The organism is Pedobacter sp. SG908 (assembly GCF_011759615.1).
GTDB lineage: Bacteria > Bacteroidota > Bacteroidia > Sphingobacteriales > Sphingobacteriaceae > Pedobacter > Pedobacter riviphilus.
This window is the reverse complement of record NZ_JAAOYY010000002.1, coordinates 634354-692024: the sequence shown is the minus strand read 5'-3', so window position 1 is coordinate 692024 and position 57671 is coordinate 634354. Positions and strand designations below refer to the sequence as shown.

Genomic DNA, 57671 nt, shown 5'->3' with positions numbered 1-57671 from the left:
GGAGGGGTAACCAATAGTTCCGACTACCCGCGCTGGGCTAAAGTAGCTGCACTAACTTATACCATGATTTATGAACAGCCTGTGGTATATGAATTTCAGAATTTAAAGGTCCCTACTGTTTTGTTTATTGGTAAGGAAGACAAAACCATTGTCGGCAAAGGCCTGCTTACGCCAGATCAACAGGCTTTACATGGGCAATATAAACTTTTAGGAAAGCAAACCGCAGCCAAAATTATTGGTGCTAAAATTATTGAGTTTGATGCTTGTGGCCACATTCCGCATATCGAAATTCCGACTGAATTTTTAGTGGCATTAACAGGTAGTTTGTAATGTAAATACTTTGAATGACGACAACACTAAATCTAATTAACCTCTTTCCCTACAATTTTATTAATGCCTTGCATTTCGAAATCTATGTCCTGCCCCATCGATTTCATTTTGCCGTAAAGTTCAACGCGCAAGTGGCTGTTCAATACTATGCCCGTTTTTAAATCGACAGCTGTTTCTCCGGAGTTTGTACCTTTTAAATCGGTTTCCATGTGATTGCCCATCACTTCAAAATTTCCTTTCGAAATTAAGCTTCCCTTTACACTCAAAATGGCAACACCATCCTTTACCTCTTTTAACGTGTATTGCGTAATCGTTTCAATGGGCATGCTCATTTGCATTTTGGTATCAACGGTCCAGCTATCGCCTATTTTAATCAATTTTTCGGGATAAATTTTAAAAGACGATTCCATGGTTTGTTTAACCATATCGGCACTAAATTGCTTTCCTAATGCACTTTTTATGGCCTTCAGCTTAACCGTATCGGTAGTCATTTTTGCCGCTACGCGATCTAGCATCATGTCAATGCCAGCTACGGTTTTAATTCCGCCGTTTGAAGCTACTGTCATATAAAAAGATGCGCCTTTAAAACCTGCAAACGGACCTTTTTTGGTACTGTCTGCCTCATCCGAATCCAGGTTCATGGTATTCCCCATTGCAGTCGATTTCATAAACAACCTGTTGTAGGTTACCTTTATATCTTTATCGCCATTGTGCCCTTCTGTGATATCAAAAGTATAATCGGTACCGATGGCTTGCGTTGAATTAATGCTCCTGCTACCAATTTTCTGCTTAATAAGCTGATCTGAAATAAACGAGAAGTTATACTTATTCCCTGTCGGGTAATTTTGCCTTAGCACATAGGTTTTCTGCGCAAAGGCGCTGATGGCGATCAAACTACAGATAACTGTTGCAAATATTTTCATTTGTTAATTTATCATTTTTAACCTGCAGGCTGTTGCGCAAAAATACGGCTTAACTGAAAGTACAATTCAGGGTGCTTATCTTTAAGCTGTTCAGGCTTTTCGAAAAAGTATTCTGAAACTACGGCAAAAAATTCGGCCTCATTCGTGATGGCATAAGGATTAATATCCGATTTATTTTCTTCAATCTTTTCAATTTCCTCACGCATCATTTTAATCCAGGGCAAAGTATATTCATGGGCCATTAAATTTTCGGGTACTCCATCTGTAGCACCGTCTGATTTATCTAAAAGGTGCACAAACTCGTGGATTGCGGTATTCTCTTTCCCTGCACTTTTAGAAAAACCATGGCGCAACGCCGATCGAGATAAAATCATTTGCCCGTTCATATAACCTGTACCCACCATACCCATAATGTTTCTTTCACCACCTTCAAACTGAAAATCCTTGTTAAAGGCATCGGGATATAACAAAACGCTGGTTAAGTTTTTGTATTGCCAATCGTCGAAACCAAAAATCGGGATCACAGCACTAGAGGCAATCAGCAGTTCATCCAGTGTGGTCATTTCTAGACCTACCGGCTCAATTTTAACCGTACTGAAAAATGCAGCTACTTTCTCTTCAAACCTCAGTTTATCTGTCGAATCCAGATTATGGTAATAGCCTACATAGTCGTCGAGTATTTTTTTATCAACATCGGTTAAAGGTTCTATCGCAACTTTCTTTTTCTTCAGGATTAAATAAAGGGCAATCAAAAAAATTGGAATCAGGTATACAAATGGGAGAGAATTCATGATCAGGCTTATGCGGTTATGGGGCTTTCTATAATTTCCATTTGTGTTAAAACATCTTCGCGGGTTACCGGATAAGGCCTATTGTTAACAATGCCTTGATAAACAGCTTCGAAAAGTGGCAGATAGCTACCTACTTCGGAAGGAATAATTTCCTCCGTTTTATTGCCATCTGCATCAATAGTAGTTAACACACCATCTTTGCTTTCAGATTCGATGCCATAAGCCGGATCGCTTAATTTCATACCCGCCAAAAGTTGCTCTTCCTGAATATCGGTTCTCTGTTTAATAAAACTTCCGTTCATGCCATGTAAAACAAATCCTGCCTGCGGGCTTACCACCAACATACTCGAAGTAACAAAAACATTCAAACTATCTGGATAACTTAGCTGGATCGAAAAGTAATCATCAACCAAAGTACCTACCCTATTTTTACCTAAAATTTTGTGGTAACTTAAAGGTTTGCCAAATAAACAGATCACCTGATCTAACAGATGTGGGCCTAAATCGTATAAAAGTCCACTAGCCTCTACCGGATTCTCTTTAAATACCTTTGGCCCGATTACATTGCGGTAACGATCGTAACGTAAATGAACCTCAATCAGCTTCCCCAGCTTACCACTTTCAATTACCTTTTTCACAGAGGTAAAGTCGCTGTCCCAACGGCGGTTCTGATAGAAAAAGATTTGCTTTCCTACACTATCGGCAAGTTCAAAAAGTTCTTTTGCTTGTGCAACCGTTGCCGTAAATGGTTTTTCAACCAGAATATGTTTATGTGCATTTAATGCAGCTTTCGAATGTTCATAATGCAGGTTATTTGGAGTATTAATTACCACTAACGCTATTTCCTCATCATTCAAGAGTTCATCAACACTATTATAACTTGTAATATTTGGATAATCATTCACTGCGTTTTTATGGCTGCGTTCTACTATTGCCTTTAAATTAAATCCGCTGTGCGCCTGTAAAAAAGGAGCATGAAAAACTTTCCCTGACATGCCATAAGCTAATAAACCCGCATTAATTGTTTTATTGATATTCGTATCCATAGGTTATAAATGTAGTTAAAAATACAATTACCAATCAAGCTTTAATGTTAAAACCGCAAAGCTTTTACTTAGGCCTTACACCTTTTTACCTTATCTTTGTCAGATATGAAGCCGTCGGAGATTAATGCCAAGTGGAAAGTTTTACAGGAAAGAATTTCAAAGGAATTTGAATCTGATTTTCCTGATTTAAAAGTAATGCTTTTTTTAATCGGTGTTCAGGAGCTGGGCAAAGGGCCAAAGAAATACAGCAAACGCCAAAAAGAAGAGTTGATGCATATTGCTACCTGTCGTTTATTGAGCGAAATGGGATTCTATGAGTTAGAGGGCCTAGATCAGGACGGCTGGCCGCATTGGAAATTAATCAAAGCCATTCCACCTTATACCATGCTTGAGCAGGAAATGCTGATGAAATCGCTTGTGGTAAGTTATTTCGAAGATATTTATTCTTAGAAAGCAGTTTTTAGCCGCTTTGCCTAAAGTGATCGTCATGCTGAACTCGTTTCAGCATCTTTCATGCTAGATAGACCCTGAAATAAATTCAGGGTGACGAACAGGGAAAGATATAAGATTCTTTCTTTTTGGAAAGCAAGGTATATCTCCGATTCCGATGAAAAACCGGAACGGAGGATGCCGCTTCAATCACGTTTAAATTCGGGGGTTGGTGCAACTATTTAGGGTTGCAGGTGTGCTAGAAAAACTTACAAAGTCGGCCCCACGGCTTGCGCGGTAATCCAACCCTCCCCAAGCGCCACCGCCTTAAGTTAACTAAGCCCGACAGCAGCGGGCACCGAACGCAGAGAGGTAAAGCGAATGGCGGGACTATCGGAACCGATACACACAGTAACCTGCTTTTCAAAACCAATAGGAGTATACAACCTTGTGTTAGATAATAGGGCGCGCGCAACCGTTTATGCCATTTGTCGCACAGCAGCAACATCACAAAACACAAAAAAACCCTGGTGAATGTTACACCAGGGCTGCATTTATAATGACCTCATAGGTAGAGGGAAATTGCGGTATTATCCTTGTTTTTGTGCAGTTGCTTTTAATGCATCGTTGGCAACTATTACAATCTCTACGCGACGGTTAGCTGCACGGCCAGCATCAGTTTCGTTATCAGCAATTGGTTCAGAAAAACCTTTACCAATTGTAACTAAACGGTTTGAAGGAACACCTTGCGAAACAGCGTAAGCTTTTACTGCTGCTGCCCTTCTTTCAGATAGGCCCATGTTATATTGTTCGGTACCGCGGCTATCGGTATGGCCAATAATTTTAATATCAGTATCAGGATATTGATTTAACGAAGAAGCTAAACTCTGGATGTTTGTTTTAGCTGCATCTTTCAAAGCGGTTTTATCAAAATCGAATAAAATACCACTATCAAATTTCACAATAATTCCTTCACCTTCACGAATAACTTCTGCGTTAGGAATAGCTTTCTGGATTTCAGCTGCCTGTCTGTCCATTCTACGGCCGATAAAAGCTCCCGCTGTACCGCCAATAGCACCACCAATTAGGGCTCCTACTGCTGTATTACCGGCTTTTTTACCGATCAATGCACCAATAACACCACCAGCTGCAGCACCAATACCAGCTCCTTTTTGTGTTTTAGTTAAACTATCACAACTTTGGAATGCCATCGATCCTACTGCTAACCCTATACTTAATGTTGCTATTCTTACTTTTGAAATACTCATAATAATCTAGATTTATAATTTCTACCCGTTATATTCAAACACAATGCCAAAAAGTAACCAAACTGTATTTTCTGTCTATTTTGACCAAAATTCACTAAAAACACAAACAATACACATATAAAAAAAGAGTCCCGATAAATGGAGACTCTTCTATAATGTATCATTCTTAGTACAAAAACTAGGCAGAGAAATAATTCTCTAATTCCTTTAATGTATTTTCGTCTGTTTTAAAATCTTTAATTACCTGCCCTTTTTCAACCAAAATGATCCGGTTACAAACATCGGTAACGTGATTTAAATCGTGACTAGAAATAAAGGTAGTCATGTTGCCTGTTTGCTCTTTCAGTAGTTTCTTTAAACGTATCTGTGTAGTTGGATCGAGGTTAGCAAAAGGTTCATCTAAAATTAAAATTTCTGGCTTTTGCATCAGTGCAGCTGCAATGCCAACTTTATTTTGATTTCCTTTACTAAAATCGCGGATGTATTTTCCACTGTTTAATATTTCTCCATTAAAGAACTCGCCATATTGGCTCAGGTAAGCCGAAACATCAGCTACACTTAAGTTATTTAAACTTCCAATAAAAATAAAATATTCTTCAGGGGTTAAATAATCGATCAGAAAACCTTCATCCAAAAATGATGCAGTATAATTCTTCCAGTTATCGTTGTGCATTACATTTTCGCCTTTTGATAAAACCTCGCCATTAGTTGGGCGGATTAAATCTAAAAGCATTCGGAAGAAAGTGGTTTTACCAGCGCCGTTATTTCCAACTAAGCCAACGGTTTCGCCAGCAGCAATCTGCAAATCTTCGATGTTTACAACGGTTTTATCGCCATAAACTTTTTGTAAATTCTTAACTTCTAAAATCATAATTATTCTCTAAAGCCTTCGGCTATTTTATAACGTTGTAACTCTAATCTTTTTGCAATATAATTCACCCAAAAGCCGCGTAATAATAACATCGCAAGGCCAAAAACAGAAACGGCAACCAATCCCCAATAAGGCTTGTTGAGTATACCAAATGGCACATAAATTAATATTGGGGTAAGTGCATAAGGAAACATTAACAGCCATTGCGTAGCGCCTGTGCCCTGATAATTAAAACTTGCCGCCTTGGTAATATCTAATCTTTTATAATTTAGGGTAGCAAGATAAAGCACCACTACCGTTCCAAAACCGATGTTATATAAATAAGCAGCCAGGTGTAAGAGTAATAGCTTCGGACTTAAAAATCCGTAAAAACTCGCTAATAAGGTAATAATGGTACAGCCAATGGTAAATAGTAAAAACTTAGCCTTGATGTAATCTTTAAAATTGATTTTATTGGCTAATATCCCATCGAAATGGGCACTTTGCCATGCAAACATAAACTGGCCATAAATAATGATAGAAACACCTGTCATGAAAATAGCACCAAACATCATTTGCCCGAAAGCATTGTGATTTATTGCTTTTTCCTTATAAAAAATAAACCCGTAAAATAGAAAAAAGAACCCCATAATAACCGCGGAGCGGGGGCGTTTGTGACGGAGAATTAATTTTAACTCTAAAGCAGCCAGTTCGCCAACCTTGCCAAAACGGTTCAGGAAAGCATAATCGGTACTGCCTTTCTTCTCCTGTTTGCTGCTTAATTCTTCTACATATAGGTTTTTACGCAAGAAACTGGAGTTGAAATAAAATATACCTATAGCAGCCAAAGTAAATGCAAAAGCATAATAAGGATGAGCTGTAATGGCCCTGAACACAAAATCGGAACCGGCCATGATTGAAATAATCTTATAATATTCTAAAGCAGCAAAGGTAGCAATAACAACCAAGCCCAAGAAGGTATAAAGTGTATTGGTGATCGATTTCCGCTTGATATACAACACCATATAATTGTTAAAGATCATAATCGAAAATATCGAAACGATATACATGATGGTGGTAACTGCACCAAGGCTCGGTGCAATTTTGATGAAACAGAATGGAAGAAAGATAAAAAATGGCCAAAGGTTAAATGCCGAGAACAGTGCCTTAACATTTAAAAACTTAATAATCTTACTCTTTTGTATTTTGAGGTGCAGGTACGGAATGATACTCAACGTTGGCAACTCCTGAAACTGCATGCGCATGATAAAATCGAATGCAAAATAATAGAGGATGATGCCATTGAAGCTTTTAATTACATCTTGATTTGGGAAAAAGTAGGCCAATAAATGAGACATGCCAAAACCGGCACCAAGTGCCAATATGAAAAAATATAGCATAAAAAAACCCAAAACAATTTGGCCAGCAATACTACTGCCCCTGTTTCGCGAACGCCAGAAAGATTTTCTTTGATGGCTTAAAAAAGTACTCAGCATATTTAGTTTAGGTGTTTGATTTTAGTCAATATATCTATTAGTATGTATTTGAGAGAAAATGTTACACTAATATTTGTATTTGTCTTTCCAATTTTGCCTTAGCTTTTCGCGCAGTTTCTCTTCTGCAGCGTTTTTCCCCGGATCGTAAAGTTTGGTGCCGCTTAATTCTTCTGGAAAATATTCTTGTGGCGAAAAATTACCTTCATATCCGTGCGAGTATTGGTAATCTTTCCCATAGCCGATATTTTTCATCAGTTTGGTTGGTGCATTGCGGATATGCAGCGGTACGGGTAGGTTTCCTGTTTGTTTAACCAAAGCCTGCGCTTTGTTAATGGCTTCATAAGATGCATTACTTTTAGGCGAACTGGCCAGATAGGTTACACACTGCGATAAGATGATTCGCGCCTCTGGATAACCGATTACATTTACTGCGGTAAAACAGTTGTTGGCTAAAAGCAGGGCATTAGGGTTGGCATTGCCAATATCTTCTGAAGACAGGATCAGTAACCTACGGGCAATAAAAAGTGGATCTTCGCCTCCTTCTATCATCCGGGCCAACCAATAAACGGCTGCATTCGGGTCGCTGCCACGGATAGATTTAATAAAGGCCGAAATGATATCGTAATGCTGCTCTCCCGCTTTATCATACAGGGCAAGATTTTGCTGGGCATGCGCCAGTACGTTCTCATTAGTAAGTACGATTTTATCCCCACCAATGCCATTAATGGCGATTTCGAGCACGTTTAACAATTTCCTTGCATCGCCACCCGATAAACGGATTAAGGCCTCATGTTCTTTTATGGAAATATTCTTCTCTGAGAGAATGGTATCTTTTTTAATGGCTGTTTCCAATAAGCCCGTTAGCTCCATTTCGGTTAAGGATTTCAAAATATAAACCTGGCAACGGGAAAGTAAAGCGGAGATCACCTCGAAAGATGGATTTTCGGTTGTTGCGCCAATTAAAGTAACCAGACCCCTCTCTACCGCACCCAACAAACTGTCTTGTTGCGATTTGCTAAAACGGTGAATCTCATCGATAAACAAAATGGGTAGGCCTAAAAAACTATCCTTTAGCTGTGCGGCCCGATCGATTACGTCCCGAATATCTTTCACACCACTGTTAATAGCACTTAAATTAAAAAACGGACGATCTAATGCCTGCGAAATGATATAGGCCAAAGTTGTTTTACCTACGCCCGGAGGTCCCCAAAAAATCATGGAAGGAAGCTGACTGCTCTCTATCGCCTTGCGTAAAACCGCACCCTCTCCAACCAGATGTTGTTGACCAACATATTCATCGAGATTTTGAGGGCGCATACGTTCGGCTAAAGGAGGCAGGTTTTGCATAATGGTAAATATATAAAAATTGAGTATTTTGTTTGTCGATAATTTACTAACCAAATATTGAAAGCATGACTCTTTTAAAACAAAAGGACGAATGCTTTAGTTCTAATTTAATTATTATGGACATTAAAAACTTAGATCATCTTGTATTAACGGTTGCCAATTTAGAAAGCACCTGTAAGTTTTACAGCCTTGCCTTAGGGATGGAAATTGTTGAATTTGGCGAAAACAGAAAGGCTTTGAAATTTGGGAATCAGAAAATTAACCTGCACCAATATGGAAGTGAGTTTGAACCAAAAGCTTTCAAACCCATGCCCGGCACAGCCGATCTATGTTTCATTACCGATTTTCCACTACGTGAAGTGATGCAGGAACTTAAAGAAAAATGCATCGAAATTGAGGAAGGGCCTGTAGAACGCACCGGCGCCAATGGGAAAATCATCTCTATTTACCTCCGTGACCCGGATATGAATTTAATTGAAGTGAGTAATTATTTGTAGGCTCTTAGAAAGTGCTTCGGTTCCGCCAACCCCGCCATTCGCTACAATCTTTTTGTGCCTGTCTTCCTGAGTTTATCGAAGGACCAACAAAAAGGATTTTTCGCTACTGTTTATTTCTTTTATAGCAGCAGCATTTGGCCACCTAAACCCGATCAAAGCGAGATGCCGATATTTCATCGGCAGAAGCGGGAGCGGGACTGCTCTTGCCCAAAAGCTACCGCAACTGCTTTCCAAAAAATAACGGTTTAAAAAAATGCTTAACTATTCGAGAAATCTGCAATTACATTTAACAATAGGTATTTCTCCATTCTGTTGCACTCCGCTCGAAATGACGACAGATGGTACAAAAAGTCTAATCCTCAATCTTCGAATGGTGTTTCGTATCTTTCATCGTAGTATATAAAATCAGCGAGATTAAAATACACCCGGTTACATACCAGTAGAAATAACTTTCGTGACCGATATTTTTAAACCACAGCGCAAAATATTCTGCAGTTCCGCCAAAAATGGCAACAGTTAAGGCATAAGGTAAGCCTACGCCCAAAGCCCTGATTTCGGCAGGAAACAGCTCTGCCTTAACTACTGCGTTGATGCTCGTATACCCGCTCACAATGATCAAAGCACCGATCATCATCAAGAATATTATAGTGGTATTGGTTTCTCCTGCCAAGCCTGTTAAAATTGGATAGGTACATAGACTGCCCAAAACGCCAAAACCGATTAATAAAGGTTTACGCCCGATTTTATCAGATAACAGTCCAAACAGCGGCTGCATAATGGCAAAAACCAATAACGAAATAAACGACAAAGTTGTGGAGGTTTCTTTGCTGAGGTGGACCGTATTGACTAGAAATTTCTGCATGTAAGTACTAAATGTATAAAAGGCAATCGTTCCGCCCAAAGTTAAGCCTACTACAGTAAAAACTTCCTTTGGATATTTCATCAGTACCGCAATGCCCCCTTTTTTGTCTGCCGAGTTTTTGCTTTTAAACGCCGAGGTCTCGTCGATATGTCTGCGTAGATACAGCGCGATGAAAGAAAGTATGGCACCAATAAAAAATGGAATCCTCCAGCCCCATTCATGTAGTTCAGCAGGTGTAAGCAACCAGTTCTGTAAGATTAACTGAATGCCCAAAGCCAACAGCTGTCCACCGATCAAGGTTACATACTGAAAGCTTGAATAAAATCCGCGGTGTTTTTTGGTGGCCATTTCGCTGAGGTAAGTGGCAGAAGTTCCATATTCGCCACCAGTACTCAAACCCTGAATTAATCTGGCAAAAACGAGCAATAATGGAGCTGCAATTCCAATCTGTTTGTAACCTGGGGTTAAACCGATAATTAATGATCCTATCGCCATAATCAGTACAGAAAGTGTCATCGAACGTTTTCGGCCTAGTTTATCGGCAATACTGCCAAACAACCAGCCACCAATAGGCCGCATTAAAAAACCTACCGCAAAGATACCTGCAGTATCTAATAATTGGGCCGTAGGATTACTGTTCGGAAAAAAGACAGGAGAAAAATAAAGCGCAAAAGCAGAATAGGTATACCAGTCGTACCACTCCACAAGATTACCAACCGAACCGCCAAATATAGATTTCAGCCTATATTCTACATCCTTAATTCCGTCCTGTTGTAATGCTTTTTCCATATTAGAGAATAATTGTGTTGAATATTGAATGAATGAAACTTAAATCAACAGTAGTTGTTAATCAAAAATATAATAATTTTATAAAGAAAGAACGGGATTATTTCTCAACTTGATGCCATTCTCTCCATCCAACATTCAGAATTTCATCATTACAACAATGAAAGATAACTTTTCTACCCAATCTGCCGATTACGCCATTTACAGACCAACTTATCCACAGGAAATGTACGATTATCTGCTTAGCATGGTAAAAAACAAAGAAACAGCTTGGGATTGTGCTACAGGAAACGGCCAGGTTGCGCGGGTATTGGCCCAACATTTCGATGCCGTTTATGCAACGGATATTAGCGAAAATCAACTAAAAAATGCTTTGCAATTGCCAAATATTACCTACAAAGTTGAACCTGCCGAACAAACCTCGGTTGGTAATGACAGTTTCGATTTAATTACCGTAGCACAGGCCATCCATTGGTTTAATTTTGAGGCATTTTACGCCGAAGTAAAAAGAACACTAAAACCAGATGGCCTTTTTGCAGTGATTGGTTATGGACTAATGTTTATCGATAAAAAAGTGGATAAGGCTGTACATAAACTTTACGAAGATATTTTGGGTAAATATTGGGATAGCGAACGCCGTTATATTGAAGAAGGTTATAAAACCATCCCATTTCCCTTTGAAGAGATCATTGCTCCTCATTTTCAGATTAAAACCACCTGGAATTTTAACCAGTTAATTGGCTATTTAAATACCTGGTCTTCTTTGCAGCATTATAAAAAGGCGAATGAACGCAACCCATTAGAGTATATGTTTACAGAACTAAAAGAAGCCTGGGGCGATGATGCGGAGAAAGATGTTCGTTTCCCGGTTTTATTGCGGATTGGGAGACTCGCTTAACCGCAAAGAAAAAGAAGGCAAGCGCAAAGTGCACAAAGCGGGTACATAACCGGATCCTCTGCGCTTCTTTGCGAAAACCTTTGTATACTTTGCGGTGAAAACCGACGTTATTTCAACAACTCCAGAATACCTAAAACAGTCAGCTTTTTCTGCTCACCGCTTTGCATATCCTTTAACGTAAGTTCGCCACTGGCAATCTCATCACCACCAATTAAAATTACATAAGGGATGTTCTTCGCATCTGCATAAGCCATTTGTTTTTTCAGTTTTGCTGAACTTGGGTACAACTCTGCTGAAATTCCTGCATTTCTAAATTGCTGAACAATCGGCAAAGCATATTTTTCAGCTTCTGCATCGAAATTGCTGATCAATACTTTTGTTCCAACTTCTGCTGAGGCAGGGAAAAGGTTAAGTTCTTCCAATACATCATAAATGCGGTCGGCACCGAAAGAAATACCAACTCCCGTTAAATCTTTTAAACCGAACATACCGGTTAAATCATCGTAACGACCGCCACCACCAATGCTGCCCATAGCCACTTCGTTGGTTTTAACTTCGAAAATACAGCCGGTATAGTAATTTAAGCCGCGTGCTAAAGTGATATCGAGTTCCAATTTAGCCGTTAAAGGCAAACCATAAGCAATCAGGCTATCTACATATTCAAAAACCTGCTCTATTTCGGCAATACCTTTTAAACCGGTTTCTGATTGAGCCAAAACTTCTTTCAAGCTGGCCAGTTTTTCTTCATTAGAATCTTCTAACAAAATTACCGGGCGAAGTTTTTCTAAATCCTGTTCGGTAAAACCGCGCTCTAAAAGTTCTTTACTTACCCCGTCTAAACCGATTTTATCCAGTTTATCGATGGCTACCGTCATATCGATAATTAAATCTGGTTTACCAATAATCTCGGCAATACCTGATAAAATTTTTCTGTTGTTGATTTTTACGCTGAAATCTTTCAAGCCCAGTTTGCTTAAAGCTTCATTGTAGATTAAAATAAATTCAGCTTCGTTTAATAAACTTTCAGACCCCACCACATCCACATCACACTGATAAAACTCACGGTATCTGCCTTTTTGCGGACGGTCTGCACGCCAAACCGGCTGAACCTGAAAACGTTTGAAAGGTAAGGCGATCTCGTGCTGATGCATGACTACATAACGCGCAAATGGCACGGTTAAATCGTAACGCAAGGCTTTTTCAGAAATTAGCGGAATCAGTTTGTTGCTATTATCTTCATCTGCAAAATCGAAAGATTTCTTTTTCGGGTCTTTAAGAAACTCGCCACTATTTAAAATTTTAAAAATTAGTTTATCACCTTCATCGCCATACTTTCCGGTTAAAGTAGAAAGGTTTTCGAAACTTGGAGTCTGGATTTCGGCATAACCGTATTTCCTGAAAACCGTTTTAATGGTATCGTAAATAAAGTTGCGTTTTACCATTTCAACCGGAGTAAAATCGCGGGTACCTTTTGCTAATGAGGGTTTAATAACTGACATAGCCGCAAAAGTACAAAAATGTAATGTTTAAAAATAAAGTTTCGTCATTGCGAAGAGGAGCGACGAGGCAATCTTAAGCACGAATCAGTTGTTGTAAGATTGCTTCGTCGGCTGAAAAAGCCTTCTTGCAATGACGATCAAAGAAAAAACTACTTTCCCAAAATTTCTTTCACCAATTCCCGGTTTGGTTTACTCACCGGAATTTTATCGCCACTATCCATTAAAAGCGTTCCGCCATCTTCTTTTAGCCAGCTTTTCACAAATTTCGGGTTAACCAGGTGGCTTTGATGTGTCCGCACAAAACCTTGTGGTTTAAGCAGATCTGAATATTCTTTTAATGATTTTGAAATCAGCAGCTGACCGCCGTCGCTAAAAAAGAAGTTGGTATAATTGTTATCTGCTTCACACCTCATAATTTCATCCGTATTAACGTACCTGATTTCGTTTTGTTGAGGCAAAGCAATTCTGGCATTTACTTTTATGGTTTCTTTTTTACCGCTTTTTTCCTCAACTGTAGGGTTTTGATAAGCAAGTGGAGGTGCAAAGTTTATGGCTACTGTATTCGGAGTAGTGTTTAACGGGGTATTCCGATTTTTTTTAATCAAAAAGTAGATCAGCATAAAAATGCCACCAAAAAATCCAAAAAAGACAAGACCAGCAACCAACAGCATGATGATTTCGGGTGCTCCTAAAGTAGCTCCATAGGCAGTATGAATGCCGTAAGCGAGTATGAAAATCAGCCCAAAAATTATTTTATTTTTCATTCTGAGTAGCTTTGGTCTTTTTAATTAAATGTAAGCATAATAAAACAAAGCCAACTGTTACAGCGATTGCTCCAAATCCAGTGATTAGAAGGAGTATGATTTCTGATATTCCGATGGTTGCTGCATGCGCAACCTGTAAGCCAAAAGAAATAACAAAAAAGAATAAAAATAATAACTGTTTCATATTGATCGATTTAAATGTTTAGCGAAAGTAGTTTCTCGGTATACATTTAAAAACCAATATTGAGTATTGGGTAGGTTTTGATGAGGATTAAGAGGGAGTTTTTTAGTATCTTAAGAGGACGTCAATTTCGAGGGGGAACAACGAAGCAATCTTTCATACTCGCGATGAATGCTAAAAAAGATTCTTCGACTACGCTCAGGATGACACCACTTTTAATTATAATTTAACCATATTATACTAGCCCCCGGCTTTCTTCACTTTATACCCATCTTTCTGCAGGATGCCCATTACTTTATCGCGTACATCGCCCTGGATCATGATTTCGCCATCTTTAACAGAGCCACCTACACCACATTTGGTTTTAAGCATTTTGCCTAATACCTCTAAATCTTCAGTACGGCCTTTAAAACCTGTAATTAAGGTTACCGCTTTACCACCTCGGTTCTTTTTATCGAGCATTACCCTTAAATCCTGCTGGTTGTTCGGCGAGGTAACAGTATTATCAACTTCTTCTTCGTATTCAAACTCCGGATTGGTAGAATACATAATTCCGCCAAGATCGCTTAAACTGTTTTTCTTTGGTTTCATGTTTTATAAAAAGTTCATTGGCTCACTGGCCATTGGTTCATCAGTTTGGGGTGCATAGTCTAAGAATTTGTAGTAAGGCTAGATTTGAGCGCACGAGGCAATATACTCCGCCAACCACTAAACGCCACATGCTAAGGCACAATCACTTTGAGCGAGAGTGGCTTTATCTTCGCTTCTATCGCTGTTCCCATCTGCAAAGGTTCGCCATCAACGTGCACTGCACCCGCCACTTCCCTTGTAATTTTAATATTTTTTCCTTTAATAATCTCAATCATATCAGAGCTTTCTGCCTTGCCCCTCAACATTACATAACCCAATATTGGTAATTTTATTATCGGGAAAGGCTTAATAATGCATACATCAAGTAAGCCATCCTTTACCGAGGCATTTGGCGAGATATAAACATCGTTTCCATACTGAGACGAATTGGCAATGCTAATAGCAAAAGCTTTTTTGGTGTATTCAGTCCCGTCGATATTAAGCTGATAGGTTTGAGGCTTGTAATTAAAAACCTCCTTGAAACCCAATTTTACATAGCCCGAAAGCCCTCGTTTTTTATCTTTTGAAAAAACAGCGCTTAAATGGGCATCAAATCCCATACCGGCCAGATTAAAAAAACACTTGTTATTAAACTCTGCAGTATCAATCTCATCAACCTTAAAATTATTGATCAATGAAAGTGCATATCTTAAATTTTTCGATATCCTTAAAAACCTGGCGAGGCCATTTCCCGATCCAAGCGGTAAAATCCCTAAAATTTTATGGTGTTTTAACACTTTACTGGCTACCTCGTTAATGGTACCATCGCCACCTGCAGCTACGATTACATCAAAATTTTTAGTCGCCGCTTCATCTGCCAGTTCGCCGGCATGACCAACATATTCGCTAAAAACAAAGTTTGGGCTAAATTTTTCCTTATCGAGATATTGATCAATAAAATCGGGGATGCGCAACTTCCCTCTCCCACCAGAGATAGGGTTTATAATAAAGAGGATATTAATCTTTGTGTGCAAAGTGTAAGAATGAATGCACAAAATAATCTATAATTTTTGAAATAAAGAAAATATGCTAATTTTGCACCAGTAAAAAAGTGGATTGATTTGCTATCCCGACACCTCGGGACCGGATTGCAACCACTTAAAAAAATTGCTAATGCCTCCTTTCAATCATTTAAACACCTGTTTCCAAGGGGTTTGGCAAGTATTAATTTGTTTATTTACCATTAATTTATTTAATAAATGTCATATTTATTTACATCAGAATCTGTTTCTGAAGGCCACCCGGATAAAATCGCCGATCAAATTTCGGATGCATTAATTGATAACTTTTTAGCTTTCGATCCAGAATCAAAGGTTGCTTGCGAAACTTTGGTAACTACTGGTCAGGTTATTTTGGCTGGTGAGGTAAAATCTAAAACATATTTAGATGTACAACAAATTGCCCGCGATGTAATTAAGAAAATTGGTTACACCAAAAGCGAGTATATGTTTGAGGCCAACTCTTGCGGAATTTTATCGGCAATACACGAGCAATCTCAAGATATTAACCAAGGTGTAGACAGAAGCAACAAAGAAGAACAAGGTGCTGGCGATCAGGGTATGATGTTTGGTTATGCTACGAACGAAACCGAAGACTACATGCCTTTGGCATTAAATCTTTCTCATAAGTTATTACAGGAATTAGCTGTTTTACGCCGCGAAAATAACGAAATTACTTATTTACGCCCTGATGCAAAAAGCCAGGTTACTTTAGAGTACGACGATAACAACAAACCAGTGCGTATCGATGCGATTGTAATTTCTACACAGCACGATGATTTTGATGAAGAGGCCGCAATGTTGGCTAAAATCAAAACTGACTTAGTGAATATTCTGATTCCAAGAATTATAAAAGCCAACCCTGCTTACGCACATTTATTTAATGATAAAATTGAATACCACATTAACCCAACCGGTAAATTTGTAATCGGCGGTCCGCATGGCGATACTGGTTTAACGGGAAGAAAAATTATTGTTGATACTTACGGCGGTAAAGGTGCACATGGCGGTGGTGCTTTCTCTGGTAAAGATCCAAGTAAGGTAGATAGAAGTGCAGCTTATGCTACACGCCATATTGCTAAAAACTTAGTGGCAGCTGGTGTAGCCGACGAAATTTTAGTTCAGGTATCATACGCTATCGGTGTTGCTAAACCAATGGGTATTTATATCAATACTTATGGCACTGGTAAAGTAGGAAAAACGGATGGCGAGATTGCTAAAATTGTAGAATCGATTTTCGATATGCGCCCTTATTTTATTGAGCAACGTTTAAAATTAAGAAACCCAATTTACAGCGAAACGGCTGCTTATGGGCACATGGGCCGCACACCAGAAACAGTTACCAAAACTTTCAGAACACCAAACGGTGAAGAAAAAACAGTTACTGTTGATTTGTTTACCTGGGAAAAATTAGATTATGTAGATCAGGTTAAAGCTGCTTTCGGCATTTAATTCTTCAAATAATTTTATAGAAAAAGGCGTTTTGCAAATATGCAGAACGCCTTTTCTTGTTTTAGACTTACGAAGTCGACAAGGGCTAACGGCAATAGCAGAATTCATAAGTATCCAAGCGTTTTTTTTGAAAAGCAGGGTTCTGCGCACATCGGTTCCGAAAGCCCCGCCATCCGCTTTACCTCACGGCGTTCGGTGTTCGCTCCTGTCGGGTTTAGTTAACTTGGGCTGGTGGTTCTTGGGAAAGAAATCTTACTAAGAAATAAATACTCTCGAACTGTGCAGACCTCCGTTAATAGTAGCAAAAGCCTAACCTACCCAAACCTGATTGACGCGGTAGCTCCCGATTTTTTTCTAATCGGGACTACAAGCAAAAAGCAGGACGAACATTAAAAAGACTTACTGCAATTGCTTTCCAAAAAAAACAATATAAATATCTAGGCTTTCTCCCTCCGCTAAACTAACGAAGTTTCCCAACACTCGTACCCTCCTAAACTTCGTTAGTTAGGCCAAATGGTATTTCAGTTCCTGGTGGCTGCCCTGCTCTACCACTACACCTTTATCCAATACAATAATTTTATCGGCATTATTCAGTGTACTCGATCGGTGGGTTATTACAATTACCGTTTTATGCTCTTCTTTTAAAAGTTCGATCATCCGTTGTACATGCTGCTCAGAAACCGAATCTAGCGATGAGGTAGCCTCATCTAAAATCAGAATTTCAGGATCGCGATATAAAGCCCTTGCAATGGCAATACGCTGCCTTTGCCCGCCCGATAGTGATGTACCATTTTCACCCAAATAAGTTTGAAATCCTTTAGGTAAAGCCTCAATAAAACCAATTAAACCCAATTTAGTGGCAATATCAATAATCCTTTGCATATCGGGTTCTTCTTCGCCAATAGCAATATTATCGATTACATTACCTGCAAATAAATCAATCTGCTGGGGCACTACCGATACCATCCTACGAAGCGACGAATTGGTAATGTATTTGAGATCGTATTTACCGATGCGCACATTGCCCGCCTGTATCGGATAAATATTCTGTAGGATAGACATTAAAGTCGATTTCCCTGATCCGCTCTCGCCCACAATGGCTGTAAATTTACCCTGTGGAATGGTTAAATTTAGGTTCTCGAAAACGGGCAACCTCGCCCCATAGCGGAAAGAAACGTTTTCGAAGTGTATATCGCCAACTTTATCAGTACTTAATTCAATCTGGTTCTCATCGCTTTCACGTTCCAGGTCCATAATTTCGAATAGCCTATCGGCCGCAATAACAGCATCTTGTACGGTTTTATTCATTCCGATTAAAGAGGAAACTGGTCCCGTAAAATAACCGATCAAAGTATAAAACGACAGTAATTCTCCTGGTGTAATCGAATTGCTTAATACGTAACCTGCACCTACCCAAAGCAATACAATTGTAATCATGCGTGAGATAAACTCGGTAGAAGTACCCGATACAACAGCATTAATATTCGATTTAAAGCCTGCCTGGAGCAATTTAATGAAACGGGTTTCGGTTTTGTCGTTGGCATGATCTTCTAAGCCGAAACGTTTAATAGTACCTACCGCGTTTAAACTTTCTACCAATTGAGATTCGAGCTCGGCAGCATCTTCCATCAACCTCCGTTGCGTACGTTTGTTAAATTTATCGGTAATTGCATAAATAATTAGATACAATGGGATAACGGTAAGCGTAATGAGTGCCAATTTCCAGTAGTACGTAAACATCATGATGAACGAGAAGAAAACAATAAAAATGTTGACTACAAAATTTACGCATACATCATTTAAAAACGTTCTGATTTTTACAGCATCATTAATCCTCGAAATAATTTCGCCCACCCGCATGGTATCAAAAAACTGCTGTGGCAAACGGAGCAGGTGTTTGTAGTAGCCTAAAATAAGCTGCGAATCGATTAGCTGACCAGTTTTTAAGGTAAAAATTGTTTTTGCTGAGCCAATAAACAACTGTACCATCAGAATAACCATCATGGCTATACTCATGAGGTTTAGCAGATTATGGTTACCATCTACCAGCACAAAATCGACTAGCTTCTGAACAAAAATAGAGGTTGACAAACCCAGTACAGTATAAACAATAGCACCAAATAAAACTTGCGTCAGAATGCCTTTGTGCGGTTTAATCAAACTCCAAAATCTACCCTGGATTGATTTTTTTTCATTGCCGATCTGAAAATCTTCTGATGGCAACAATAAGACTAAAGCACCAGTCCACTCCTTTTTGAATTCATCATGTGTTTTACGGTGCACTTTCCCATCTATAGGGTCCATCACCTCTATAAACTTGCCATTTACTTTATAAATCACTACATAATGCTGAAGGATATCATTCACAATGATATGTGCTATAGCAGGCGTAGGTATTTTAAACAAACTATCGAAAGGTGCTTTTACCCCTTTCGCTTCAAATCCTAATTTCTGAGCCGCTTCTACAAGTCCTAAAACGGTCGTACCTTTTTTATCGGTTCCGGCCAGCTGCCTGATGCGGGCAACGGCCAAATCCAGCTTATAATGAGCAGCAATTGAAGCCAGACAAGCCGCACCACAATCTGTTATATCTCGTTGCTTAACCTTTGTACTCATTGCCTTTATGTTTTTTGGATTAAGTTTGGATTAACCCAATCATCTACCTTATCGTAAAGTAATTGGTATAAACTACGGTCTGTTACTTTAAAGCGGGCCGTAAAATTCATTCCTTTTTTGAGGTATCCTTTATAACCATTCTTTAACATCAGAAAATTTTTATCCATTAAACACTTTACTTTAAAAGCAGGCTGGTTACCATTTAAAATAACAATATCATCTGAAATATCAATCACTTTCCCTATTGCCAAACCCCACTGATTATAATTATAAGCATTAATCTGGAAGTGCACTTCCTGTCCTTTTCTAATGAGGCCGATATCTGAAGGGTTGATGTAACAATAAGCGGCCAAGCCGGCATCTGGTGAAACCTCTCCTATTTTTTGGTTCGCAAATACATACGCACCATTTTGCAAGCCGATTAAACTCTGCACAGAACCATCAATCGGCGCACGTAGTACATATTGTTTTTTCTGCTCGTTAAGCTCTGCCTGCTGCCCAGAAAGCTGGCGCAGTTCGTTGCGGTAACCATTGGCTTCCGTTTGCCATTGCGTTTTATATTTAGTACGTACCATTAAGTAAACCGATTCGGCCTGCTCGAGTTCGTATTTGTATTTTTCATATTCTGATTGCGTTAGCACTTTGTTCTGATAAAGTTTATTGTAACGCGCAAAGGTGCTGGCGGCCTGTCTTTTCGCAATACCTGCGTTTTTTAATTCTTGCACATATTGTTGCCAGGATGCCACATATTGCCCCGTTTGTAAGCTCGATGAGCCGCCATTAAACGAGAGTAACGTACGGATATCCTGTAAAAATTGGGCGATCTGATTTTTGCGCGTTTCAACCAAAGCATCCTGCTGCTTGGGTAAACCGGCATCAATAGCTAAAAGCGTATCACCTTGTTTAAGCCTTTTATTATCCGAGAGGCGATATTGTATCAACCGGCCATTAACCGGGACAATAAGTTCTGTTTTTTCGATGGTTGATTGTAAAATACCTGTACCATTTATACTAATGGGTATTTTAATAAAGGGAAGGGCAATCAAAACAATTAAAATGGCTGCCACCGCAACGATATAAATTAACTGGCTTGATTTACTAATTTGAGAACGGTAAACGAGAGCGGTATTTGAAATTCTTTCTGTAGAGTAGCTGGTTAGCGCCATAATATTGAAATCGTAAAGCATCCGCTATTCTGAAAACCAGAACAGCGGACGCAATAAATTGCTTATAGACTCCAAACAAGTTTCAAAACATTGGTTACTGTTTTGCTTAAAAATGCTGAAGTGTCTGCACCAACTGCATTTAAAGTTCCTGCAAGAGAAGTTAAAAGTTCGTTTAATGTATTATTAATAATACCACCACCTTCAACTTGAGACATTTCAGTTGTGTTCATTTCTTTAACACCAAGATTTTTTAATTCTAAACTTTTCATACTAGATTTTTTTTGAGTTTTAAGATCCTACTCTTTTAAAGGCTTTTCGGGATGCGCCTGATGCTTGGCCAAACACTTCGACGAATGTAATAATATTAGCTATACAGATGTAGTATTAAACATCTAACACAAACCTAACATTTCTATAATACTGTTAAAAAACACCCTTAAAGTGGTCAAAAACCAAGTGTTTAGTAAAAGCATAGTGTACAATTTACCCTATTCAATTTATTCATTAACCTTAAAACGCTTTATATTCTTTTTATTCGCTCTATTTTAAGTATAGTTACAGTAAGAACCGACCATTTAAAGACCATTTATTTTCATAAATGCGATCTCTTTTTCTACAATATGATCGTCGTCAATGGCGTATGATTTAATATTGGCAATCTTCATTTCGTCAATTACATCTACAAAATTCTGGAACTTGGCGGTTTTGCCAGGTTTGATAATCACGATCATATACTTTGATGGATTATTGTGATGTGTTTTAGCCACAAGTTTCTCATTTGCCAAGATTTCTTTCTGAATGTTAGCTACCGAGGCAACTTTCATATTTGCCTTTTCTATTGTGCCCATGTAGCAAACAGCCTTATTGTTTTTACCAAGCAGAATGGTCATGGTACGTGACTCGGGATAATTTTCTACGATATTGATATCCGTTTTATCGGGCTTCGCAATATCTGCCGCATTTAAAGATCCTAATAAAGTGGTGAGCATAAAAAATGTAGTCAATAAAAACATCAGGTCTACCATTGCAGTAAGATCTACCCTTGGTATTGTCTTGTTGGTTCTTCCTTTTGCAGCCTTGCCACTTTGAGATTCGTTTAGTGTTGCCATAATAATTTAGGTTTTTTTAATGATGATGACAAGCGGAATCAAATTGCATAAAAAAGCGGTTAAAAATTTAACCGCTTAAAGACTCCAACAGAAAATCGCCATCTCGACTGAAACGTAGTGAAATAGAGAGATCTTTAATAGATTCCCCAACTACATTGCACTCCGCTCGAAATGGCGATCAAACTAAATTAAAACTTTACTTCAATGCTTCAATTACACCACAGCCCACCCGCGGACCTGAGTTACCGGTTGGTTGTGTAGTATAATCATCAGTACCACCATGTACAATTATTCCGCGACCGATAATATTTTTAACATCTCCATCTTTAATGCTCCATCTATCGGTAGTAACCGAAAGGGTTGCATGGCCTTTATGATCTAACATAATGTTGCCAATATCTCCGCTGTGGTAAGCGGCAGATCCCCATTTGCCATGAGCTTCTTTTGTTGGGTTCCAGTGGCCATGTGTATTTTCGCCCATATTCCCGCAATCGCCATGTTCGTGAAAGTGGACAGCAACATTACTATCTGCACGTGCTGCAAAATTCATCTCGATATCCATCTTAATTTTTCCATCACTCAGTTCGTAAAACTTTGCTGTTCCAATGGTTTTAGTATTATCTGCTGTTTCGGTCAATGTAGCCTGAGCAACTTCTTTGTCGGTTTTAGCGCAAGCACTTATAAGTGTTACGCCTGCTATAGCTAAGCTAAAAAGATATTTTTTCATTTTACAAAAATTAGTTCACATAAGAAACAGATTGACAATCATTTAGTTTGCTTTAAAAAGAAGGATAGCAAAACCATTTCGAATGCCACTTGTTTAACCAGTATAAAATCTTATAACTATGGAACAGCCAATTGCAATGAACACTTTAAGTCAAATTTTGGAGAAATTGAGGCTGAAAGGAAAAGATAACGAATTAAAAATGTCTGATCATGGTAAGATGCAAAGTAAATCGCTCGGAAAAATTTATAAACCCGAAGATTTAACCATTGTTAAAACCTATCGGTTTGAAGGAGATTCAGACCCGGCGGATAACTCTGTGCTTTACCTACTGGAAGATCAGGATAAAAATATTGGATATATATTAGACGCTTATGGCATTTATTCAGACAATGAAGGACCATCGTTTGATGATTTCCTAAAAAAGATTCCTACCGAAAATAGAGACGAACAGGAACTGTTTTCTTAATAACCAAAAAATTGGTGAAGGGGAGAATTAGCGTAATCTGATTCTCCCTTTTTTTATTTTAAAATATTAGCAGGTTATAATTCCTTAATTTTGCGCCTCATTTACGAGCCCAAGATGAAAAGCAAAATCAATATCCCGCCCATACCTGCCGTTTTATTATCAATTATCAGTGTACAATGTGGTGCGGCAATTGCAAAAGGGCTTTTTCCACAAATTGGCGCTGCTGCAACAGCATCTTTACGCATAGGCTTATCTGCAGTAATCTTACTAATCGCCTTTAGACCAAACCTATTTAAACTAAATGCCAAACAGTGGAAATACGTTATCCTATATGGTGTTTGTTTAGGGGTAATGAATATGATTTTTTATATGGCTATAGCCCGCATCCCGATTGGCTTAGGGGTAACTTTAGAATTCGTTGGCCCCCTAGGGCTTGCCATTTTCGGATCGAAGAAACCTGTTGATTTTCTTTGGGTGGTACTTGCTGCTACCGGTATTGTATTAATTACACCGTGGACGGGTACAGGGCTAAATTTAGCGGGCGTACTCCTGGCACTTTTGGCTGGTGTATTCTGGGCGGGTTATATTATTTTAGGAGGTAGAATTTCAAAAATAATGAAAGGTGGCGATGCCGTTGCCATAGGGATGTTATTTGCTACAATAGTAATTATACCCTTTGGTATTTATAGCGGTGGTTTAAACACGTTGAATCCTAAATTAATAGGGTTAGGAGCAGCACTTGCTCTACTATCAAGCGCTATTCCCTTTACCCTAGAAATGAGGGCCCTTAAGCAGCTCCCTGCCCGTACTTTCAGTATTTTAATGAGCCTCGAACCTGCTATGGCCTCATTAGCCGCGCTCGTTTTTCTACAAGAATACCTCACTTTAAAAGAGTGCTTTGCTGTAGCTTTTGTTGTAATTGCTTCTGCAGGTTCTTCGTTAACAGCTAGGCGTGCAAAATTGTAATCAGGCCAGTTTTTCTGTTTTATAGATGATAATATTGTCTGTCAACTTATCAGCTTGCGCTACAAAATCTAAAATATATGGCTGCTTATTGTGCAGATCTAAACCTGCCTGATCTTTCCATTCCTCCTGAAAAACAAAAGTATTATCAACTGCAGATTCATGCAGATCGTATTGGATACAGGCTTCTTCCTTACGCGAATTTGCAACCATATCTAGCAGCATGGTTCTTAATGCTGCTGTGGTTTCTTTTTTACTTTTAACAATTGCTGTTAGATAAATGCTCATATACTGCTGTATTTAAAAAATTTTGGGTTAAGTGTTCTTGATGCAATTTAAGTGCACTCCTAATATCTGCATTCTTTTCTACATCATGAAAATGGATGCCATCTATCCGTTCCATTCCGGTAAATGCATTCATTCTGTGGAAACCGAACAATACACCATCATCCACGCTGGTTTCCATAAAAAATTCTTCTGGTAAGGTAAAAGCCTCTTTCGGTGCATTCCATGATGATGTTACCATATATTTCCGTCCGTGTAACATACCACCTGTACCATAATTTCGGGTTGGATTATCAGCCTTACGGCCGTCGCTAATATAAATTCCTTTTTTATGGCCTTCGGTAAATACCACATCGATGTATTTTTTAAACCCATGTGGCAACTGAAACCACCAGATTGGGGTATGATAAATTACAACGTCCGCCCATACATATTTCTCCACTTCTTCCTTAGGGTCGTAATCGTGGTTAATATTGGTTGTTTTTACTTCAAATTCTTCCAGTGAAGAAAAGAAATCGGCAGTAGCATTAGCTATTGTCTCGTTAAACCTGCCACCGGAATGACCAAATTTTTGCCCTCCGTTAATAATAAATATTTTTGTCATTTCGTTTTTCTATTTTGATAACACAAAATTACAGCGCCAATACCTATTATTAAAACAAGTTAATTCATAGCTTTGTATCAGAATTATAATACTAAGATTATGGTTAATTTAGAATGGTACAGAAGTTTTAAAGCAATCTATAAAACTGGAACCTTAACTGGTGCTGCAGAAAATCTGTTTATTTCGCAGCCTGGGGTAAGTTTGCATTTAAGTTCTTTAGAAAGTTATGTTGGTTACAAGTTGTTCGAGCGTACAGGCAGGAAGATGATCCCTACCGAAAAAGGAAAAGTATTGTACAATTTTATTGTGGAGCCGCTAACCAAACTCGAGGATGCAGAAAAACACTTTCAAAAAAGTACGGAGAAACATACGCCAACCATTAGCGTAGGCATGTGTTTCGAGACTTTTCAGATTACACTCGAACAATATATTTCAACCTTACCTTTTAATGTAATTATCCGTTTTGGAGAGTACCCTGAAATGCTCGATCAACTAGATAAAGGCATTTTAGATCTGATTATTACCCCGCAAAAAGGTAATTCTCCCAATGTAGAACATGAGGCTTTTTCTTCCGAAACCATCGTTTTAGTAGGTGGAATAGAAACTGATGGGAAAACTTTTGATTCGTTGGTTAAAAAGAACGATTTAGCCGGGATGGAAACATGGTTAAAACAGCAGAAATGGTACGGAACCGCTGGCGATATGGAACACCTTTTACGTTTCTGGCAACTTAACTTTGGCAAACACGCAGATTTCCGTCCAAACTATATTGTACCTAACCTTAACTCGATTGTCCGCTGCTTATCTGGTGGAAAAGGCTTGGCTATTATACCCGATTTTCTTTGCAAAAAAGAAGTTGAAGAAGAAAAAGTAAAGGTAATTTGGGAAGGTACTTCAAAACTGACCAATACCTTATACTTTGGTTGTAGAAAAAATACGCAGTATGCATCAGAAATTCACATCATTAAAAACCTTTTTAAAGAGGTTATGGTTAGTATATAGTTTATATTGAAGAATGACAAAAAAGGCATTTTTCTTTTGTAAAACCTTAATTTATCTCCAATCCATCCAACAAATCATCATCAACCAGATTGGGTAACGTAATCTTCAAGGTATCCGTACGTGCCATTTCGCGTTCGATAGCAAAGCGGGCTTCTTTATTACGTGCCCAGCTTCTTCTGGCAATTCCATTGTTTACATCGTAAAAAAGCATATTTTGCAGTTTTTCGGCTGCCTGTTCGCTTCCATCCAACACCATTCCGAAGCCGCCGTTTATTACTTCTCCCCAACCAACTCCACCGCCGTTATGGATCGAAACCCATGTTGCTCCTCTAAAACTATCGCCAATTACATTGTGGATAGCCATATCTGCAGTAAATCTACTTCCATCATAAATATTGCTGGTTTCCCTAAAAGGAGAATCCGTTCCGCTTACATCGTGGTGATCTCTCCCTAGGATAACTGGGGCTGATAATTGGCCGGCATTAATCGCTTCGTTAAACCTCATCGCAATTTTCGCCCTACCTTCAGCATCTGCATATAAAATCCGGGCTTTTGAGCCTACCACAAGTTTATTTTCTTTTGCTGCACTGATCCAATTGATATTATCCTGCAATTGTTGCTGTATTTCTTCTGGAGCACTAAGCTTAATCTCCTCCATTACCTCTTTTGCCATTTGATCGGTTAAATCGAGATCCTTTTCGTTCCCTGAGGCACAAACCCACCTAAACGGACCAAAACCATAATCGAAACACAATGGCCCTAAAATATCCTCTACATAGGATGGGTATTTAAAATCCACCCCATTTGATGCCATTACATCAGCGCCTGCCCTACTGCACTCTAATAAAAAAGCATTTCCATAATCGAAAAAATAAGTCCCCTTGGCGGTATGTTTGTTAATACTTGTCGCTTGCCTTTTTAATGAATTCTGAACGTATACTTTAAACTGGCCAGGCACATTGGCCATCATTTCATTTGCCTCAACAAAACTTAAACCAACAGGATAATAACCGCCAGCATATGGATTATGCAGTGAAGTTTGATCAGAACCAATGGCAACTTCGATATCTTCCTGATCAAATCGCTCCCAAACATCAACAACATTACCAATGTAAGCCAAGGATACCGTTTCCCTTCCTTTTTGGGCAAGTATCACACGGTTAACCAGTTCATCTAAGTTATCGATCGGCTCATCTACCCAACCTTGTTGATGCCTTTTGGTTGCGGCCTGGGGATTTACCTCTGCGCACACGGTAATACAGCCTACAATATTACCTGCCTTGGTTTGTGCACCGCTCATGCCACCTAAACCCGCAGTAAGGAATATTTTCCCTGCCGTATCTTGCCCATAAAAACCTTTTTTACGGAAAGCATTCATTAAGGTAATGGCTGTGCCATGAACAATGCCCTGAGGCCCTATGTACATGTACGAACCTGCCGTCATCTGTCCGTATTGGGTTACACCTAAAGCGTTAAACTTTTCAAGATCTTCGGGTGAAGAATAATTCGGCACCATCATTCCATTGGATACCACTACCCGAGGTGCAGCAATACTTGATGGAAATAATCCCTGTGGATGCCCACTATAAATATTCAGCGTTTGCTGATCCGTCATCGTGGCGAGGTATTGCATGGTTAAAAGATACTGCGCCCAATTTTGGAATACGCTTCCGTTTCCACCGTAAGTAATAAGCTCTTCGGGATGTTGTGCAATTGCCGGATCTAGATTATTCTGAATCATGAGCATAATTGCCGCTGCATGGATAGTACGGCATGGATATGCAACTATATCTCTCGCATAAATGTCATAATCGGGCATAAAACGGTACATATAAATGTGTCCGTAGTTTTCCAATTCGGCTAAAAATTCTTGTGCAAGCTCTTGGTGCCATGTTTTTGGGAAATAACGCAAAGCATTTTTAATGCTCAGTTTTTTTTCCGCTACTGTTAAAACATCCTTCCTTACTGGTGCGTGGCTTAATGCGGTATTCCTGTTTTTTTTTGCCGGTAATGTTGAAGGAATACCCGCCAATATCTGTGCTTTAAAATCCATATTTTGTAATTTTAAACGCTTAATTTAATGTTTGATTCGGCCTTGCTAGCAACGGCAACAATTTTACCTTGTTGTACCATTTGAATGGCATTTTCCATCTTATCGTACATAATCTGATCTTCCTCGAAATGATCAATTTCAGTACGCACAAAATCATGTACCGCAGTCAGTATTTTGCCTGGTTTTAATGGATGATGATAATCAATAGCCTGTGCAGCACAGAACAGTTCAATCCCCAGGATTTTCTCCACATTTTCGATTACCTGTAGGGCTTTACGTCCACTGATCGAACCCATACTCACATGATCTTCCTGGCCTAAAGAAGTGGGAATACTATCGGCACTGGCCGGGAAACAAAGCCCTTTATTTTCGCTGGCCAAGGCCGCCGAGGTATATTGAACGATCATAAAACCAGAATTTAATCCGGTTTCCTGCATAAGGAGTTTAGGCACGCCTGGCGTATTTCCTTCTAAGGAAAGATAAATCCGGCGGTCGCTGATGTTTCCGATTTCTGAGGCCGCCAAACAGGCATAATCGAGTGGTAGTGCCAATGGCTGACCATGAAAATTACCACCACTGATCGTTAAATCGTCATTAAAAATAACAGGGTTATCGGTTACCGAATTTAGTTCGATTTCTAAAGTTTCTTTTAAATGCATCCACGCTGTTCTGGAGGCGCCATGCACCTGTGGAATACATCTTAACGAATATGGATCCTGTACTTTGGCACAATCGGCATGCGATTTCATAATTTCAGAACCTTGCAACAGTTTACGCACTTGTTCGGCCACCGCTATATTTGCCGGATAAGGCCTAAGCTGGTGAAGCTGCGCATGAAAAGGCTTTTCAGAACCTTGAAGTCCTTCAATCATCATAGCCGAAATAATATCTGCTGAAGCCAGCACGTTTTCTAATCGCTGTACCACTTTAACGGCATGTGCTGCAATAAACTGCGTGCCATTAATTAGCGCCAAGCCTTCTTTTGGACCCAATTGCAGTGGACTCACCTGATATTCTTGTAAGAGCTGTGCTGTGGCAATAATTTTACCTTTGTGGTGAACCTTTCCTAAGCCAATTAAAGGCAAAAAAAGATGAGATAAAGGGGCAAGATCGCCAGAAGCGCCAACAGAACCTTGTTTAGGCACTACTGGTGTAGCACCGATCTCTAAAAACCAGATCATTCGATCGAGTGTTTCTATTTTAATGCCTGAGTATCCCTGAGCTAAAGCCTGTAGTTTTAATACCAACATTAGTTTTGATATTTCACTATCTATAGGCTCACCTACACCAACTGCATGGCTTCTCAGAATATTTTCTTGTAATTTACGGGTATCAACCGCCGAAATCATGGAGGTACACAGTGGTCCGAAGCCCGTATTGATGCCGTAAACGGCTTTACCCGAAATCGCTATCCGCTCAACTACCTTACTACTTTCCAACACTTTATTGCGGGTGCGCTGACTCAATACTCCCTTTATTTGGCCATTGCTAATGGCTAGCGCTAATTTAGCGGTTAAATGATCTGTTCCGTAATTAAAAATCTGTTGCTCACTCATGTCAAAAAGGTTTTAAACAAAAATAAGCCCTATATTTGATACCTATAAATACCAATTACATCATCATGTAATAACCATGAGTTATCAGATAGAGCTTAGGCACTTAAAATATTTTCAGGTTTTGGCCGAGGAACTGAAGTTTAGAAAGGCTGCCGACCGCCTGTTTATTTCGCAACCGGGACTAAGTCGGCAGATTAAACAGATGGAGGAAATTTTTAATGCTCCATTGTTCGACCGTAATAAGAAAAAGGTAACACTTACCGAAGCAGGCGTTTACCTGAAAGAAGAGGTTGATTTTTTGTTCGGACATATTGAAAACATTAAAAAACAGATCAGCAATATTAATGAGGGCAAACAAGGCGAGCTCCGCATTGGTTTTTTAGGTTCGGCGGCACAAAAAATTGTACCTGAAGTTATATTTAAGCTGAACAAAGATTTTCCTGAAATCAGAACCAATCTGGATGAAATGCCTAATAAATTACAAATTGAGTTATTAGAAAAAGATATGCTCGATGTAGGCTTTGTGCGGATTCAGCAGTTTAAACCTGGCATTTCTAAACATATGATGCATCAGGATACCTTTTCGTTGGTATTGCCTAAAAGTCACCCTATGAAAAAGGCAAGTTTTGAAGCAGTAAAAAAGCTCGGTGATGAACCTTTCATTTTTTTCTCGAGCGATGACAGCCCTTTCTATTACGACCTGATGATGAGTATCTGTGAAGATCATGGTTTTAAACCCAAAACCTACCACAAATCAGTTAATGCATTAACCATTTACAAACTGGTAGAAGAAGGTTTGGGCATTGCAATTGTGCCCACCGCCCTGCAATATGGCTATCAGGAAAATGTGAAGTTTGTAGAGCTTACCCATATTCCGCAAAGAACGGAGCTATATATGATCTGGAAAGAATCTAACCGTAACCCCGCATTAAAGAACGTAATTAAATTATTGCTAAAGGATAAGGTTTAGCTTACACTCTTTAGCAATTTTTAACATCATTTCTATTCCTCCAAAATCCGTTTTTCCAGTTTTTGGGTGGTTTCATCCAATGGAACGGGCAGCTTTTGTGCTATAAAAGGCAGAAAATCTTTTAATAGTGGGTGGGTAATAAAATCAATCGGCAGACCCCGTTGTGAACGTAATTGTAGGAGTGCTATAATTTCTATTGGAAAATATTGCCATCTTTCGCGATTGAAAGGCATTGTTAAATCATCCTTACTGTTCTTAATATGAAAATCAGCTAATTCATTAACCCATCTATTAATCGCTTCATTGTCTGTAGAATAAAGGTTTTTATAAGCAAATTCATAAGATTTTTCGGGTGTTTTTAAAAAATGAGTAATCTTTTCAAAATAATCCAAATAACCCGCATCCTTTAGCAATACAGATACTAAATATAATGTGCTTTTAAAACCAAAATCTAAATTTTGAGGATAAATCTCCAATTTTGCTTTATTGGATTCAAGAAAATTCAATAAATGCTTAGCTAAAACTTCGGTTTTATTAGGAAAATAGCCCAATGATAGAAGTGTACTCAATGCCAAATCGGTATGTAAAACACTGTTAACGAATTGATTGTTTTTGTAAGCACAAGTCTGAAGTAATAGATCAGTAAAATACGATTTTAATAATACGACAAAGGCGTCTTCATTATTTTTCTCAATAAAATTTAATATTCCTTCCGGAATTTTAAATCGATATGAATAAGAAGAGAGTACATACAATAAATCATAATCCACTACCTCTTCTTCGTCCCACACAACCATTTTCTTTTGAAAAGTTCTGGCATTTTTATGAAGAAAATCTTCAACAAACTCTTTAATGAATGGTTCTTCATCCTGTGATGACTTGAGTACTTTCTGAAAAAAATTTTTGAATTCTTTTGTGCTATACATAAACTTCTTTTTTTATTAATGGCATGTGCCTTTAGCTTTTTGAGTGCGAGAAACTTCATCCCAGTCTGATACCAACGCGCTTTTTACTTTGAATCTACCTTTCGCTCCCCGGCCAACAAATACATCCACAACTCTTTTATCTCCGATATTATTCAATATACTGTTAGCTTGCTGCCGAGATAATCCAAAATCAGTAATATTATCTTTCTCCAATATGTTTTTGATAAAGAAGTCAGAATTTAATTGCCTGTCAGATAAATTACCTACGTTTCCTGAGATATTGGTTTTTACTTCAAAAATATCAAATTTTCCATCATGGCGCATCCCCACTACATCAATACCATGGCCAGAGGCGTTTTGAACTTGAAATACACGTGAATACTTGTTCGAATTTTGTAATGCCTCTTTCACCCATTTTTCGCCGTAATCACCTAATGCCTGCTGAAAGGTTTTTAAGCCAAATACATCTAATTCATAATTACTATCAAATACATAGCCATAAATGGTAGGATTACCACCCGACAAACCAATTGGATCCTGAGAGATATAATTGCCTTGCTCCGGATCATAATACCGAAACCTATTATAATACAACCCCGTTTCTACATCCTCATACTGCCCTTGATACCTAAATGGCACAAATTCCCTACTGCCGCTAAGTTTACGTATTTTTCCATAAATATCAAGTTCGCAATCCCACACTTTTTTACCTGCATCGTCATAAGCTTGTACAGGTGTTCCCAAATAATCGCTAATAATAGAATAATATTGGTCATTAACGATTTTGGCGCTTGGGGTAAATTTATTCTGATCGTATACCCAGGTAATTAAATCACCTCCAAGCGGTTCTGTTTTATCGTAGCTAAGCAGGCCATCCTCATTAACTACTAAGTTTGGCCGTTCTTTTAAAGGATAATGCCATTCGTGGAGCAGTAAATTGCCATCCCACACATATCGGTAGACCGTATTTTTAACAATTTTGGCTTTCCTTCTGCCTAAGGCATCGTATTCGAAACTGGTGATCTCACCATGTGGATTTTTAACTGCCTTCATCATGCCGTTAGCCATCCAGGCATAAGCCCAGTCGCCTTCTTTCCATTCTGGCAAATCGGGTTCAGAATCTGCTAAGATATCCAATGCGTCAGCTTCGGGAAGATCGGGGTTGGCCATTCCCCAGTTTAATTTTTTACCAAATAAGCCATTATCTTCTGCTTTAGCAGCTTCTTGCTTTTTCAGGCCGATAATATTACGCTTGCTTTTTTGCACGAGGTTGCCTTTTGCATCGTAACGGTAATACCATTGATCATCTTTAAGCAACTTGCCACCTTTATCGTATCGCCTGTCGATCCGGTCGGTGGTTTTATATAAATTTCCTACTTCATCAGGATTTTTATAGATCACCTTACCATCATCGGTATAACTTGCTGATGACAGGCTGCCAAAAGTATCGTACCTGTAATTAATGCTTCCACCAGTAATGCTGTTTAAACAACTGTTGAGTTTATCGTTTGGACCCCAGCCATACTGTTTAAAAGCAGTGATGGAATGACTGGCTTCAACCTTTTGACTAACTGGATGACCTTCGTGATCATAATCGAATGTAGCCCTAATCCCTCCGCTTAAACTACGACTGATTTCCTGTCCGTTTTTATTGCGACCAATATTTACCGTCCATTCGGCTGATCCGCCACTTTGAGCTACAATACCATTCAGATAACCAATGTCGTCATAATCATATTTAATATCGGCTCCTAATGAGCTTTTTAAACTAGTTAGATTGCCAAAAGCATCATATTGATAATTGATCTGGTAACCATCCTGTATTTCCTGGGTAATCATGCCCAGTGGGTTCCGTATAAAATTAACAGAAGAAAGTTCGTTCTCGGCGGCAATAAGCAAACCTAGCTTATTGTATTGAAAGGCCTCGTAAGTACCATCTTCATAGCTGCTATATACCAATCGGCCACTTAGGTCATAATTGTGGTAAATGGCCTTGCCATCGGCCTGTATGGTTTTAATAACCTGTCCATCGTGGTTACGAATATATTGTTGCTCTTGCCCATCAAAGCCGATTTCTGTCACCACATTATCATTCGCATCTCTTAAAAAGATATATTCTTCGCCTTTTTCGTTGGTAATGGCTTTTAAGTTTTCCCAATTGTCATAAGTAAAATGAAGTGTCTGAATACTTTGATGGGATAAATGGCTACTTCTTTTTTGTGTTTTTAGGCTGCCCATTGGGGTATAGGTCATGTGCCATTCATCTCGGCCATCAGTAGCGTAAACCGGAAGATCGTAGGCGTCATATTCGAAACGTAAGGCCTCTTCTCCAAAATCTTTCACTGAGATTACACGCCCCATTTCATCACGTTCCCAAATGGTGGTTTGATCGCCATCTGGACTAAAACGGATCAATCGCCCATAATCATCATAAGTCCAGCGACGGCTATTACCTTCGCCCGAAACTGATTCGATCAGTTGATTTAAACTGTTATAGGTCCAATGAACTTCGTAGCCATCATTATCGCGACAAAACATGGGTAATTTCTGTCCTTCGGTATAATAAAAATCGATTATACGATCGTCTTTTTGAACATGTTTAAGCAATTGGTTCTGCTCGTTGTACAGCCATGTTTCGTTCGATCCAGCAGGATCGCTACGCAGAATCAGGTTATTGTTTTCATCGTATGCGTATTGGTACCGCTCGCCATCTGTGGTATGGTATGTAACAATGTTTCCACGATCGTCGTATTCATAGCCGATAACCTTACCCTCAGGACTGGAAACCATTTTTTCTTCGTTGTAACGATTATGCTCAAACCAGGTTTCGCCGCCCATGCCGTCAACCTTTTTGTAAACCAGATCATTTTCATCATAGTAATAACGTTCTACTTTACCATCGCGATAGTACACCTCGTTATACCCTTCTTCCGGAAAATAACGTAACGATCCACTCATAACGCCATCTCTACCTTCAGTATGGATTACCCGGCCTTCTTCATCATAACGCCAGAAATAAACCATTCCGTTCCGGTTGGTTCTTTTAACCACACGGTTAAACTCATCGTATTCAAAGCTAATGGCTTTACCAGCCTGATCATACACTTTGATCATGTTGCCACGATCGTCGTAATCATAGCTCACCAACAGGTCGCTGGTATTTTTATATTGATAGTAAACCGCTTTAATCGCCGTACCAGCCTCGTTATGCTGCATTTCGAGTACACGGCCTGAGTTTTCTACAATCCGTATTAAAAGCTGTTTTTGATAATAAAATCTGAGGCTGGTACCGTTTGTATACCCGATCTGGTTTATACGATAGATATCTCCATCTGGTCCACCGCTAAAAAGTGTATAAGTATAAATATCCTGACCGATGGTGAGTATCCAGGTATTTTCATCAGGTCTTTCCATCCAAAGTTTCTGGGCACGGTCGTACTGTTTACCTGAATATACCTCAATATAAGGCAGAGGCATCACCATATTTTCGGTTGGGTGGCTAAAACCTACAATTCCAGCTTCAGGATCAGGATAAATATAAAGATCGTAATTATTGTATACCTGATTGCCCAACATGCCCGCATATGACTTATCACTACGCCATACATTATTCCAAGCCAGTGTTTGGCCCCCAGGAAGCTCGAAATCGGTCCATTCGAAAAACATAGCCCCAGTAACAAAATTAACTGGCTCTAAACCCCAATGGCAAAGTTTTTTTGATAATGGGTTTGTTTTACCCAACATCCGCTGGAGAAGTTTATTTACACCCTTTAAGGCCCCTTTTGCTAAAGCTCCTCCTAATTTGGCAAGCCCTCTCATAATACCAATGGCTGCAAAACGCATTAAATATTCTTTCAGCGTATAATTATGTGGTGCAAATGTACCGCCAACCAACACAGGTTTCCCAGTATTAATCTGTACGTACATACTTAATAAATCGCTGTAAAAAGCGAAATAAGCCAATGGGTTTTTCTTCAGTTTTCCTGGTACAGTTGGCAAGGGTTTTAAACCCATTGGTGGACACCAGCAAGTAAGTACCTGCCCCGGATTAGAACCACTCATTTCGGATCCCTGCCCTTTCACTGTTGTAGAGCCCCAATACACTTCTCCTTCATGTGGTGAGCCAGGTATATTTACAATAAAATATACTGGAATAGAACTGATATGTCTAAATGGCAACAAAACACCCATTACGGTAGTGGTAGTGGTAGCTTTATGCCTGCCATGAACATAAATGGAGCCCCCCATGGGGATACTGGCCGCACCAATTAAACCTTGCGCAAATTTTGGAATGGGAATGTTAAAATGCAGGTAATCCATCGGATCGAACACCATACCAATAAAAGGATGGGGTAAGGGCAAGGGAATAAAGCCGAAAGATGGCGGGATGGGAATGGTTGTCCAGTGAAAATCGATTGCCAATACCACATCAAAATGTTTGCTTACATGCTGTACTGCTGTATTGGCCATTGTAGGCTTTTTGGCCTTTACAAGCTTCAAACTACTTTTTGCTGCAGGAGGGTTACTCCCTGTGGCAACACCACCTCCACCACCAACAGCTTTTGGTTCGGCTTTAGTTAAGCTTGCAGACAGGCTGATCGACCTATCGGTAGACATATTCGGTTTACTCGCTTTTACTTTTTTCATCCGTATATTTTTTACGATAAAGGATTAGCGTGATTTTTTGGCACTTCTGCCATCGACTTCCAGTCTTCTCCATAATCCTGCTGCATATCCCTATCTAGTTTTTTACCTTCTGGACTTTCTTCTCCATATTTTTTTAACACGATCGATGCGGTATAAGCCATCGAACTTTGTCGCCGTTTTTCAATCGGCATTTTCCGGGCAATTTCTAAACACCTCAAATAATAACCCATTGCTTTTGCAGAGCCTGTTATTTTACTATCAGAAAGCTGCCCGAGCAATCGGGTACATTCCATTGCTATAAAATCGTTCTCTATAATTTCTGCTATTTTAATTGCCTTTTCAAAATACTTTTTAGCCTCATCTTTACCCGAATGTGCCAGTAAGAAACTACCATAGCTCATGTGGATATGTGCACTCAACAGCGTATTTGCTCCTGCACGGGCCAATGCCATTTCGTATTGTTGACGTGCTTCGTTTTTTTTGTTTTTTACAGCTAAACTCTGTGCGAGCATAATCCTTGCGGCCACTACTGCTTCATGCAGTCCTTGTTTTTGAGCGATAACAATTGCCCGTTCCAGAATTGCATTGGCCTGCTCATGTTTGCCTTTACTTAAATAATTACTGGCAATCAGTATCTGCTGCTGGTAATCGGCTTCAGGATCATTCTTCTCTCGGTTGGTGTGCGCCGCGGCATTCTGCATCAACTGGCTAACGTCAATATTGATCCTGAATTCGGTTCCCTGTTTTAATTTTTTTAAAGTACGATGTATATGGTGCTCGGTATAAACCAGTTTAATATCATGATTATCAAATGCTTTAACACAGCTGCACCACTCGTTAATCCATTCAGATAACCCAGCTACATCATGGATGGAAGTTGGTGCCAGTTGAACATATATCTTCTTTAATTTTAAATCGGGGTAGAGATTGCACAACCGTACTAAAGCCCTAACAGGGAAATAAGCATCGGTTTTATAATTTTTATCTCCTTCACCTGTTTCAACATCCCAAACAACACCAGCCTTTGTATCCTTCTGCCATAAGTCAAAAATCTCTTTCCATTCTTTAACCAAACTTCTACCGTAATCATTTTTGTTCTGGAACTCCTGATAATGGAGCAGAAACATATCATTGGTTCTGCTTTCTTCTGTTAATTGGTATTTAAAATATGATTCGAATAGGTTTACCTCATGCCGCTCTCCAAGGCATAAAAACAGGGTTTCTGATGGATGTTGCCTTACTACTTGTTGCCATTGTTTATCTATTTTAAACAGTTCCAGTTGTATCGGATTCATTGAGCTTTAGGGTCGAAATTAGTTTAGATTAATCTTTCCACTGCTGATATTTGTCTCACTTTCGCCTCCCACATTAATCTTTTTCGAAGCCAGATTGGCCTCCGTTTCGCCACTCATCGAAAGCGTTTTAGTACCAATATCCAAGGTTTGTGATTCTATCCCAATACCAGAAGTTGGTGTTCCATCTTCTGGCCCCACACCTATGCCAATACTGGTTGTAGCAGAATTTCCGATGTTTTCTCCAAGTGTTAAAATATCCTTCCCTTTAATGATGATCTTTCCTGTTTTATCCATAAAAATGCTACTCTCCCCACATGTAATCAGGATCGATTCTTTGGTTTCGAAAACTGCTTTACCAGCCCCATCAAGCTCGATAAAATTGCTGTCCTTATCTTTCATTACCATACCTGCACCGTCGTCCATGGTTAGGGTATGTCCGCTTTTAGAAGTTAAACTTTTGCTATTATTGCTGGCACTGCCACCGCTTCCACTTTTGCCATGAAATACCGAGCCCAATACAATTGGCCTGGCAATATTGCCTTCTTCGAAAGTTAAAGCTACCTGATCGCCGATTTCAGGGATAAACACAAAACCCCTGTTTTTGCTTACTTTATCGCTGCTTCCGGCATCTGGCGTAATTACCCGCAGCCACTCCGTTACATCATTGGTTTTACATTCCCATTTAAATTTCACTTTGATACGCCCCTGCCCCTGCGGATCTGCATTGTCTATTACATCTGCCAGCTGCATATCTGGGCTTGGCTTACTGTAGTTTTTTACCAAAATACGCTCTGTTGTCGCTACCACACCTTCGAAAGTGTTGTAATATTTATCTGTGCCATCAATATCATGATTGATACTGGTAATCAGAAACTTGCCCATACTTTCTGTAGAGAAGGAGAGTTCTTTTCTTACACTCATCGTAATTTCGGCGATACTGCCAATGCTCAAAGCAGCATTGTCTCCGCTTGCATTTACCTTCAATAAATTGCTGATGTGTGCCTTTTCTTCGTTTTGAACATGGTTTTTAATATCATTGCTATTGTCTACCCGGATAAGAGATGGTTGATTGAAGGTTTTGCTATACATCGCGTTAGAAACTTGTATGGCGTGCATCAGATCAGGCGATCCATTGCCCTGCCCACTACTTTCGCTCTGTAGCATCTCATCCTGTTTTGGGTTATAGGCAAAACGTTTATTCTTGATCGGTGCAATTTCCATTGCATATTGTAGATTCTGTACATCGCGACCGTAAATCAGGGCAACTTCTTTCTGGTCATCTGGTTTACCAAAATTAAGTTGTTTACCATCATAGTAAAACCACTCATGGTATTCGCCTGAAAGCCTGTTCAGAAAATCAAAATCACTTTCCCTATATTGGATCAAATAATCAATAGGCTCTTTTCTGGCTGCGTTGGCCACAATTTTAATATCGTTTGAAGGTACATCTGAGGTAGCAAGATTTACAATAGTATTCAAATCCTTATCGAGATAAGAACCTAAATCTGGTCCCCGATCGATCAGAATGGTTGGGCTGTAACCACTCACAATCAACACGCCATGATACCCATGGCTTTGCGCGAGCTCTACTTTGGTTACCAGACCAGCAAAGCCTTGCAAACTACCAGCATCATATCCAAATGATGCGGTTAAGGTTTTACCTACAAAATCGCGACTGTCATTCAGACTGATCATGCCAGGAGCGCCCATCTGATCGTGGTTAAACCGCAGCTCGAAATAATGATGAGCATTAAAAGCCTGTTTTAAACTAAATGAGGCAAAATGGGTAATTGCCTTATTTTCTATGTTAATTTCAGTGATTAATTTCTTTTCCATATCAACTAAATAATAGTTTGTGCCTACTTGAACATTCCATCACGAAAGATTAAAACGTTTCTTTTTCCAGTAAGAACCGAACCGTTTTTTGTTTCATTTACCTCGGGATAACTAATGGTCTTATCTTTGGAATTATAGGTTATGGCCAACTCGGCCAATAGCTTTTCTTTATCCTGATCTTCCTTAAGTTCTGCAGATGCGAATAATTGTGTTTTAACCACTTTGCCTATTTTGAATAATGCTTTATTGATACTAAATTTCGCATGGTCAATCACCAGCGTATGGCTAGCTGTATATGGTTCGGTGCCACTCATTTGTCCGTACCCGATAAAGAGATAGGTTTTTTGGGGAGATGTATTCAACGTGTAAATGTGATCAAAAAAAGGAGTAGGACTGCCGTCGTCATCTTTATCCTCATAAAGATTGTTAAATGAAAGGGCTGTTAATGCATTATTTTCATCCTTATATTGAATAATATTTTGTACATGCCACATAGAGCCTGAATAGGGAGAAAGCCAATAAAATATCCTAAGTCTGCCATCATCTGCAGTGAGCACTTGAATATCGTGTTTTTTTAAGCTGGCGAAGTTGGTTTCAAATGCCCCTGGCTTTTTTAAGGCTTCAATAAATGCTTTTATAAATACCTGCTCAGCCTCTGTACTACCATCATTCCTATAACTTTCTCCTGAATCCATCATATGGGTTGCCAGATTTTCGAGCGTATGTATTTCGGCAGGAACTGAGTCTAATTTTGGATTTGTAACAATAGCCGTGTCTTGGGCGCCTACAAGTTGCTGCTTATCGTGCTTCGCCCCGCAAGAAAACAGCAGAAAAGCCAGAGAAAAAAATAAGATGCCTGATACTTTCATATTACTGCCTCGGTATATTGATTATTCCCCTATTTTCCATTGCCTTTAAAATAACAGCTGTTCCAATCTGTTTATTTACATAATCAAAGCTAAAAACATGATCCCTTGGAAAACCTCCTTTAGTATAGAGGTTAGAGCCACCCCACAGATATGGCGAGTTGATGTTATTACTTTGATAAGCTTTCGCTATACCGTTATATTGCTCTAAACGCAGTAAAACTTTAGGTAATGACCAAACGGTTTCTTTATCCAAACCACGTAACTTCAGGGCATCAACAGCACTTTCCTCAAAAGTAAATGGTGGACCGTGATTAATTTTAGGCCGGTTTGCAGGGTGCTGCCTGGTAAAACCGCTTAATGGGTCGCCATTGTGCAGGTGCTTGGTAAAATTGGAATTGCTTTCCCTATAATGGACACATGCAATAAAATACCATGGTATGCCAGTAGTTTCAGAATAAAGGCCTGCATCTGAAAATAACCTGCTGAAAAAACCATTTTCAATTTTCGGATTCTTTTTGAGAAAACTGTCTTCCGGTTTAGTTAAAAAGCAGGTACTGCGATAAGTATATTCGGTCAAATTAAGTAGTTTATTTCTTACCGCCTGATATCTTGACTTATTGTTTAATATTTTATTGTCAATAATACGGTTGATCTCTGCAGATTTTAACGGAGAAATTATACAATGATTAAACAGGTTAATGTATTCTAAATCGGTAGCCATAGGTAGCTCTTTTAATCACGCCCCAAAACAAAAAATCGTTATTAGCACCAGCCTTGCCGGAAACCAATAACGATTTAGATCGAATTAGGCCTTAGGCCAATCGTTTTCGTGTTCTGCGTTGCCCAGCTTTAGCTTACGGGCCGATACCACGAAACTTAATGTCATAGGTGTATTATCGTTTACAGCAATACCCTCGTTGTATTGAATAATGTAGCCATCTTCGAAAGAAAGCTCTTTCATTTTTGCATCTTCTTCGCCTTTTTTGAAAACGATGTTACCTGAAAGCGGTTTATACTGGTTGTTAACCATCGATTCGATTACAGAAGTATCTTCGGTCGATTCGATTTCGATGTGGATGGTGCCACCATAAACACCTGACGATGGACGGCCTTTTGCGTCAACATCTCTATTTAATGAAAAGCTGCACTGTAGTACATCAAATTCTTTTGATCCTAAGTTTAAACGGGTTTTGAATGCCATTGTAGTAAAGTTTTAATGTTTTTGAAAATGAAATGAGTTTAGAGCAGAGCGCATGGCGTCAGGCGTTTAAATACCTTAAACCCCTAACCTTACGCCTTATACCCAACTAGGCTTTAGGCCAGTCGTTAAGGTGCTCGGCATTGCCTAATTTAAGCTTTCTCGCTGAAATCTGGAACTTAAGCGTCATCGGATGATCGCCTACAATGTTGATCCCTTCGGAATACTTAACAATGTAGCCATCCTCGAAGTTAACTTCTTTCATTTTGGCATCTTCCTCTGTTTTTTTGATCAGAAGGGTTCCTGTAATAGGTTTGTACTGGTTGTTTACCATCGCCTCGATAATTGAGGTGTCTTCGGTTGATTCGATCTCAATGTCGATGGTACCGCCGTAAACTCCGGAAGAAGGTCTTCCTTTAGCATCTACATCACGGTTTAACGCATAGGCACAATGAAGCACATCGTACTCCTTGCCTGAAAAGTTTAATCTAGCTTTGAAAGCCATAGTTTTAAAATTTTAAGGTTAAAAAATTGATTTATGTAGCCTCCGCTACATTGTATATAAACCAATAATTAAGCCAATTATTGTGTATGTAGCTCATTTTAAAAGAATAACAGCCAAGCCATTTCCAAAAAACACGGTCAAAAGTGATGTAAATGCAGATTTCTACAAAAGAAAAAAATGTATTTTTTTTAAAAAAACTGAAGTCTGATTTTTACTACAAACAATAACCTAAAATATTGTAGTATTTCCGGACAAGATGTTACATTTTGCGACAATAGTATTATTGGTAATGCACTAAACTTTTGGATTGATTATTTACCAGCTTGCTATGAAATTTTAACTAACTATTTATTTAAAGTTACCAACCTGATTATCTCAGCTTGCGACATCCGCAAGGATTTTAGTTTTCCTATAATTTTCCTGCTGATGGTTGTAGTTATTATTACCGCTGTATCTTTACCCGTTATTTCAACATGATCTGTTAATTTGAGCAAGTTAAGTTTTAAAGGATTGTAGGTTGCTTTACGGGATATAATCTGCCGGTCTTCGGTATTTCGATAAATGCTCATTTCAATCAAGCGTGGATTAAGGTAACTCATTTTTTTACTAAAATGTATTTCATCTGCCGATGTTCCCTTAACTAATTCCAATTTACCTGAACGGTTGTACTGATACTTATAACTCCAGATATCCTTAAGATCAGATTGGCTTCGCTTTGTAATAATTTTAGATTCCAAAATGCTTTTCCCCCATTGTTCGTTATTATTGGATAATAAAGGCATATAAATATCCCTGATGGAATAATCTTCTAAGTAGTCTTCCAAAAGATTGAAAAGGCTAAGGATGGAATGTTTCACACCTACCTGCTGTTTAACCTTGGCATAAAACTCAGGAAATAATCTATACTCATCTTGATTAACAAATAAGGTATGTTTTGAATCGGAAAAGGTAATCTTTAAAGGCTCAATACTTCTTTCGCCATTTAATATGGATTTAGCATGCAGGTAAAGACCCTTACTATCGCCAGATAAGCCATAGGCGGTCGCTTCAGAGAGTATGCCATCTGCTATTTTATATACGAACAGGCTATCTTTTAAACTATTTTGTACATATAGGATTTTACTCGTATCCTTTTCTTCCTCTCCCTCAGATTTGACCTCTGTCAATCGAGTTAGTAAAATTCCATTACAAATCGCTGCCGGTTTTTGCGGCTGTTGAGCCATTACACTACATACAAGCAAAAAATGGAGAATAATGGAAGATATCAGTTTGTTCATATTTATTTTGTTGTTGCAGCTGTTAAACGGGTTGGCGTTATTTTCCAAAAAATACTTTTTCCAGCAGTAATGGTTGCAGAAATACCATTCGTGGTTTTCACATTGGTATCGTAATAAAAGTTTCCGCTGCCCCAATATTGCTGATCTTCAAAATCGGCTGATGGAATGTCATATTTAATTCTATCAGGCACTTCAACTTCCTTAAACTGTGGTTTACCATCAGCACCTTTTAACTGTTTGCCATCTGGTCCCAGCACTGGCTTTTTAACTTTCTTTTTAAGGTGCTCGTGCGTGCCCTGATCTGCATTTTCATCATGATTACCTTTGTCTTTGTACCTTGCTGATGTTCCGTTAGCAGCTACAAAATCGTCGTAAATTGCCTTCGGAATTTCCACAAATTTATATTCATCGAATTTATTCTGTCCCAGTTTATTGTAGGGATTTGTTTCCGAATTGCCCCACGCTAGAAAATCAGTTCCATCCCAAAATTCGGCTCCATCTGTAATATCTTTTACGCCGAAACAAACATCTAGTACAGCATATCTAGCCAGTTTTGATTTTTCATCATTTTTATCCGGTAGTTCTTTCTTATTTGGTACGGAAGAGTAACCTGAAGCAAGTAGTGAGCGCCATGTTTTTTTGGTAGAAACAGCCCTATTACGGCTGGTAAAGGCTACACATCTGAGTTCTTTTATATCGGCATTACCCGATTCATGACTCACGATGTAGGCAATGTAACGAAAATCTGAATGTGAGAGTGCTTTACCATCATACTTAACCAGATCTACATTTAAAGGTTCCCAACTTTTTGCAGCTACAGCCTGATCATATTTCTCTTTGGTTGTTGTAAATATTTTAGCACTCCCTGCAATCCCTCCAAGATATTCTCCCTCACGTGTATAATAAACGTATTGTAAGGTATCTTTAGGTTCATCCTTTGGTTGATAATCACCGAACTTAACATTTGACATAAAACTCATTTACCATTATGTGCAAGCCATTTAAATAAATGCTTGAACTCCTTCAACATTTAACACTAGGGGTTATTAGCTTTCAAGCATCAAACCGTTATTCTTATTTAAATCAGCATACTCCGGCATTTTAACCGCTTATAATAATTTGAGATCGCTAATTTGCCTGCCTACAGATTGTAACTATAATAAGAGATCAGATTACTTCAAAAGCCATTTTTGACTTATCCATCATCACATTCAACTCTACATATATTTCTTCTCCCAATTCTGGATTCACCAATTTGATTGCCGGACTTCCCAATGGATTCCTAAATGAAACAACTTTTCCATTTTTTAGAAAATAAGGTATTGCTACGATGCTGTCATCAAACTCAAAGCCATTTTCCATATCCTGAAATATCGAATTTAAGCGGGCCTCTGATTGCTCCTGATTAAGGTACATCATAGATGCAATGTTGTTCTCTTTTTTAGAAAAGATTTCTCTTATTTTAACATACTCTTTTCTTTTAAAGATCGATTTAACAGTTGCATAAAAATTGTCTAGTCTCTCTTCTAGCTTATTGATATCTGTTAAATTGACCCCTTCTGTCCAGGATTCAATCTGATATGGCATTACCGAATTAAAGCTAGTTTGAGCTTCGTACGAATGTTTCTTGCCATTCTCTTTAAAATCAGGGGTAAAGGCCTTTATATCGTTCTTAAATTCTAGGGTATGGCCAGCACTATATTCGATAATTTTAAAGCTAGTACTTGGTTCTAGATTAAAAACTCCTTCTTCGAGCGACTCTAAGGTGATCTTTACTTTCTGATTTCCAGATTTAAAAATGCCATGATTAAGTGGCAGCATGCTGCTCATCCCATCTTCAACAGACAGATTCAGTACTTCGAGGTCGTTAATTTCAACAATAAACCTACATGCAGATACAGAAAACTCCAAAAGATAATAGGGTTTAGACATGATTATTGTTTTAAGTTATTGCTCTGTTTATATAAATCGTTATTGGTTTCACGAAGGAAATCTAAGTAGCTTAAATTACCTAATTTATGTTTCTTATATTCGAGATATGCTTCATAATAGCCAAATGATCCGCCAATTCTAGATGATAGTAAAGCATCTTCTCCTTTAGCGATACCATCAATATAGCCTGTTTTTTTTCCATCGCCGTTTATTCTCGACAATATTAGATAGGTATTGCCAGTGTTATTGGCGATAAAAACCCTTGCGCGTTCCTCGCTATCTTTTCCATCGTCGAAAACAAGTTTAAACTGACTTTTATTTTTTAGGAGGTAGGCTAAAACTTTTTCCATAACATCGGATGTAAATAGGTTTAGGGTATAACCCTGAAAGTTTTTCCCTTCATCCTTGGAGAAAAAACGCGCTAATGCTTCAGAATTTGAAGTTGATTTAGAAATTGCCACTCCGCCGAAAGCAATGCCTCCTTCAGCATCAGGAACATAAGAGGTATACTGTATTTCGCGGGTTCCGATACCAGCACCAGAATTTGATAATTTTAACGTTTTTAGCTGATCGCTCTTAGTTGGAAGGGATAATTTCTCCAAATCGAGATTCTGACCTTGGCAAGATTGAAATAAAAAGGGAATGCACATCAACAAAATAAAATTTAACTTTTTCATTAGGTAATTATTAGCTTTTTGTTTTATAAATAATAAACTCTGGCGACCTGCCTGTAAAATTAGCTATGCCTTGCATTACATCGTATGCTTTCCAAAACGTGCGGTTTTCATTGATGTTAATCGGTTTCCAATCGGTAGATACTACCTTATAAGAAAGTCCAACTTCCAAGAACATGGCCACCTTAGCAACACACGGATCAAGGATCAGGCCAGGTTTTAACAACAGGCCTTTGTATGTATCCCATTGGAAATTATAGGACCCGCGAATGGCTACGCTGGCTTCGGCGGTTAAGCCCCCTTTGACAGATGCTTTACCATATTCTAAAAACATGGCTTTAGCGCTGGCAACAATTCCTGCTTTTAAAGTAACACCAATTTTAGATTCGATCTTTGCCTCTACCTGGAACTGATCTGAAGCAGTATTTATCTTGCCATTTTTGAGACCTCCGGCTATTGACCCCACAAATACCGCATCGATATACATATCCAATTTAGCTTCGGCATATTTAGATTTAAAGCCTTTTGCTGCCCACTCTTTAGCATACATAAAAAGATCTGCCGCCACGGTATTACCAGTTGCTGCTACAGATGCTGCAGTAACCACCAAACCCAATAAATCAAAAGTAACCTCCAGCCCAATAATTGGGTCAAAGTATACGTCAATTAAAAATTCTGTACCAATCTTATTGGTTTCTACGCCTTTACTTTTGCCATGTGCCAGGTACCAATCTACTGAAACAGCAAACTTTGGTGCAAGAATAGATACCGTTAAAGGCAGTTTTCCGGCAAAAGGCATTTTTCTAACGCCACCTTTTGTCGCAGTACCTAAAGCGCGCGTAATATCACGTACTGAGGTAATAATATTATAAATATCTTTGATCTTACCCTCAAATTTGAGCGTGTAATTATCATTTTTGGTAAACTTGCTGCCATCGTGATTCCAATCTGCATTTAATTCTACTCCCCACTCCATACCACTTGTTTTGGCATCGTAACTGGTGCCAAGTTTTTGCGCCGTTTCTTTTAATTTTTCATAGCGCTGACTAATTACCGGAATATTACTCCAATCTACATTCAGTGGGCTAGACATGTTTACAAAAAACTTAAACTTCCAACGGATGTCTGAATATACATTCACCTGAACAGTTGGCCTGCTTTTGTTACTGAAGTACCTGCACGAATTAATGTAATAAAAGTACTGCTTAGGTGCCTGCGAATGCGGCATAAAGTAATCAAAAGCAAACACTTTATTATCCATAGGTGAAAAAACCATGTCGTCGGCCTTTTTATTTTTTTGCACTACCGCCACTACGTTCAACGATTCTGTATTAGGACTGGTTTGGCTATCTATCTTTTTCAAAATTACAGCCTGATGCTTACCACCAGATAATATGCATCCTTCTGGTGGGGTATAGTTGTCGACATTAAGCGTCAGTTTTTTCTTTAAAGACTGGCCTGGTCCTATGGTTTCGAATAGGATTGTTTCTGCATTATTTTCAAAGATTTTGAATTTAATGGTTACACGCCTATTCTCTGCATGCTGGTTTTCGGTAACATCTTGGCCTTTATATATTAAAGCACGCTTACCATATCCTTTGGCACTTATTCTCCTGCCGTCGACACCTTTTTTTACCAGATAATCAACTGCTGATTTTGCCCTTTTAAGAGATAATTCGTCGTTAAAAGCATCTGTTCCGCGAACATCTGTGTGGGCACCCAATTCTACCGGCAGATAGGGATTCTGAAATAAATACTCTGCCAGTTCATTTAAAATAGTTTGAGCTTTTGAAGTTATACTCCACTTGTTAAAGTCAAAATGGATCGACATCGATTTGGAGAAACCATCAGATTTCATCCCTTTCAAGCCTATTTTTCCTTCGTCAAAAAGCAAGAACCTGGCGCCGTCATTAATTTCGATTTTAGTAAAGCCGCAAGGTTCGTAACGTTTACCATTTACCGGCTGTTGACCAATCTTACCGGCAGTATTGGTTCTAATCGGGGCTACATTATTCGTTATTTTGCGACCTTCTATTCTCAAAAAGCGGGCATGGTATTTATCTTTTCTTGAATCCAAAATCAATTGCTTAGTATCCTGATCTTTTACGGTAATAAAAAACTCCCGCAGCGAAACATCATTTGTTCTCGAATACCACAAACTAGTATCGCCAATGGTAATGTTTACTTCCCCTCCTTCGCAAGGCACATCGATATAAGTCTTCACATGGATATTTTTACCGATTACGCGATTGTAAACATCAATAATCAGTTTATTCCCATTTAAGCCTTCTGTTTCTATAGAAAGTACGACGCTATCACCATATTGGATAGGTTCAGCCTTTAATGATTCGCCACCTTCTGTTAGCGACCATTTCGATCTAATAATCAATGGCGGTGCATACCCCCGTACATACACACCTGCAGGATTTTTATAGTCTCTTTCACCAGAAAGGGAAGCTTCAATATAATATTGTTGATTACCTGATAGTTTTTTGTTGATTACAAAATTTTTCAACCTGGGCCCTGAACCCGGATATTTTTTAATGATAGACTTGCGTTCTTTATCTTCAAGCATCCATTGAACACGTGATTGATCCGTCGCATTAGTATCTGGCATCCACTCAAATACAACGAAATTTACAGGCGTACCTCCCTGCAGAACGAAGCCATTTGGAATGCTAATGTTCTTCATCCTGACTTGATGGGCGTCTAAAGCTATTTTCTTTACTCCTCTAGGCATCAGTTATAGTTTTTTATCTATCCATTTTACTTTACCACTTCTCCTCCAAATTCTGAGCCGCTTAACGGTTTTCCATGTCCATAGGTAGTTAACGGATTAACTGCAGATTGAACTTCCTGAGGGGAATTCTCGAAATTTGATGCGCCAGGCTCCATCACTTGTCCATGGAAAATAACCTTAATGCAATCTGTTCCTCCTATAGGGCATGTGGCCTTGCTATCTTCCAATAGAATTTTACCTCCATTGGTTAATACGGTATCAGTATAAAACCCCGACCATTTGGTAACCGTAACGGTACAAGGCTTATTATTCATCTTTGAGCAGGAGCCAAACATATTTTTCTCGAAAGTGGTACCGATATCCTTATCTGTCGCAATAAGTTTATTCGATCCATCTTTATCGTTTACGTATTCTTTCTGCTGCGTTAGCACCTTTAATTTATCTGGGGCAGAACCGAAATTACACATGCAAACTGCTCCCTGAACTACAATATATTTTTCAGCCATAATATATCTATTTATCCAAAAATACTTTTCCAGAAACTTTTCTTTTCTGACCTCTTATTTGCTATCGCTAAACCTGAACTGGTTATTTTTTTTGCAGTATGTTCGAAACTAAAATCCAACTCCTGCCCATCATCCTTTAAACAAAAAACATCGAGTTTAACATATTTCTGGTCCATTGCCGATTCGAACGTATACATGGATTTAATCATCCAAATTTGTTTATTGTGCGGATGCAGTAAATATCTGCCTGAATAGTTTCCGGCATAATTTTCAGTTTCGCCGGCCTCCATTTTACCATTCACGTTTATTTCAATCATGCCCAGATCATTAAGGTGCGGATTTAAAACAAAAGAAGATGAATAACCGGTGTTCCTGAACGGTAATATTGGAAAATATAATGCTGAAGCCGGTTCATCCTCTATATGATAATTTCTATAAATTGGCAGAAAAAAAACATTCAGAAACCAATCCTGATCTTTAAAGGCAAGATTCAGAACAAATGGATCTTCGATGTTTTTTTCCATCCTGTGCATATATTCATCTAAAATAGGGCCTTCAAAAGTTTGATTTATTTCTGTTTTAACAGTTTGCCACCTGCGTTTAATATCTGAAATGTTTTGAATTTCAAGTACTGTTCCCTGAGCATCTAAAACTACATTCATAGGGTAAAAAGCGGTGCTTACCTTATATGCCAGCTGATCAGCTAATAAATCAGGTTCAATTTCATTAATATAAACTGGCCCCATACGATCAATAGCAAAGCATGTAAAATTTTCTACTGTATTTTCGAGTCTTTCAACCTGTAATTCGTATTTGATTTCGTGGATTTTTTCATCTGCATACATTTCCATTCGCAATCCATAATCCATTTTATGGCCTACAGGCCATTGCGGTTTAAAGTTCCTGTTTTGTAGAGCACGTATTGCAGTTGTGGTTTCTGGATTGACCTCAACTTTTGATAAATTATCAAAAAATATACTTTTATCTTTATCAAACATGGTTTAATATATCTTCATTAATCATATCTGTATCAGTTGGCTAATTGCAGTTAAATCTTAATCGGTGCATCACTTTTTAAACTTCCTCAGTATAGCTACTCTCTGCTCATCCAGTGTGTATGAACATGTTGCATGCTATCTCCATTAGTGTAAGTTTTCTATTCAGCTGAGTTCCAGACCTTCATTTTATATTTTACGCTTCAATCCTGTTTATGTAACCATTATGACAAAATCACCCTCATGTTTTCTTGCCAAAAGAAAGAGAAATGATAATCTTCTTACTTATTATACTTTTAACTAGGTTCCGATTTTGATCGTAATATTTCCAAATTCCAAACTTCTGTTCGATGAAGAAAATTTGCACTCTTTAATTCCCGGAACTATAAAAAGCATTAGTTCATGTTAATTATTTTCAAGTATTATGTGCTTGTAATAAACTCAGCATTTTTCCGGTTAAAGGTTTCGCCAGCAATATTGGGCTTAATAAGGTAATATTCTTGCACGAAATCCAAACGTCAACTCTGTGCTATGGGAACTACTTATTTCCTTCACCAACAATTTTTTTATTGCTGGCCAATACTAAATTATTATACATCGCTTCAATATTTAGTTTATCGGCGATTTTCTCTGTTTTTCGCCCCACAACCATACTATAATCAGAGTGAACTTTAATTCTCATATTGTTTGATTGTTTTACAATTGCCATAATTAGAATAATTTAGATTTTTCAGCACTATTTATCTCTACCGTTTTGCCACTTTGCAAACTCATATTCTCTTTTTGGCTGAACATGGTAATTTCGCTTGCCAGTTCATTAGAGGTTTCAGACTGCCTGATGAAATCTTTAGTAACAAATTCTGATCTTTTATCTGAGGTTTCCTGAATATCGCCCGTAGCGCTAAGTGAATAATTATTCCCAGCGGTGGTTCCGATATCCTTATTAACCGTGGTGGTTTGATTATTTCCAATAGAAACCGATTGATCTTGCCCCACACTCACATCCATATTCTCCTGTACATTGATCTGCATGTTCTTACAGTTCAAGGTCATGTTTTCTAAAGCGGTAATGGTAATGTTATTACCTTTCGTATCGATATGGATGATATTGCTGTGGATATCGGTAATTTTAATGCCCTGTGTTTCCTGATTATCATCAAACTCGATTAAATGCCCGCTTCTGGTGATGATACTTTTAAGGTGGTTTTGAATCAACGGGCTACTATCTACGCTAGAACTATGGTAAACACTGCCCATTACTACCGGACGGGCAATATTACCTTCCTCAAAAGCGATCATTACCTGATCATCAATTTCGGGGATAGCGAAGTAACCACGGTTATTACCCCTATCGCCAACCCCTGCACTAGGCGTAACCACACGTAGCCATTCGGTTACATCGTTGGTTAAGCACTCCCATTTAAATTTTACTTTAATGCGGCCCTGGCCCTGTGGATCGTTATTATCGATTACATCTGCCAGTTGCATATCGGGCTGTGGTTTTTCAAAGTTTTTCACCAGCAAACGCTCGGTTGTGGCTATTTTCCCTTCAAAATTATTGTGGTATTTGCCATTTTCGTCGATGTGGTGTTTAATGCCCGTAATCAGAAATTTCCCCAAACTTTCAGTTGTAAAAGCCAGCTCTTTCCTTAAGCTCATCGTAATTTCGGCGATACTACCAATGCTCAATCCTGCATTATCGCCCCTGGCCGTAACTTTTAAAAGTTCGCTGGTATTGGCCTTTTCTTCATTTTCGACCAGGTTTTTGATATCGTTGTTATTATCAACCCTGATTAAAGAAGGTTGATTAAAGGTTTTGCTGAAAGTAAGGTTCGAAGCTTTTACAGCATGCGATAAATCGGGAGTTCCATCTACTTTGCCAGTACTCTCGCTCAACAACATTTCGTTCTGCTTCGGATTATAGGAGAACCTTTTATTTTTAATCGGTGCAATTTCCATGGCGTATTGCATTTCCTGCACATCCCTGCCATAAAACAACGATATTTCTTTCTGTGTATTAGGCTTACCGAAATTCAGCTGTTTGCCGTCGTAAAAAAACCATTCGTGGTATTCGGCAGAAAGACGGTTCAAAAAAGCAAAATCGCTTTCCCGATATTGAATTATATAATCGATAGATGTACGCCTGGCGGCATTGGCCACTACCTTTAAATCGTTGGCAGGTGTATCTTTCGTGGCCAGTTTTACAATCTCATTCAGATCCTTATCTAAATACGAACCTAAATCAGGACCGCGATCGATTAAAATAGTTGGACTATAACCACTTACAATTAAAACACCATGATAACCATGGCTCTGCGATAGCTCTACCTTCGAAACCAGGCCTACAAAATTCTGCATACCTTCTGGCGAATGGCCAAAAGACGCGGTTAGGGTTTTGCCCACAAAATCGCGGCTATCATCTAAACTGATCAGCCCGGGTGCCCCCATTTGATCGTGGTTAAAACGCAGCTCGAAATAATGGTGTTCGTTAAAAGCCTGTGTTAGGCTGAAGGAAGCAAAATGGGTAATTTCCTTATCCTCTATATTGATTTCTGCAATGAGTTTTTTTTCCATATTGATTAATCTTGATCACAAAAATTACCCTAAGCTAAATCCAGTTGCCGAGTTTTTAATACATGCCCTTCCCAATAAAAATGAATCCACTTTCATATATGGCATGTTCAGATGAATTTTGTGTGCAGATGCCGAACCAAACATTTTACCAGAATGGTAATCGTTTTTTACTACAATATATTTGCGTTGGTTAGACATAATTGAGCTTTAATTGATGAGATTGCCCTGTGGAGATTGACACAAGACTGAAGTATTAATTTTTAGATGTTCTAGGTCGATAGAAAATATAAGTGAACTAAAAGCGACCGATATAAACCGGTCGCTTCAGTTTACCTTATGCTTGATGATTAAGCTTTAGGCCAATCGTTTTCGTGTTCTGCGTTGCCCAGCTTTAGCTTACGGGCCGATACCACGAAACTTAATGTCATAGGTGTATTATCGTTTACAGCAATACCCTCGTTGTATTGAATAATGTAGCCATCTTCAAAAGAAAGCTCTTTCATTTTTGCATCTTCTTCGCCTTTTTTGAAAACGATGTTACCTGAAAGTGGTTTATACTGGTTGTTAACCATCGATTCGATTACAGAAGTATCTTCGGTTGATTCGATTTCGATGTGGATGGTGCCACCATAAACACCTGACGATGGACGGCCTTTTGCGTCAACATCTCTATTTAATGAAAAGCTGCACTGTAGTACATCAAATTCTTTTGATCCTAAGTTTAAACGGGTTTTGAATGCCATTGTAGTAAAGTTTTAATGTTTTTGAAAATGAAATGAGTTTAGAGCAGAGCGCATGGCGTCAGGCATTTAAATACCCCAAACCTTACGCCTTATACCCAACTAGGCTTTAGGCCAGTCGTTAAGGTGCTCGGCATTGCCTAATTTAAGCTTTCTCGCTGAAATCTGGAACTTAAGCGTCATCGGGTGATCGCCTACAATGTTGATCCCTTCGGAATACTTAACAATGTAGCCATCCTCGAAGTTAACTTCTTTCATTTTGGCATCTTCCTCTGTTTTTTTGATCAGAAGGGTTCCTGTGATAGGTTTGTACTGGTTGTTTACCATCGCCTCGATAATTGAGGTGTCTTCGGTTGATTCGATCTCAATGTCGATGGTACCGCCGTAAACTCCGGAAGAAGGTCTTCCTTTAGCATCTACATCGCGGTTTAACGCATAGGCACAATGAAGCACATCGTACTCCTTGCCCGAAAAATTTAATCTAGCTTTGAAAGCCATAGTTTTAAAATTTAAAGGTTAAAAAAATTGATTTTATGTAGCCTCCGCTACATTGTACATAAACCAATAATTAAGCCAATTATTGTGTATATAGCTCAGCTATAGTGAATAATCTTATTTTAGAAATGCAGGTAAAATCCCAAAATCGCACTAAACGATTAGTTAAACGAATTATTATTGTGGAAAAGGTGTGGAAAAGTTTTAAGATATTTTTAGTCTTACTGATACAGCATACTAGCGAATAACCTACATAACTGTAGTGATATTACCCAATATGTAGCATTTTTGGACAAAAAAATACTTGTTTACTTGAGTTTTAAATTAGCTGCGCACCAAATTTTTCCATTTTAGCCACCCATTTTTGGCTATAATGATTTTCAAGAGAGTGTAATTCGCCAATGGTATTGGTAAGCACGGGGCTCATTCTGCATTTCTCAAAAACAACTTTTTTAATAGATAGATAAGTTGTTTTCTTATTTGCTTTCCATTCTTTAAAAGTTGCCTCATCTAAAATAGACACAATCCGTGCCGAACGGCCACTAAAATTATTGTTTACGTTTTGCTGCTGGGTAGTAAAAATCTGGTCGGGCATAAATAAGCGATCAAAAAAGCCTTTAATCTTTGCCGGAATATGATCTACATATACAGGACAAAAAAGCACCACATGGTTGCTTTGCCTAATTGCAGTTAAAGCTTTTTGCAGATCGGGTTCTAACTCGGCAATTTGCCTGTTATTGAACTGTTTGTTCGAGTTGAATATGAGGTCGATGATGGCCAACTCTCTTACCGTTGCACCAGCACCTTCAGCACCTTGCTTATATGCGTTAATCAGGAAATTTGTAGATGCGTTTTTTTCAATATCCCCATTCAGGATAAGTACTTGCTTCATTTTTTTTGATTAATCTGATCTGGCCGATGCATTACAAAATTATAAAGAATTTGTTAAGTGTTATGCATAACCCATAAAAAAACCCAACGCTAGGGTTGGGTTTTTATTTCAGTAATCAAAAACTATTGCTGGTTATACTCTGTATTCCAGGTTGTATTCTCGTCTTCACCCTTATGGCCGTCTAGTTTTACCACAAAACTTTTAGCCGGAAAATACGGTGTAATGTGGATATCAAGGTGGATTCTGTCTTTTTGAAGTTCATCTCTTTCGAAACGCATAATCTTAAATCTTTCGATTAAACGATCTGCTCCCTGGATACCATCCAAAAACTTAACAATCTGACCACGCAAATCCTGTTCTGTTTTAGAAGTCCAGTTTTCGAAAGCTCTTCTGTTTAAGAAATCGAACAATACTTTGGTAATGTAATCGAATACACGAACAACTGAATAAGTCTGTAAACCAATATTATCGCCATTGAACAAGGTTTTAGCCGAAAAAGCCATTACTTTACCGTATTCATTAACCATTGGCACTAAACCTACACGTTCTAAATGAGAGATTTCACTTTTCTTTAAATCGAATTTTACGCCATCTACTTCATTTATAGCACCATGTTTTTTACCTGCGGTAACCTGCGACATTAGTGTGTAATACATTTTACCTGCAAGAGCGGCCGATCCCGGAACGGTAAGGTCATCTTCCTCACCCACTTCTGCCACTTTGCCGCGGCCTACCAGCCAGTTACAGGTCATGATAACGTTCGATCTAAATGCATCGCCACCTGTAAAATTAGCAGCAGTAAATAAATCAAGTACATCATCAGGCTGATCTAAATCGGCAAAATCTGTTACCAGCATGGCTTTATTGTTGTGTGCTATTTTGGCCCATCTTTCTAATACTTTATTAGAGCCCATATAGCCTGGAACAACCATTAACGAATAATTTTTACGAAGATCTAATCGATCGTAATTCTGCTTTAATTCATCATCAACATATTCAATAAAACGAGGATTATCGAGATCTTTAATCTGGTCCATTGATGCATTTAACAGCACCACATTTTTCAGTTTGTCAGATTCGGTATTTTTATAGAATAAATGCACCGATCTATAAGCCTGCTCCAGTTCTCTGGTACTTTCGAGTGCGGTACCAATGTTTTTATTTAAGTTTTCTTCAGCGGCGTTCAGTTTTTCAGTGCTTTTTTCAACCATATCTGCTACAGAGGTGGAAGATTCGAGCACATCTATCCAAAGCTGAATTTTCTTTTTCAGCTCTTCACGTTCTTTCTTTTTTTCATCACCAGTTAAAAAAATCTGCTTTCTGGCTTTTCTTTCAGGATTTAAATTCTGAAGTCCGTCAACAGTTGCTTCTAGCAGATCGAAACCACCAACCCTGGCCAGTTTTTCTAAGTTATCTTTAAGCGATGTTTTTTCTATGGTTTTGCCTTCAGCGGGTTTAAACCCATGCTGAGCTGTATTTTGGTCTGTTTTTAATTCTTGAGGATTTGACATGTTTTCTCAGCGTTTAGATTATTTATTTTGCTCCAGTTCATCAACAAAGTTCTTTAAAGCACTTATGAATGCCGCTTTAGTTTCTTCATCATCAAGCGTAGCTTTTAAGGTTTTGTTAGATTTTAACTGTTTAATTACATTTAGAGACATCTCTCTCTCAATGTTAACATTAGTGAGGTAGTTACTTTGGTTGATTATGTTTTTCACACCGAAATCGCCCAGATCGTTAAAGCTTAGGGTTTCGCCAACGGTAGATCCATCCTGCTTTTCGAAAGCTACCTTAACATTTGGTTTGTAATGTTCGAATACCTCTTTTACCGTTTTTAATCCTTCTACCTTTTCTGGTTTGATTGGGTCGTTATCGGTAAGTTTTTGTACAAAAAGCGTTTTGTTATGGGCAATTTCTGCGAAAGCTTCTGAGGTGTCGATTTTTCGCTCATTACCACCAATTTCATAATTAAACATAGTATGTAGATTTAGATTTACGATTAATTTATTCTAATAATATAATAGTTAACGTTTTAGCTCAATTTTTGTTCCAATGTAACAACTTCTGGCTGAATAATATCCCATTTCAATGTATCTTCTTCGGGATGTTTGCTTACCTGGATCTTTGATCCTTTTTTAAGTTCGCCAGAAATGATGTATTTCGAAATTGGCCTGCGTAAAAGATTTCTGATCACTGCCGATAGCTGTCTTGCTCCATATTTTGGGGTAAAACCATCTAATGCAATCATTTTCTTGGCATCATCTGCTATTTCAAATTCGATACCCATTTTGTTCAGCGATTGCACCAAACTGCTCAGCTGAATTTCAAAGATGCGTACCACATTACTTTCATTAATCGGTGCAAATGGAACAATTTCCGAAATCCGGGCTAAAAACTCGGGGCGGAAATGTCCGGCCATTACCTCCATCAATTGGTTCGATGCCGGAATAACACCTTTACTGATTTGTTCTGCTATCCATTCGCTACCGATATTCGAGGTAAAAAGAATCAGCGAATTACTAAAATCTCCTTCTTTCCCTAACCGGTCATGCATATGGCCTTCATCCAAAATCTGCAAAAAAGTATCGAAAACAGAAGGGTGAGCTTTTTCAATTTCATCAAACAACAATACCGAATAAGGCTGTTGCCTGATTTTGTTTACTAACAAACCACCTTCCTCATAACCCACATATCCTGGAGGCGCACCATAAAGCAATGCGGCACTGTGTTCTTCTTTAAATTCAGACATATCGAACCTGATCATGGCTTTTTCATCATTAAACAGAAATTCTGCTATTGATTTAGCCAGTTCGGTTTTACCTGTTCCGGTTGGACCCAGTAAAAAGAAAGATCCGATGGGCTGTCCTTTTTTATTTAAGCCACTACGCGATTCCAATATCGCATCAGAAACCGCTTTAAGGGCCTGATCCTGTCCTACAACCCGTTTTTTCAGGTAAGCTTCCATATTGAGCAGCTTTTCTTTTTCGCCAGCTTGAAGTTTTCCCA

The 57671-nt window shown here is 38.7% G+C and carries 55 protein-coding genes (2 of these 55 only partly in view); 9 read left to right on the top strand and 46 right to left on the bottom strand.

All coding sequences use genetic code 11. The annotated features are described in order from the left end of the window. On the top strand, window positions 1-330 hold the final stretch of the coding sequence (locus FHT21_RS17920) for an alpha/beta hydrolase (protein WP_167296113.1). Its footprint begins 657 nt before the window's first position; only the last 330 of its 987 coding nucleotides appear in the window; its start codon lies off the left edge, out of view; it ends in the stop codon at window positions 328-330. 32 nt (window positions 331-362) lie between these two features. Here the strand turns inward: FHT21_RS17920 and FHT21_RS17915 are convergent, their stop codons facing one another. The 3 genes from FHT21_RS17915 to FHT21_RS17905 are packed head-to-tail and all read right to left on the bottom strand — an operon-like array spanning window position 363 to window position 3090. Beyond that, complete coding sequence (locus FHT21_RS17915; RefSeq protein ID WP_167296112.1) at window positions 363-1253, bottom strand: DUF6263 family protein; 891 nt, start codon at window positions 1251-1253, stop codon at window positions 363-365. 17 nt (window positions 1254-1270) lie between these two features. Further along, entirely contained in the window at window positions 1271-2044 is a 774-nt protein-coding gene (locus FHT21_RS17910; RefSeq protein ID WP_167296111.1) for a M90 family metallopeptidase, read from the bottom strand. 8 nt (window positions 2045-2052) lie between these two features. Continuing rightward, the gene (locus FHT21_RS17905) at window positions 2053-3090 is read right to left on the bottom strand and encodes a Gfo/Idh/MocA family oxidoreductase (RefSeq protein WP_167296110.1); all 1038 of its coding nucleotides are present in this window, start codon (window positions 3088-3090) and stop codon (window positions 2053-2055) included. 105 nt (window positions 3091-3195) lie between these two features. On the opposite strand from FHT21_RS17905, the gene FHT21_RS17900 reads away from it, so the two are divergent. Then, window positions 3196-3540, top strand: coding sequence for a hypothetical protein (locus tag FHT21_RS17900; protein WP_167296109.1), 345 nt, complete (start codon window positions 3196-3198; stop codon window positions 3538-3540). 569 nt (window positions 3541-4109) lie between these two features. Here FHT21_RS17900 and FHT21_RS17895 read toward each other — a convergent pair. The 4 genes from FHT21_RS17895 to FHT21_RS17880 form a co-directional block, all read right to left on the bottom strand. Further along, complete coding sequence (locus tag FHT21_RS17895; protein WP_184464836.1) at window positions 4110-4787, bottom strand: OmpA family protein; 678 nt, start codon at window positions 4785-4787, stop codon at window positions 4110-4112. Window positions 4788-4965: 178 nt separating this feature from the next. Next, window positions 4966-5658 carry an ABC transporter ATP-binding protein gene (locus FHT21_RS17890; protein ID WP_190327177.1) on the bottom strand — a complete coding sequence of 231 codons (693 nt, stop codon included), beginning with the start codon at window positions 5656-5658 and terminating at the stop codon, window positions 4966-4968. A gap of 2 nt (window positions 5659-5660) precedes the next feature. Continuing rightward, window positions 5661-7133, bottom strand: a complete 1473-nt coding sequence (locus FHT21_RS17885; protein WP_167296108.1) for a DUF5687 family protein — start codon at window positions 7131-7133, stop codon at window positions 5661-5663. A 66-nt stretch (window positions 7134-7199) separates the two neighbouring features. Further along, entirely contained in the window at window positions 7200-8480 is a 1281-nt protein-coding gene (locus FHT21_RS17880; RefSeq protein ID WP_167296107.1) for a replication-associated recombination protein A, read from the bottom strand. A 116-nt stretch (window positions 8481-8596) separates the two neighbouring features. Here FHT21_RS17880 and FHT21_RS17875 point away from each other — a divergent pair, with 116 nt between their 5' ends. Further along, entirely contained in the window at window positions 8597-8977 is a 381-nt protein-coding gene (locus FHT21_RS17875) for a VOC family protein (RefSeq protein WP_167296106.1), read from the top strand. A gap of 352 nt (window positions 8978-9329) precedes the next feature. On the opposite strand, the gene FHT21_RS17870 is transcribed toward FHT21_RS17875, so the two are convergent. After that, a complete protein-coding gene (locus tag FHT21_RS17870) occupies window positions 9330-10628 on the bottom strand; it encodes an MFS transporter (protein WP_167296105.1) in 1299 nt (432 codons plus the stop codon). Window positions 10629-10785: 157 nt separating this feature from the next. On the opposite strand from FHT21_RS17870, the gene FHT21_RS17865 reads away from it, so the two are divergent. Then, entirely contained in the window at window positions 10786-11523 is a 738-nt protein-coding gene (locus FHT21_RS17865; protein ID WP_167296104.1) for a class I SAM-dependent methyltransferase, read from the top strand. Between the two features lie 107 nt (window positions 11524-11630). On the opposite strand, the gene hisS is transcribed toward FHT21_RS17865, so the two are convergent. The 5 genes from hisS to FHT21_RS17840 form a co-directional block, all read right to left on the bottom strand. Next, entirely contained in the window at window positions 11631-13022 is a 1392-nt protein-coding gene (hisS, locus tag FHT21_RS17860; RefSeq protein ID WP_167296103.1) for a histidine--tRNA ligase, read from the bottom strand. Between the two features lie 149 nt (window positions 13023-13171). After that, window positions 13172-13786, bottom strand: a complete 615-nt coding sequence (locus FHT21_RS17855; RefSeq protein ID WP_167296102.1) for a LytTR family DNA-binding domain-containing protein — start codon at window positions 13784-13786, stop codon at window positions 13172-13174. Next, complete coding sequence (locus FHT21_RS17850; RefSeq protein ID WP_167296101.1) at window positions 13776-13970, bottom strand: hypothetical protein; 195 nt, start codon at window positions 13968-13970, stop codon at window positions 13776-13778. Before FHT21_RS17850 ends, FHT21_RS17855 begins: the two co-directional genes overlap by 11 nt. 237 nt (window positions 13971-14207) lie before the next feature. Next, the gene (locus tag FHT21_RS17845; protein WP_167296100.1) at window positions 14208-14558 is read right to left on the bottom strand and encodes a translation initiation factor; all 351 of its coding nucleotides are present in this window, start codon (window positions 14556-14558) and stop codon (window positions 14208-14210) included. 131 nt (window positions 14559-14689) lie between these two features. Then, a complete protein-coding gene (locus FHT21_RS17840) occupies window positions 14690-15571 on the bottom strand; it encodes a diacylglycerol kinase family protein (RefSeq protein ID WP_243854043.1) in 882 nt (293 codons plus the stop codon). A gap of 225 nt (window positions 15572-15796) precedes the next feature. On the opposite strand from FHT21_RS17840, the gene metK reads away from it, so the two are divergent. Next, a complete protein-coding gene (metK, locus tag FHT21_RS17835) occupies window positions 15797-17047 on the top strand; it encodes a methionine adenosyltransferase (RefSeq protein ID WP_086548664.1) in 1251 nt (416 codons plus the stop codon). Between the two features lie 504 nt (window positions 17048-17551). Here metK and FHT21_RS17830 read toward each other — a convergent pair. The 5 genes from FHT21_RS17830 to FHT21_RS17810 form a co-directional block, all read right to left on the bottom strand. Continuing rightward, a complete protein-coding gene (locus FHT21_RS17830; protein WP_167296098.1) occupies window positions 17552-19663 on the bottom strand; it encodes a peptidase domain-containing ABC transporter in 2112 nt (703 codons plus the stop codon). Between the two features lie 5 nt (window positions 19664-19668). Beyond that, window positions 19669-20850: an HlyD family efflux transporter periplasmic adaptor subunit gene (locus FHT21_RS17825; RefSeq protein WP_243854042.1), complete on the bottom strand. Its 1182-nt coding sequence runs from the start codon at window positions 20848-20850 to the stop codon at window positions 19669-19671. Window positions 20851-20891: 41 nt separating this feature from the next. Then, a complete protein-coding gene (locus tag FHT21_RS17820; RefSeq protein ID WP_057931632.1) occupies window positions 20892-21098 on the bottom strand; it encodes a bacteriocin in 207 nt (68 codons plus the stop codon). Window positions 21099-21404: 306 nt separating this feature from the next. Continuing rightward, window positions 21405-21938 carry a biopolymer transporter ExbD gene (locus FHT21_RS17815; protein WP_167296097.1) on the bottom strand — a complete coding sequence of 178 codons (534 nt, stop codon included), beginning with the start codon at window positions 21936-21938 and terminating at the stop codon, window positions 21405-21407. A gap of 196 nt (window positions 21939-22134) precedes the next feature. Beyond that, window positions 22135-22665: a superoxide dismutase family protein gene (locus FHT21_RS17810; protein WP_167296096.1), complete on the bottom strand. Its 531-nt coding sequence runs from the start codon at window positions 22663-22665 to the stop codon at window positions 22135-22137. Window positions 22666-22783: 118 nt separating this feature from the next. Between FHT21_RS17810 and FHT21_RS17805 the strand changes: the two genes are divergently transcribed. Beyond that, window positions 22784-23131, top strand: a complete 348-nt coding sequence (locus FHT21_RS17805) for a hypothetical protein (protein ID WP_167296095.1) — start codon at window positions 22784-22786, stop codon at window positions 23129-23131. A 114-nt stretch (window positions 23132-23245) separates the two neighbouring features. Next, a complete protein-coding gene (locus tag FHT21_RS17800; RefSeq protein WP_167296094.1) occupies window positions 23246-24097 on the top strand; it encodes a DMT family transporter in 852 nt (283 codons plus the stop codon). Here the strand turns inward: FHT21_RS17800 and FHT21_RS17795 are convergent, their stop codons facing one another. Both FHT21_RS17795 and FHT21_RS17790 read right to left on the bottom strand, forming a co-directional pair. Then, on the bottom strand, window positions 24098-24382 hold the full coding sequence (locus FHT21_RS17795) for a putative quinol monooxygenase (protein WP_167296093.1): 285 nt from the start codon (window positions 24380-24382) through the stop codon (window positions 24098-24100). Beyond that, complete coding sequence (locus FHT21_RS17790) at window positions 24354-24983, bottom strand: NAD(P)H-dependent oxidoreductase (protein ID WP_167296092.1); 630 nt, start codon at window positions 24981-24983, stop codon at window positions 24354-24356. Before FHT21_RS17790 ends, FHT21_RS17795 begins: the two co-directional genes overlap by 29 nt. Before the next feature lie 99 nt (window positions 24984-25082). Between FHT21_RS17790 and FHT21_RS17785 the strand changes: the two genes are divergently transcribed. Continuing rightward, window positions 25083-25985 carry a LysR family transcriptional regulator gene (locus FHT21_RS17785; protein ID WP_167296091.1) on the top strand — a complete coding sequence of 301 codons (903 nt, stop codon included), beginning with the start codon at window positions 25083-25085 and terminating at the stop codon, window positions 25983-25985. 46 nt (window positions 25986-26031) lie between these two features. Here FHT21_RS17785 and FHT21_RS17780 read toward each other — a convergent pair whose 3' ends face one another. Together FHT21_RS17780 and hutH are read right to left on the bottom strand one after the other, a co-directional pair. Beyond that, window positions 26032-28038, bottom strand: coding sequence for a urocanate hydratase (locus tag FHT21_RS17780; protein ID WP_167296090.1), 2007 nt, complete (start codon window positions 28036-28038; stop codon window positions 26032-26034). 11 nt (window positions 28039-28049) lie between these two features. Beyond that, window positions 28050-29594 carry a histidine ammonia-lyase gene (gene hutH / locus FHT21_RS17775; protein WP_167296089.1) on the bottom strand — a complete coding sequence of 515 codons (1545 nt, stop codon included), beginning with the start codon at window positions 29592-29594 and terminating at the stop codon, window positions 28050-28052. A gap of 76 nt (window positions 29595-29670) precedes the next feature. Between hutH and FHT21_RS17770 the strand changes: the two genes are divergently transcribed. Beyond that, entirely contained in the window at window positions 29671-30564 is an 894-nt protein-coding gene (locus FHT21_RS17770) for a LysR family transcriptional regulator (RefSeq protein ID WP_167296088.1), read from the top strand. A 32-nt stretch (window positions 30565-30596) separates the two neighbouring features. Here FHT21_RS17770 and FHT21_RS17765 read toward each other — a convergent pair whose 3' ends face one another. From FHT21_RS17765 to FHT21_RS17650, 24 genes are all read right to left on the bottom strand, one after another. Next, complete coding sequence (locus FHT21_RS17765; protein ID WP_167296087.1) at window positions 30597-31490, bottom strand: hypothetical protein; 894 nt, start codon at window positions 31488-31490, stop codon at window positions 30597-30599. Window positions 31491-31505: 15 nt separating this feature from the next. Further along, window positions 31506-36137: an RHS repeat-associated core domain-containing protein gene (locus tag FHT21_RS17760; RefSeq protein ID WP_167296086.1), complete on the bottom strand. Its 4632-nt coding sequence runs from the start codon at window positions 36135-36137 to the stop codon at window positions 31506-31508. An 11-nt stretch (window positions 36138-36148) separates the two neighbouring features. After that, window positions 36149-37432 carry a hypothetical protein gene (locus tag FHT21_RS17755; protein WP_167296085.1) on the bottom strand — a complete coding sequence of 428 codons (1284 nt, stop codon included), beginning with the start codon at window positions 37430-37432 and terminating at the stop codon, window positions 36149-36151. 18 nt (window positions 37433-37450) lie between these two features. Further along, the gene (locus FHT21_RS17750) at window positions 37451-39268 is read right to left on the bottom strand and encodes a phage baseplate assembly protein V (RefSeq protein ID WP_167296084.1); all 1818 of its coding nucleotides are present in this window, start codon (window positions 39266-39268) and stop codon (window positions 37451-37453) included. Between the two features lie 23 nt (window positions 39269-39291). Beyond that, window positions 39292-40137, bottom strand: a complete 846-nt coding sequence (locus FHT21_RS17745; protein ID WP_167296083.1) for a hypothetical protein — start codon at window positions 40135-40137, stop codon at window positions 39292-39294. Between the two features lies 1 nt (window position 40138). Next, entirely contained in the window at window positions 40139-40858 is a 720-nt protein-coding gene (locus tag FHT21_RS17740; protein ID WP_167296082.1) for a hypothetical protein, read from the bottom strand. A gap of 84 nt (window positions 40859-40942) precedes the next feature. Beyond that, window positions 40943-41338 carry a type VI secretion system tube protein TssD gene (tssD, locus tag FHT21_RS17735; protein ID WP_167296071.1) on the bottom strand — a complete coding sequence of 132 codons (396 nt, stop codon included), beginning with the start codon at window positions 41336-41338 and terminating at the stop codon, window positions 40943-40945. A gap of 106 nt (window positions 41339-41444) precedes the next feature. Further along, window positions 41445-41840, bottom strand: coding sequence for a type VI secretion system tube protein TssD (gene tssD, locus FHT21_RS17730; RefSeq protein WP_025141859.1), 396 nt, complete (start codon window positions 41838-41840; stop codon window positions 41445-41447). Between the two features lie 344 nt (window positions 41841-42184). Beyond that, the gene (locus FHT21_RS17725) at window positions 42185-43117 is read right to left on the bottom strand and encodes a hypothetical protein (RefSeq protein ID WP_167296081.1); all 933 of its coding nucleotides are present in this window, start codon (window positions 43115-43117) and stop codon (window positions 42185-42187) included. Between the two features lie 2 nt (window positions 43118-43119). Then, complete coding sequence (locus FHT21_RS17720) at window positions 43120-44088, bottom strand: hypothetical protein (RefSeq protein ID WP_167296080.1); 969 nt, start codon at window positions 44086-44088, stop codon at window positions 43120-43122. Between the two features lie 196 nt (window positions 44089-44284). Further along, the gene (locus FHT21_RS17715; RefSeq protein ID WP_167296079.1) at window positions 44285-45049 is read right to left on the bottom strand and encodes a hypothetical protein; all 765 of its coding nucleotides are present in this window, start codon (window positions 45047-45049) and stop codon (window positions 44285-44287) included. Between the two features lie 2 nt (window positions 45050-45051). Then, window positions 45052-45726, bottom strand: a complete 675-nt coding sequence (locus tag FHT21_RS17710) for a hypothetical protein (protein WP_167296078.1) — start codon at window positions 45724-45726, stop codon at window positions 45052-45054. A 10-nt stretch (window positions 45727-45736) separates the two neighbouring features. Beyond that, window positions 45737-48463, bottom strand: coding sequence for an OmpA family protein (locus tag FHT21_RS17705; RefSeq protein WP_167296077.1), 2727 nt, complete (start codon window positions 48461-48463; stop codon window positions 45737-45739). A gap of 26 nt (window positions 48464-48489) precedes the next feature. Further along, a complete protein-coding gene (locus FHT21_RS17700; RefSeq protein WP_167296076.1) occupies window positions 48490-48969 on the bottom strand; it encodes a DUF4280 domain-containing protein in 480 nt (159 codons plus the stop codon). Window positions 48970-48980: 11 nt separating this feature from the next. After that, on the bottom strand, window positions 48981-49967 hold the full coding sequence (locus FHT21_RS17695) for a hypothetical protein (protein WP_167296075.1): 987 nt from the start codon (window positions 49965-49967) through the stop codon (window positions 48981-48983). 535 nt (window positions 49968-50502) lie between these two features. After that, on the bottom strand, window positions 50503-50646 hold the full coding sequence (locus FHT21_RS17690; protein ID WP_167296074.1) for a hypothetical protein: 144 nt from the start codon (window positions 50644-50646) through the stop codon (window positions 50503-50505). Window positions 50647-50675: 29 nt separating this feature from the next. Then, window positions 50676-52538 carry a phage baseplate assembly protein V gene (locus FHT21_RS17685; protein ID WP_167296073.1) on the bottom strand — a complete coding sequence of 621 codons (1863 nt, stop codon included), beginning with the start codon at window positions 52536-52538 and terminating at the stop codon, window positions 50676-50678. Between the two features lie 24 nt (window positions 52539-52562). Then, complete coding sequence (locus FHT21_RS17680; protein WP_167296072.1) at window positions 52563-52736, bottom strand: hypothetical protein; 174 nt, start codon at window positions 52734-52736, stop codon at window positions 52563-52565. Window positions 52737-52885: 149 nt separating this feature from the next. Next, window positions 52886-53281 carry a type VI secretion system tube protein TssD gene (gene tssD, locus FHT21_RS17675; protein WP_167296071.1) on the bottom strand — a complete coding sequence of 132 codons (396 nt, stop codon included), beginning with the start codon at window positions 53279-53281 and terminating at the stop codon, window positions 52886-52888. Between the two features lie 99 nt (window positions 53282-53380). After that, entirely contained in the window at window positions 53381-53776 is a 396-nt protein-coding gene (gene tssD, locus FHT21_RS17670; protein ID WP_025141859.1) for a type VI secretion system tube protein TssD, read from the bottom strand. 316 nt (window positions 53777-54092) lie between these two features. Next, window positions 54093-54665 carry an NAD(P)H-dependent oxidoreductase gene (locus FHT21_RS17665; protein WP_167296070.1) on the bottom strand — a complete coding sequence of 191 codons (573 nt, stop codon included), beginning with the start codon at window positions 54663-54665 and terminating at the stop codon, window positions 54093-54095. Between the two features lie 122 nt (window positions 54666-54787). Next, window positions 54788-56176, bottom strand: coding sequence for a DUF5458 family protein (locus tag FHT21_RS17660; protein ID WP_167296069.1), 1389 nt, complete (start codon window positions 56174-56176; stop codon window positions 54788-54790). 18 nt (window positions 56177-56194) lie between these two features. Then, window positions 56195-56641: a hypothetical protein gene (locus tag FHT21_RS17655; RefSeq protein WP_167296068.1), complete on the bottom strand. Its 447-nt coding sequence runs from the start codon at window positions 56639-56641 to the stop codon at window positions 56195-56197. A 56-nt stretch (window positions 56642-56697) separates the two neighbouring features. Continuing rightward, window positions 56698-57671 carry the 3' end of an ATP-dependent Clp protease ATP-binding subunit gene (locus FHT21_RS17650; RefSeq protein WP_167296067.1) on the bottom strand. 1543 nt of this gene lie beyond the right edge of the window, so 974 of the gene's 2517 nt are visible here — the last part of the coding sequence; its start codon lies off the right edge, out of view; its stop codon occupies window positions 56698-56700.

Coding starts and splice junctions, on each gene's coding strand:
- FHT21_RS17915 (WP_167296112.1), bottom strand. CDS start 1,253: ATGAAAATATTTGCAACAGTTATCTGTAGTTTGATCGCCATCAGCGCC.
- FHT21_RS17910 (WP_167296111.1), bottom strand. CDS start 2,044: ATGAATTCTCTCCCATTTGTATACCTGATTCCAATTTTTTTGATTGCC.
- FHT21_RS17905 (WP_167296110.1), bottom strand. CDS start 3,090: ATGGATACGAATATCAATAAAACAATTAATGCGGGTTTATTAGCTTAT.
- FHT21_RS17900 (WP_167296109.1), top strand. CDS start 3,196: ATGAAGCCGTCGGAGATTAATGCCAAGTGGAAAGTTTTACAGGAAAGA.
- FHT21_RS17895 (WP_184464836.1), bottom strand. CDS start 4,787: ATGAGTATTTCAAAAGTAAGAATAGCAACATTAAGTATAGGGTTAGCA.
- FHT21_RS17890 (WP_190327177.1), bottom strand. CDS start 5,658: ATGATTTTAGAAGTTAAGAATTTACAAAAAGTTTATGGCGATAAAACC.
- FHT21_RS17885 (WP_167296108.1), bottom strand. CDS start 7,133: ATGCTGAGTACTTTTTTAAGCCATCAAAGAAAATCTTTCTGGCGTTCG.
- FHT21_RS17880 (WP_167296107.1), bottom strand. CDS start 8,480: ATGCAAAACCTGCCTCCTTTAGCCGAACGTATGCGCCCTCAAAATCTC.
- FHT21_RS17875 (WP_167296106.1), top strand. CDS start 8,597: ATGGACATTAAAAACTTAGATCATCTTGTATTAACGGTTGCCAATTTA.
- FHT21_RS17870 (WP_167296105.1), bottom strand. CDS start 10,628: ATGGAAAAAGCATTACAACAGGACGGAATTAAGGATGTAGAATATAGG.
- FHT21_RS17865 (WP_167296104.1), top strand. CDS start 10,786: ATGAAAGATAACTTTTCTACCCAATCTGCCGATTACGCCATTTACAGA.
- hisS (WP_167296103.1), bottom strand. CDS start 13,022: ATGTCAGTTATTAAACCCTCATTAGCAAAAGGTACCCGCGATTTTACT.
- FHT21_RS17855 (WP_167296102.1), bottom strand. CDS start 13,786: ATGAAAAATAAAATAATTTTTGGGCTGATTTTCATACTCGCTTACGGC.
- FHT21_RS17850 (WP_167296101.1), bottom strand. CDS start 13,970: ATGAAACAGTTATTATTTTTATTCTTTTTTGTTATTTCTTTTGGCTTA.
- FHT21_RS17845 (WP_167296100.1), bottom strand. CDS start 14,558: ATGAAACCAAAGAAAAACAGTTTAAGCGATCTTGGCGGAATTATGTAT.
- metK (WP_086548664.1), top strand. CDS start 15,797: ATGTCATATTTATTTACATCAGAATCTGTTTCTGAAGGCCACCCGGAT.
- FHT21_RS17830 (WP_167296098.1), bottom strand. CDS start 19,663: ATGAGTACAAAGGTTAAGCAACGAGATATAACAGATTGTGGTGCGGCT.
- FHT21_RS17825 (WP_243854042.1), bottom strand. CDS start 20,850: ATGCTTTACGATTTCAATATTATGGCGCTAACCAGCTACTCTACAGAA.
- FHT21_RS17820 (WP_057931632.1), bottom strand. CDS start 21,098: ATGAAAAGTTTAGAATTAAAAAATCTTGGTGTTAAAGAAATGAACACA.
- FHT21_RS17815 (WP_167296097.1), bottom strand. CDS start 21,938: ATGGCAACACTAAACGAATCTCAAAGTGGCAAGGCTGCAAAAGGAAGA.
- FHT21_RS17810 (WP_167296096.1), bottom strand. CDS start 22,665: ATGAAAAAATATCTTTTTAGCTTAGCTATAGCAGGCGTAACACTTATA.
- FHT21_RS17805 (WP_167296095.1), top strand. CDS start 22,784: ATGGAACAGCCAATTGCAATGAACACTTTAAGTCAAATTTTGGAGAAA.
- FHT21_RS17800 (WP_167296094.1), top strand. CDS start 23,246: ATGAAAAGCAAAATCAATATCCCGCCCATACCTGCCGTTTTATTATCA.
- FHT21_RS17795 (WP_167296093.1), bottom strand. CDS start 24,382: ATGAGCATTTATCTAACAGCAATTGTTAAAAGTAAAAAAGAAACCACA.
- FHT21_RS17790 (WP_167296092.1), bottom strand. CDS start 24,983: ATGACAAAAATATTTATTATTAACGGAGGGCAAAAATTTGGTCATTCC.
- FHT21_RS17785 (WP_167296091.1), top strand. CDS start 25,083: ATGGTTAATTTAGAATGGTACAGAAGTTTTAAAGCAATCTATAAAACT.
- FHT21_RS17780 (WP_167296090.1), bottom strand. CDS start 28,038: ATGGATTTTAAAGCACAGATATTGGCGGGTATTCCTTCAACATTACCG.
- hutH (WP_167296089.1), bottom strand. CDS start 29,594: ATGAGTGAGCAACAGATTTTTAATTACGGAACAGATCATTTAACCGCT.
- FHT21_RS17770 (WP_167296088.1), top strand. CDS start 29,671: ATGAGTTATCAGATAGAGCTTAGGCACTTAAAATATTTTCAGGTTTTG.
- FHT21_RS17765 (WP_167296087.1), bottom strand. CDS start 31,490: ATGTATAGCACAAAAGAATTCAAAAATTTTTTTCAGAAAGTACTCAAG.
- FHT21_RS17760 (WP_167296086.1), bottom strand. CDS start 36,137: ATGAAAAAAGTAAAAGCGAGTAAACCGAATATGTCTACCGATAGGTCG.
- FHT21_RS17755 (WP_167296085.1), bottom strand. CDS start 37,432: ATGAATCCGATACAACTGGAACTGTTTAAAATAGATAAACAATGGCAA.
- FHT21_RS17750 (WP_167296084.1), bottom strand. CDS start 39,268: ATGGAAAAGAAATTAATCACTGAAATTAACATAGAAAATAAGGCAATT.
- FHT21_RS17745 (WP_167296083.1), bottom strand. CDS start 40,137: ATGAAAGTATCAGGCATCTTATTTTTTTCTCTGGCTTTTCTGCTGTTT.
- FHT21_RS17740 (WP_167296082.1), bottom strand. CDS start 40,858: ATGGCTACCGATTTAGAATACATTAACCTGTTTAATCATTGTATAATT.
- tssD (WP_167296071.1), bottom strand. CDS start 41,338: ATGGCATTCAAAACCCGTTTAAACTTAGGATCAAAAGAATTTGATGTA.
- tssD (WP_025141859.1), bottom strand. CDS start 41,840: ATGGCTTTCAAAGCTAGATTAAACTTTTCAGGCAAGGAGTACGATGTG.
- FHT21_RS17725 (WP_167296081.1), bottom strand. CDS start 43,117: ATGAACAAACTGATATCTTCCATTATTCTCCATTTTTTGCTTGTATGT.
- FHT21_RS17720 (WP_167296080.1), bottom strand. CDS start 44,088: ATGTCAAATGTTAAGTTCGGTGATTATCAACCAAAGGATGAACCTAAA.
- FHT21_RS17715 (WP_167296079.1), bottom strand. CDS start 45,049: ATGTCTAAACCCTATTATCTTTTGGAGTTTTCTGTATCTGCATGTAGG.
- FHT21_RS17710 (WP_167296078.1), bottom strand. CDS start 45,726: ATGAAAAAGTTAAATTTTATTTTGTTGATGTGCATTCCCTTTTTATTT.
- FHT21_RS17705 (WP_167296077.1), bottom strand. CDS start 48,463: ATGCCTAGAGGAGTAAAGAAAATAGCTTTAGACGCCCATCAAGTCAGG.
- FHT21_RS17700 (WP_167296076.1), bottom strand. CDS start 48,969: ATGGCTGAAAAATATATTGTAGTTCAGGGAGCAGTTTGCATGTGTAAT.
- FHT21_RS17695 (WP_167296075.1), bottom strand. CDS start 49,967: ATGTTTGATAAAGATAAAAGTATATTTTTTGATAATTTATCAAAAGTT.
- FHT21_RS17690 (WP_167296074.1), bottom strand. CDS start 50,646: ATGAGAATTAAAGTTCACTCTGATTATAGTATGGTTGTGGGGCGAAAA.
- FHT21_RS17685 (WP_167296073.1), bottom strand. CDS start 52,538: ATGGAAAAAAAACTCATTGCAGAAATCAATATAGAGGATAAGGAAATT.
- FHT21_RS17680 (WP_167296072.1), bottom strand. CDS start 52,736: ATGTCTAACCAACGCAAATATATTGTAGTAAAAAACGATTACCATTCT.
- tssD (WP_167296071.1), bottom strand. CDS start 53,281: ATGGCATTCAAAACCCGTTTAAACTTAGGATCAAAAGAATTTGATGTA.
- tssD (WP_025141859.1), bottom strand. CDS start 53,776: ATGGCTTTCAAAGCTAGATTAAATTTTTCGGGCAAGGAGTACGATGTG.
- FHT21_RS17665 (WP_167296070.1), bottom strand. CDS start 54,665: ATGAAGCAAGTACTTATCCTGAATGGGGATATTGAAAAAAACGCATCT.
- FHT21_RS17660 (WP_167296069.1), bottom strand. CDS start 56,176: ATGTCAAATCCTCAAGAATTAAAAACAGACCAAAATACAGCTCAGCAT.
- FHT21_RS17655 (WP_167296068.1), bottom strand. CDS start 56,641: ATGTTTAATTATGAAATTGGTGGTAATGAGCGAAAAATCGACACCTCA.